The 55,236-nt window shown below is 66.8% G+C and carries 53 protein-coding genes and 1 pseudogene (1 of these 54 only partly in view); 20 read left to right on the top strand and 34 right to left on the bottom strand.

Annotated features, from left to right (window positions below):
- Positions 1 to 2,522, top strand: partial view of a PAS-domain containing protein gene (locus FHP89_RS15095; RefSeq protein ID WP_260851638.1) — the 3' portion only. It extends 814 nt beyond the left edge of the window; 2,522 of the gene's 3,336 nt are visible here — the last part of the coding sequence; its start codon lies off the left edge, out of view; the stop codon is at positions 2,520 to 2,522.
- Positions 2,523 to 2,561: 39 nt separating this feature from the next.
- Here the strand turns inward: FHP89_RS15095 and FHP89_RS15090 are convergent, their stop codons facing one another.
- From FHP89_RS15090 to FHP89_RS21240, 10 genes are all read right to left on the bottom strand, one after another.
- Positions 2,562 to 3,707 carry a hypothetical protein gene (locus tag FHP89_RS15090; protein WP_144174328.1) on the bottom strand — a complete coding sequence of 382 codons (1,146 nt, stop codon included), beginning with the start codon at positions 3,705 to 3,707 and terminating at the stop codon, positions 2,562 to 2,564.
- 89 nt (positions 3,708 to 3,796) lie between these two features.
- Positions 3,797 to 6,616 carry a CHAT domain-containing protein gene (locus tag FHP89_RS15085; protein ID WP_144174326.1) on the bottom strand — a complete coding sequence of 940 codons (2,820 nt, stop codon included), beginning with the start codon at positions 6,614 to 6,616 and terminating at the stop codon, positions 3,797 to 3,799.
- Between the two features lie 68 nt (positions 6,617 to 6,684).
- Positions 6,685 to 7,320: a glutaredoxin family protein gene (locus FHP89_RS15080; RefSeq protein WP_144174324.1), complete on the bottom strand. Its 636-nt coding sequence runs from the start codon at positions 7,318 to 7,320 to the stop codon at positions 6,685 to 6,687.
- Between the two features lie 75 nt (positions 7,321 to 7,395).
- Positions 7,396 to 7,836, bottom strand: coding sequence for a rhodanese-like domain-containing protein (locus FHP89_RS15075; protein WP_144174322.1), 441 nt, complete (start codon positions 7,834 to 7,836; stop codon positions 7,396 to 7,398).
- Positions 7,837 to 7,867: 31 nt separating this feature from the next.
- On the bottom strand, positions 7,868 to 8,782 hold the full coding sequence (locus tag FHP89_RS15070; RefSeq protein WP_144174320.1) for a DMT family transporter: 915 nt from the start codon (positions 8,780 to 8,782) through the stop codon (positions 7,868 to 7,870).
- Between the two features lie 66 nt (positions 8,783 to 8,848).
- Positions 8,849 to 9,790, bottom strand: a complete 942-nt coding sequence (locus FHP89_RS15065) for a ribose-phosphate diphosphokinase (protein ID WP_144174318.1) — start codon at positions 9,788 to 9,790, stop codon at positions 8,849 to 8,851.
- Positions 9,791 to 10,338: 548 nt separating this feature from the next.
- Positions 10,339 to 11,346 carry a hypothetical protein gene (locus FHP89_RS15060; protein WP_144174310.1) on the bottom strand — a complete coding sequence of 336 codons (1,008 nt, stop codon included), beginning with the start codon at positions 11,344 to 11,346 and terminating at the stop codon, positions 10,339 to 10,341.
- Between the two features lie 416 nt (positions 11,347 to 11,762).
- Positions 11,763 to 12,965 carry an exo-beta-N-acetylmuramidase NamZ family protein gene (locus FHP89_RS15055; RefSeq protein ID WP_144174303.1) on the bottom strand — a complete coding sequence of 401 codons (1,203 nt, stop codon included), beginning with the start codon at positions 12,963 to 12,965 and terminating at the stop codon, positions 11,763 to 11,765.
- Entirely contained in the window at positions 12,962 to 13,510 is a 549-nt protein-coding gene (locus FHP89_RS15050) for a DOMON-like domain-containing protein (protein WP_144174301.1), read from the bottom strand. Before FHP89_RS15050 ends, FHP89_RS15055 begins: the two co-directional genes overlap by 4 nt.
- 125 nt (positions 13,511 to 13,635) lie before the next feature.
- Positions 13,636 to 14,262 carry a PEP-CTERM sorting domain-containing protein gene (locus FHP89_RS21240; RefSeq protein WP_260851632.1) on the bottom strand — a complete coding sequence of 209 codons (627 nt, stop codon included), beginning with the start codon at positions 14,260 to 14,262 and terminating at the stop codon, positions 13,636 to 13,638.
- A gap of 321 nt (positions 14,263 to 14,583) precedes the next feature.
- Between FHP89_RS21240 and FHP89_RS15040 the strand changes: the two genes are divergently transcribed.
- Positions 14,584 to 15,750, top strand: a complete 1,167-nt coding sequence (locus FHP89_RS15040; protein ID WP_144174299.1) for an MFS transporter — start codon at positions 14,584 to 14,586, stop codon at positions 15,748 to 15,750.
- On the opposite strand, the gene FHP89_RS15035 is transcribed toward FHP89_RS15040, so the two are convergent.
- The 3 genes from FHP89_RS15035 to FHP89_RS15025 are packed head-to-tail and all read right to left on the bottom strand — an operon-like array spanning position 15,739 to position 17,505.
- Complete coding sequence (locus FHP89_RS15035; protein WP_144174297.1) at positions 15,739 to 16,461, bottom strand: N-acetylmuramoyl-L-alanine amidase family protein; 723 nt, start codon at positions 16,459 to 16,461, stop codon at positions 15,739 to 15,741. The genes FHP89_RS15040 and FHP89_RS15035 overlap by 12 nt on opposite strands.
- 28 nt (positions 16,462 to 16,489) lie before the next feature.
- On the bottom strand, positions 16,490 to 16,801 hold the full coding sequence (locus FHP89_RS15030; protein WP_144174292.1) for an AzlD domain-containing protein: 312 nt from the start codon (positions 16,799 to 16,801) through the stop codon (positions 16,490 to 16,492).
- On the bottom strand, positions 16,798 to 17,505 hold the full coding sequence (locus FHP89_RS15025) for an AzlC family ABC transporter permease (RefSeq protein ID WP_144174285.1): 708 nt from the start codon (positions 17,503 to 17,505) through the stop codon (positions 16,798 to 16,800). The genes FHP89_RS15030 and FHP89_RS15025 overlap by 4 nt, the downstream gene beginning before the upstream one ends.
- Positions 17,506 to 17,679: 174 nt before the next feature.
- Here FHP89_RS15025 and FHP89_RS15020 point away from each other — a divergent pair, with 174 nt between their 5' ends.
- Positions 17,680 to 17,886: a heavy-metal-associated domain-containing protein gene (locus FHP89_RS15020; protein ID WP_144174283.1), complete on the top strand. Its 207-nt coding sequence runs from the start codon at positions 17,680 to 17,682 to the stop codon at positions 17,884 to 17,886.
- On the opposite strand, the gene FHP89_RS15015 is transcribed toward FHP89_RS15020, so the two are convergent.
- The 5 genes from FHP89_RS15015 to FHP89_RS14995 are packed head-to-tail and all read right to left on the bottom strand — an operon-like array spanning position 17,868 to position 21,996.
- Entirely contained in the window at positions 17,868 to 18,260 is a 393-nt protein-coding gene (locus FHP89_RS15015) for a hypothetical protein (protein ID WP_144174281.1), read from the bottom strand. The two genes, FHP89_RS15020 and FHP89_RS15015, sit on opposite strands and share 19 nt — an antisense overlap.
- Before the next feature lie 11 nt (positions 18,261 to 18,271).
- Entirely contained in the window at positions 18,272 to 19,006 is a 735-nt protein-coding gene (locus FHP89_RS15010; RefSeq protein WP_144174279.1) for an ABC transporter ATP-binding protein, read from the bottom strand.
- A 1-nt stretch (position 19,007) separates the two neighbouring features.
- Entirely contained in the window at positions 19,008 to 20,201 is a 1,194-nt protein-coding gene (locus tag FHP89_RS15005) for an ABC transporter permease (RefSeq protein ID WP_144174276.1), read from the bottom strand.
- Positions 20,198 to 21,382 carry an efflux RND transporter periplasmic adaptor subunit gene (locus tag FHP89_RS15000; protein ID WP_144174267.1) on the bottom strand — a complete coding sequence of 395 codons (1,185 nt, stop codon included), beginning with the start codon at positions 21,380 to 21,382 and terminating at the stop codon, positions 20,198 to 20,200. The genes FHP89_RS15005 and FHP89_RS15000 overlap by 4 nt, the downstream gene beginning before the upstream one ends.
- Positions 21,379 to 21,996 carry a TetR/AcrR family transcriptional regulator gene (locus FHP89_RS14995; RefSeq protein WP_144174255.1) on the bottom strand — a complete coding sequence of 206 codons (618 nt, stop codon included), beginning with the start codon at positions 21,994 to 21,996 and terminating at the stop codon, positions 21,379 to 21,381. The genes FHP89_RS15000 and FHP89_RS14995 overlap by 4 nt, the downstream gene beginning before the upstream one ends.
- 178 nt (positions 21,997 to 22,174) lie before the next feature.
- Between FHP89_RS14995 and asd the strand changes: the two genes are divergently transcribed.
- Together asd and FHP89_RS14985 are read left to right on the top strand one after the other, a co-directional pair.
- On the top strand, positions 22,175 to 23,065 hold the full coding sequence (asd, locus tag FHP89_RS14990; protein ID WP_144174252.1) for an archaetidylserine decarboxylase: 891 nt from the start codon (positions 22,175 to 22,177) through the stop codon (positions 23,063 to 23,065).
- The gene (locus tag FHP89_RS14985; RefSeq protein WP_144174249.1) at positions 23,058 to 23,957 is read left to right on the top strand and encodes a radical SAM protein; all 900 of its coding nucleotides are present in this window, start codon (positions 23,058 to 23,060) and stop codon (positions 23,955 to 23,957) included. The genes asd and FHP89_RS14985 overlap by 8 nt, the downstream gene beginning before the upstream one ends.
- Positions 23,958 to 23,963: 6 nt before the next feature.
- Here the strand turns inward: FHP89_RS14985 and FHP89_RS14980 are convergent, their stop codons facing one another.
- Positions 23,964 to 24,449, bottom strand: coding sequence for a response regulator transcription factor (locus FHP89_RS14980; RefSeq protein ID WP_144174247.1), 486 nt, complete (start codon positions 24,447 to 24,449; stop codon positions 23,964 to 23,966).
- 171 nt (positions 24,450 to 24,620) lie between these two features.
- Between FHP89_RS14980 and FHP89_RS14975 the strand changes: the two genes are divergently transcribed.
- Positions 24,621 to 24,968, top strand: coding sequence for a secondary thiamine-phosphate synthase enzyme YjbQ (locus tag FHP89_RS14975; RefSeq protein WP_260851631.1), 348 nt, complete (start codon positions 24,621 to 24,623; stop codon positions 24,966 to 24,968).
- Here FHP89_RS14975 and FHP89_RS14970 read toward each other — a convergent pair.
- The gene (locus FHP89_RS14970) at positions 24,952 to 25,401 is read right to left on the bottom strand and encodes an Rrf2 family transcriptional regulator (RefSeq protein WP_144174242.1); all 450 of its coding nucleotides are present in this window, start codon (positions 25,399 to 25,401) and stop codon (positions 24,952 to 24,954) included. The two genes, FHP89_RS14975 and FHP89_RS14970, sit on opposite strands and share 17 nt — an antisense overlap.
- A 115-nt stretch (positions 25,402 to 25,516) precedes the next feature.
- Between FHP89_RS14970 and FHP89_RS14965 the strand changes: the two genes are divergently transcribed.
- From FHP89_RS14965 to FHP89_RS14950, 4 genes are all read left to right on the top strand, one after another.
- Positions 25,517 to 25,873 carry a hemerythrin domain-containing protein gene (locus tag FHP89_RS14965; RefSeq protein ID WP_144174239.1) on the top strand — a complete coding sequence of 119 codons (357 nt, stop codon included), beginning with the start codon at positions 25,517 to 25,519 and terminating at the stop codon, positions 25,871 to 25,873.
- A gap of 156 nt (positions 25,874 to 26,029) precedes the next feature.
- On the top strand, positions 26,030 to 27,226 hold the full coding sequence (locus FHP89_RS14960) for an NnrS family protein (protein ID WP_144174236.1): 1,197 nt from the start codon (positions 26,030 to 26,032) through the stop codon (positions 27,224 to 27,226).
- Between the two features lie 88 nt (positions 27,227 to 27,314).
- On the top strand, positions 27,315 to 29,312 hold the full coding sequence (locus FHP89_RS14955; protein ID WP_144174233.1) for an acyl CoA:acetate/3-ketoacid CoA transferase: 1,998 nt from the start codon (positions 27,315 to 27,317) through the stop codon (positions 29,310 to 29,312).
- A gap of 79 nt (positions 29,313 to 29,391) precedes the next feature.
- On the top strand, positions 29,392 to 29,982 hold the full coding sequence (locus FHP89_RS14950) for a malonic semialdehyde reductase (protein WP_144174230.1): 591 nt from the start codon (positions 29,392 to 29,394) through the stop codon (positions 29,980 to 29,982).
- 88 nt (positions 29,983 to 30,070) lie between these two features.
- On the opposite strand, the gene FHP89_RS14945 is transcribed toward FHP89_RS14950, so the two are convergent.
- Together FHP89_RS14945 and FHP89_RS14940 are read right to left on the bottom strand one after the other, a co-directional pair.
- Complete coding sequence (locus FHP89_RS14945) at positions 30,071 to 30,610, bottom strand: OmpA family protein (protein ID WP_144174227.1); 540 nt, start codon at positions 30,608 to 30,610, stop codon at positions 30,071 to 30,073.
- A gap of 89 nt (positions 30,611 to 30,699) precedes the next feature.
- Positions 30,700 to 32,313 carry a peptide chain release factor 3 gene (locus FHP89_RS14940; RefSeq protein ID WP_144174223.1) on the bottom strand — a complete coding sequence of 538 codons (1,614 nt, stop codon included), beginning with the start codon at positions 32,311 to 32,313 and terminating at the stop codon, positions 30,700 to 30,702.
- Positions 32,314 to 32,561: 248 nt separating this feature from the next.
- Between FHP89_RS14940 and FHP89_RS14935 the strand changes: the two genes are divergently transcribed.
- Both FHP89_RS14935 and FHP89_RS14930 read left to right on the top strand, forming a co-directional pair.
- A complete protein-coding gene (locus tag FHP89_RS14935) occupies positions 32,562 to 34,139 on the top strand; it encodes an AAA family ATPase (RefSeq protein ID WP_222105408.1) in 1,578 nt (525 codons plus the stop codon).
- Positions 34,140 to 34,305: 166 nt separating this feature from the next.
- Complete coding sequence (locus FHP89_RS14930) at positions 34,306 to 38,346, top strand: PAS domain S-box protein (protein WP_144174220.1); 4,041 nt, start codon at positions 34,306 to 34,308, stop codon at positions 38,344 to 38,346.
- Positions 38,347 to 38,358: 12 nt separating this feature from the next.
- Here the strand turns inward: FHP89_RS14930 and FHP89_RS14925 are convergent, their stop codons facing one another.
- The 3 genes from FHP89_RS14925 to FHP89_RS14915 are packed head-to-tail and all read right to left on the bottom strand — an operon-like array spanning position 38,359 to position 41,223.
- Entirely contained in the window at positions 38,359 to 39,657 is a 1,299-nt protein-coding gene (locus tag FHP89_RS14925; RefSeq protein WP_144174218.1) for a TRAP transporter large permease, read from the bottom strand.
- A gap of 4 nt (positions 39,658 to 39,661) precedes the next feature.
- The gene (locus FHP89_RS14920) at positions 39,662 to 40,180 is read right to left on the bottom strand and encodes a TRAP transporter small permease (protein WP_144174216.1); all 519 of its coding nucleotides are present in this window, start codon (positions 40,178 to 40,180) and stop codon (positions 39,662 to 39,664) included.
- Between the two features lie 53 nt (positions 40,181 to 40,233).
- Positions 40,234 to 41,223 (bottom strand): TRAP transporter substrate-binding protein, encoded by a 990-nt coding sequence (locus tag FHP89_RS14915; protein WP_144174213.1) that lies wholly within the window; start codon positions 41,221 to 41,223, stop codon positions 40,234 to 40,236.
- A gap of 143 nt (positions 41,224 to 41,366) precedes the next feature.
- Between FHP89_RS14915 and FHP89_RS14910 the strand changes: the two genes are divergently transcribed.
- From FHP89_RS14910 to FHP89_RS14885, 6 genes are read left to right on the top strand one after another with little or no spacing between them, the layout of a single operon-like run.
- Positions 41,367 to 41,909: a winged helix DNA-binding protein gene (locus FHP89_RS14910; RefSeq protein WP_144174211.1), complete on the top strand. Its 543-nt coding sequence runs from the start codon at positions 41,367 to 41,369 to the stop codon at positions 41,907 to 41,909.
- Between the two features lie 2 nt (positions 41,910 to 41,911).
- Positions 41,912 to 42,655, top strand: a complete 744-nt coding sequence (gene pxpB / locus FHP89_RS14905; RefSeq protein ID WP_260851630.1) for a 5-oxoprolinase subunit PxpB — start codon at positions 41,912 to 41,914, stop codon at positions 42,653 to 42,655.
- Complete coding sequence (locus FHP89_RS14900) at positions 42,652 to 43,695, top strand: 5-oxoprolinase subunit C family protein (protein ID WP_144174207.1); 1,044 nt, start codon at positions 42,652 to 42,654, stop codon at positions 43,693 to 43,695. Before pxpB ends, FHP89_RS14900 begins: the two co-directional genes overlap by 4 nt.
- Positions 43,692 to 44,456, top strand: coding sequence for a LamB/YcsF family protein (locus tag FHP89_RS14895; protein WP_144174205.1), 765 nt, complete (start codon positions 43,692 to 43,694; stop codon positions 44,454 to 44,456). Before FHP89_RS14900 ends, FHP89_RS14895 begins: the two co-directional genes overlap by 4 nt.
- A gap of 9 nt (positions 44,457 to 44,465) precedes the next feature.
- The gene (locus FHP89_RS14890) at positions 44,466 to 44,666 is read left to right on the top strand and encodes a hypothetical protein (RefSeq protein ID WP_144174202.1); all 201 of its coding nucleotides are present in this window, start codon (positions 44,466 to 44,468) and stop codon (positions 44,664 to 44,666) included.
- A 41-nt stretch (positions 44,667 to 44,707) separates the two neighbouring features.
- Positions 44,708 to 45,166, top strand: a complete 459-nt coding sequence (locus FHP89_RS14885; RefSeq protein WP_144174199.1) for a GNAT family N-acetyltransferase — start codon at positions 44,708 to 44,710, stop codon at positions 45,164 to 45,166.
- Positions 45,167 to 45,335: 169 nt separating this feature from the next.
- Here FHP89_RS14885 and FHP89_RS14880 read toward each other — a convergent pair whose 3' ends face one another.
- From FHP89_RS14880 to FHP89_RS14855, 6 genes are all read right to left on the bottom strand, one after another.
- On the bottom strand, positions 45,336 to 46,268 hold the full coding sequence (locus FHP89_RS14880; protein WP_144174197.1) for a zinc metalloprotease HtpX: 933 nt from the start codon (positions 46,266 to 46,268) through the stop codon (positions 45,336 to 45,338).
- Between the two features lie 3 nt (positions 46,269 to 46,271).
- Positions 46,272 to 46,577, bottom strand: a complete 306-nt coding sequence (locus tag FHP89_RS14875) for a chaperone modulator CbpM (protein ID WP_144174194.1) — start codon at positions 46,575 to 46,577, stop codon at positions 46,272 to 46,274.
- A gap of 16 nt (positions 46,578 to 46,593) precedes the next feature.
- Positions 46,594 to 47,538, bottom strand: coding sequence for a DnaJ C-terminal domain-containing protein (locus tag FHP89_RS14870; protein WP_144174192.1), 945 nt, complete (start codon positions 47,536 to 47,538; stop codon positions 46,594 to 46,596).
- A gap of 109 nt (positions 47,539 to 47,647) precedes the next feature.
- Positions 47,648 to 48,025, bottom strand: a complete 378-nt coding sequence (locus FHP89_RS14865; RefSeq protein WP_186300204.1) for a transglutaminase N-terminal domain-containing protein — start codon at positions 48,023 to 48,025, stop codon at positions 47,648 to 47,650.
- A 139-nt stretch (positions 48,026 to 48,164) separates the two neighbouring features.
- Entirely contained in the window at positions 48,165 to 49,793 is a 1,629-nt protein-coding gene (locus tag FHP89_RS14860; protein WP_144174188.1) for a hypothetical protein, read from the bottom strand.
- A gap of 187 nt (positions 49,794 to 49,980) precedes the next feature.
- The gene (locus FHP89_RS14855) at positions 49,981 to 50,358 is read right to left on the bottom strand and encodes a response regulator (RefSeq protein ID WP_144174186.1); all 378 of its coding nucleotides are present in this window, start codon (positions 50,356 to 50,358) and stop codon (positions 49,981 to 49,983) included.
- A gap of 198 nt (positions 50,359 to 50,556) precedes the next feature.
- Here FHP89_RS14855 and FHP89_RS14850 point away from each other — a divergent pair, with 198 nt between their 5' ends.
- On the top strand, positions 50,557 to 52,761 hold the full coding sequence (locus FHP89_RS14850) for a phospholipase D-like domain-containing protein (protein ID WP_144174184.1): 2,205 nt from the start codon (positions 50,557 to 50,559) through the stop codon (positions 52,759 to 52,761).
- Here the strand turns inward: FHP89_RS14850 and FHP89_RS14845 are convergent.
- A complete protein-coding gene (locus FHP89_RS14845; RefSeq protein WP_144174182.1) occupies positions 52,748 to 53,665 on the bottom strand; it encodes a LysR family transcriptional regulator in 918 nt (305 codons plus the stop codon). The genes FHP89_RS14850 and FHP89_RS14845 overlap by 14 nt on opposite strands.
- 153 nt (positions 53,666 to 53,818) lie before the next feature.
- Here FHP89_RS14845 and FHP89_RS14840 point away from each other — a divergent pair, with 153 nt between their 5' ends.
- Complete coding sequence (locus FHP89_RS14840; protein WP_144174180.1) at positions 53,819 to 54,379, top strand: flavodoxin family protein; 561 nt, start codon at positions 53,819 to 53,821, stop codon at positions 54,377 to 54,379.
- Between the two features lie 99 nt (positions 54,380 to 54,478).
- Here the strand turns inward: FHP89_RS14840 and FHP89_RS14835 are convergent, their stop codons facing one another.
- The gene (locus tag FHP89_RS14835; RefSeq protein ID WP_222105407.1) at positions 54,479 to 54,736 is read right to left on the bottom strand and encodes a hypothetical protein; all 258 of its coding nucleotides are present in this window, start codon (positions 54,734 to 54,736) and stop codon (positions 54,479 to 54,481) included.
- A gap of 277 nt (positions 54,737 to 55,013) precedes the next feature.
- Positions 55,014 to 55,236, bottom strand: a pseudogene (locus tag FHP89_RS14830) (hypothetical protein); the annotation flags it as partial.

The following is a 55,236-nucleotide window of genomic DNA, read 5'->3' as shown; positions in this document are numbered from 1 at the left end:
TGGCCAGCTACACCGACATGTCGGATCGCAAGCGCGCCGAAGAGGTGCTGCAGGCCAAGCATGACGTGTTGCAGACGCTGCTCGACAACATCCCCAGCGGGGTCACCGTTTTCGATGCCAATCTGAACATGGTGCTGCACAACGACGAAGTGCTGAAGCTGGTCGACTTTCCCAAGGCGCTGGCCGAGACGCAGCCGCATTTCTCCGAGGTGATCCGCTACAACGCCGAACACGGTGAATATGGCGAGGTGGACGTCGAGGCCAAGGTCGCCGAGATGGTGGCCCTGGCGCGCCACCCGACGCGCCACGTCATGGAGCGCACCCGGGCCAACGGACAGGTCTTGCTGGTGCGGGGCGCGCCGCTGCCGGGCGGGGGCTTTGTCAGCGTCTATTCCGATGTGACCGAGCGCCGCCGCATGGAAAACGCCCTTCAACGGCGCAGTGCCTACCTGCAGGCGATTCTCGATCAGCTGCCGCAGGGCATTTCGGTGTTCGACGAGGAACTGCACCTCAAGCATTGGAACAGCAAATTTGTCGACGTCCTCGACCTTCCGGACGGTGCGGTCTATCCGGAAGTGAGCTTTGAAGACCTGATCCGGGTGCCGGCCGAACGCGGCGAGTACGGCCCGGAGGACCCGGAGCACTATGTGCGCCAGCGCCGTGAGCAGGCTCTGCGCTTCGAGCACCATCGTTTTACCCGCAGCCGGCCCAACGGGCGGACGCATCTGGTGGAAGGTCAGCCCATGACCATCGACGGTGCGGTGGTCGGCTTCATCACCACCTATACCGACATCACCGATCACATGCAGGTCGAACAGGAGTTGCGCACCCGCAACGAGATTTTCCGCACCCTGATCGACAATATTCCCGGCGGCGTGTCGCTGTTCGACGGTGAATTCAAGCTGCTCGCGGCCAACGAGAAATTCAAACAACTGCTCGATTTCCCCGACTGGTTGTTCACACAAACGCCGGTGACGCTCGAATCCCTCTTCCGCTTCAATGCCCGGCGCGGTGAGTACGGCCCCTGCGATGTCGAAGAAAAGGTGCAGGCCCTGATGGAGCGTGCGGCCTGGCGCGAACCGCACCTGTTCGAGCGGAACCGCCCCAATGGCACGGTGCTCGAGATTCGCGGTCTGCCGCTGCCAGGCGAGGGCTTTGTCACCATCTACACCGACGTGACCGAGCACAAGCGGGCCATCGAGGCGGTGGAGCGGCTGGCTCACCAGGACGCGCTCACCGGGCTGGACAACCGCTACACGCTTGAATCCCGGCTCGACCAGTCGATCGCCGATGCGCGGCGAAACGGCAAGAAACTGGCGCTGATGTTCATCGACATGGACAACTTCAAGTCCATCAACGATTCGCTCGGGCATGCGGTCGGGGATGAGTTCCTGATCGCCATCGCTCGCCGGCTGCGCGAGACCGCGCGTGAGAGCGACATCGTGGCGCGGCCCGGCGGCGATGAGTTCGTGCTGGCGATCACCAATATTCAGGCGGTGTCGGCGGCGGTGCGCGTGGTCACCGAACTGTTCGAGTCGCTGGCCGAGCCGGTGATGCTCGGCGCGCAGCAGATCATCCCGTCCGCTTCGGTCGGCATTGCCGTCTTTCCGGACGATGGTGAAGACCGCACCACCCTCATGAAGCACGCCGATGTCGCCATGTACTCCGCCAAAAACGCGGGCCGCAATGGCTACCGGTTTTTCGATGCCGCCATGACCGTGGCGGCCGATGAGCGTCTGCGCATGGAGGCCGACTTGCGTCGCGCGCTCACGAACGGCGAGTTCGTGCTCCACTACCAGCCCAAGATCGGAACGGCCAGCCGGCGCTTGCTCGGTTTTGAAGCCCTGATCCGCTGGCAGCAGCGTGATGGTTCATTGGTGGCTCCGGCGCGCTTCATTCCGCTGGCCGAAGAAACCGGCCTGATCGGCGCGATCGGCGAATGGGCGCTGAACACCGCCTGCCAGACGCTGCAGCGCTGGCGCGCCGAGGGGCTGCGCAATCTGAGCATGTCGGTCAACCTGTCGGCCCGGCAGTTGCGCAACCCGGCCTTGCCGGCGCAGGTGCAAGGCGCGCTGGCGCGCAGCGGCATCCCGCCCGAGCGGCTGGAGATGGAGATCACCGAGAGCGTGGCGATGGAAGATCCGGCGCGCACGGTGGAGATCCTGCGCGAGCTGAAGGCGATCGGCATCGGCCTGTCGATCGACGATTTTGGCACCGGCTACTCCTCGCTCGCCTACCTCAAGCTGCTGCCCATCGACTGTCTCAAGCTCGACCGCACCTTTGTGACCGACATCGAGACCGACCCGAACGACGCGGCCATCTGCGCGGCCACCATTCGTCTGGCGCATACGCTGGGCCTGAGCGTGGTCGCAGAGGGGGTCGAAACCGTCGAGCAGGCGCGTTATCTGGACGGGCTTGCGTGCGATGTGATGCAGGGCTACTACTTCAGCCGCCCGCTGCCCGAAGCCGCCGCGCGGGCTTTCATCATCAACGGCGTGCGCGGCGGCGAGCCCGCGATCTGACCGGCGGCGTCGCACCGATCGCTCAAGTCCGACAAGCTCCTAGGTGGCGGACTCCGCCACCGGCCCAAGGCCGAGTCGCCCGGTCAGCCGGGCGATCAGGCTGTGCATGGCGGACGATGTGAGTTCGGGTGCGTCGACAAGCGTGTCGGCGGCACGGCGGGCCGGGCCGGCGAGGCCGAGCGCCGCGCAGGCCGAGTAAAAACTGAACACGTTGCGCTGTGGCAGCGCCAGCCGCTCGGCCAGATCCAGCAGCGGCAGCGGGTGGTTGAGCCACAACGCGGCCATGCGCAGCGCCTGCGGCAGCGGGGTGAGCGCGTTGAGATCGGGCCAATGCTTGAGATACACCGGCTGGTCGAGCGGCGTACCGCGCGGCACGCGGCCGCGGGCGGTCCACAGCGCCACTTTCCACAGCAAGGCGTCGCGACAGATGAAATCCGGCGCGCAGGTGATGTCGATGTCGGCCGCGACCGGCGCGAGGCGCACTTCTTTGGCCGCCATGCTGACCACGCACAGCGAGCGCAGCGGGCGGTCGGCCATGTTGACGTGCACCGCCCCGTTGCCGGGCGGGATGATCCAGCTGCCCCACACGCCGCTCATCGACACCGCGCGGCCAGTCGCGTCGGCTTGCGCGGCGGCCGATTGCAGATGACCTTGCAGGAAGTCTTCCGGGGCGTACCAGGCACGTGTCCAGGTCTCGGGGTCGGTGGCGTCGACATCCTGGGCGGTGCCCATCAGCAAACTCGCGCTGTCGTCGCCAACATCGGCGGCCGGCTCGGCGGCGGTGTCGGCCGCTGACTTGGGGGCAAAGACCGACTCGGCCACCGGGTCGTCGCTCAGGCGCAGGCGTCGCCGCACGCTGAGCAGCGCGCGGGCCATGCCTTTGGCGCGGATCGGTTTGCGCACGAAGAGCGCCTCGTTGGTGTGATTCACACTCAGCTCGATGATCGGTACATTCGGCCAGCGCTGGTGCGCGTCCTGCAGCCGGCGGGTGGCGTCGCCCCGATCGAGGTCGATCAGGATGGCCTGTGCGCGCTCGGGCTCGACCAGCACACAGCGCGATTTGACGCCGACCCGGAAGAACTCGCGCAGCATCGCGTGGGAGCGCTCGTCCATCCACGGAGCGGCAATCTTGACCGGATCGAGCATGGGGCCGGCGTCGGGCGGCGTGTCGTCAGTGGCTTCCATGGGGGGCGCGGTCCAGGGTGAGCGGAAAAGTGCAATGTCATGGCAACGGCCAAAATCCAGCCAACTTGAGCCTGTGGCGACTCTTGGGCTTATCGTGCCGCAGGCCGCGGCGGGAGCACAAGTATCTGCCCCGGATAGATGCGATCGGGATCGCGGATCAGCGTGGCGTTGTCGCGCTGGATGTCGCGCCACAGGGCCGGATCGCCATAGATGCGGGCGGCGATGCGCGAGAGTGATTCGCCCGGCGACACGTGGTACTCCATGGCGCGCCCCCGGCCGACGGCGAGGTTGTTCAGATGCGGCGGCAGGTGCTGGAGCGGATTGTCACCGGTGATGCGGTAGGCGGTTCCGCCGGCGCGCAGTTCGAGAATGTCGGGCACCGAGATCACTTGTCCGGGCTCGATGCGATGCGGATCGGCAATCACCTGGCCGCCCATCCCGAGCTCGGCCAGTCGATTGTTGTAGGCGACCATCTCGCGCCAGTTGCGGCCGTCGCCGGTGAGGCGGCGGGCGATACGCCACAGCGTGTCGCCACGGCGCACGGTGTAGCGCATGGGGCCGCCCTCGTCCGAGGGGCCGGCGGCCGGTTCGATGCCGGCGGCGGGTGCCGCCATGGCCAGCCAGGGTGCCAGCCGTTGCATCAGCGCCGCTTCAAGGGCCGGGTCGAAGGGGGCCATGGCGTCGAGTGCCGACAAGGCCATTTGCGCGCCATCGACATCGCCCGTCGCAAACCCCTGTTCGGCGGTGCGCGCCAGGGCGTCGGCCAGCTCGGCATGTGCTTGCCGGCCGAGGCGGTCGAGCGACAGCGCCGCGGGGTCCTGGTCGAGCGCCTGCGAGAGCAAGGCCGTGCCACCCATGGCATCGCCGGCGCGCAAATGCTTGAGCGCGAGGGCGGCGGTACCGGTCGGGGCGGGCGAGGGAAGGGCCGTGGGGCCGACGGGCGCAGGCGGCGGCGGAGGGATGATGGCGGGATCGACGGTCGCAGGGGGGCTGGGCGGTGTCGGGGCAACCCCCACCGGCGCGGGCTCAGGTATTGGTTCGGGTTGCGGCGGTGGGTCGGGCGGAAGGACCACGATCGGGTCAGTGGGGGCGGGCACGGGGGCTGGGGCAGGCGCCATGTTGACCGGCGTCGGCGCGCTGTCCTCACCCGATTGCAGCGCCAGCCACGCGCCGCCACCGAGCAGCAGCACGACACCGATCACCATGCCGATGCGCGCACCGCTGCTGCCCGATGCCGCCGGTGCGGCGGCGATGGGCGGGACCGGCGGTGGCGTGGCCGCCGGCGGTGTCTGGCTGGCGACCATGGGGTCGGCGGCGCGTCCGGGCGGGGCCGGGGCGAGGTCGAACAGGCGGCCGTCCGGCGTGCGCATGTGCAGCGCCGGTGCACCCCATTCGACCGCGTAGCCGCGCGCGTACAGAAAGGCGCGGGTGGAGGTGAGCGCGGCGTCGACCGGCTGGCCGGCGGCGAGGTAGCGGTAGAAGTGGCGCGCCATCGCCACGGCGGCGCCGTCGGGCACCGGAAACTGCATCGCGATGACAGCCGGGATGCCGCGCCGGATCAGGCTCTGCGCCATGCCGCCAAAGGGGTCGCGGGCCGAGGCGGTGGCGCCCATGCAGCTGTTGAGGAAGACCAGCCGCAGCGAGGTGAGGTGGTTGCGCAGCAGCACCGCGAGCTGGCGGCCGGCGATGGTGTCGGCGGTGCCGGGGGCGGTGTCCGATTCGAGCACCAGCACGCCCTCGTCATCCACAAAATCGCCATGGCCGATGAAGTGCAACACGTGCGGGCGGTGTTCGAGCAAGGCGTTGTCGAGCCGCTCGAGCGTGGCGTGGTCGAGCCGCACGGTTTGCATCACGCCGCGTTCGGTGAGCTCGGCCAGCGCGGTGTCGAGGTGGGCGATCTCCTCGCCGACCTCCAGACCGGGCCGGTCGCTTGGCGCGGCGATGGCGATCAGCAGGCGCAGTGGCGGTTCGACGGTGAGCGTGGGTGTGGCGGCGTCGACATCGAGCCAGCGCACCACCGGCAGCATGCGGTCCGAGAACAGAAAATCGTCCTTGGCCGGGCTGTAGAGAAACTCCCACGGCAGGCGGGCCAGCTCGGGCGCGTCGGTGGTGTTGATGACAAAGCGCAGGCCGTTGCCGCGTTGCGGGTCGACGCTGCGCAGGTTCTCTTCGAGGCAGGTGCGCAGCGGGGAGTCAAACAGCGCGGCGTAGAGCTGCTGGCCGATCTGGCGGGCGTTGGCGCCGGCCGGCAGCAAGGCGTCGACCGTGGCGTCGCTGACCGCGCGGCGGGTCGATCCGGCGATGGGCTGGGCGGCCTGCCACAGGCCGTGTTCCAGCGCGGCGGTGTCGAGCGGCAGGTGGGTGGCCGGTTGCTCGCCGGCGGGGGAGGCCGGTACGGCCAGGGTGTAGCTGCCCGCGCCATCGAGGCTGAAGCGCAGTTGCACCGACTGGTAGCGCACGCCGCCGGGGTCGGCCTTGGGCGGGGCGGCCGGAGTGTCGTCGGGCGCGGTGTGGCGGCGCACGCGCTCCTGCACTTCGAGCACCACTTCTGCGGTGAGGTTGCCCTCCGCCTGCATCAGGGTGAGCGCGCGCAGATAGGCCGGGATGGTGTCGAGTGGGGTCGGGGCGACCACCACCGGCAGCACATGCCAGCCCGGCGTCGGCCATTTGCGGCTGACGATTTTCAGCTCGGTGCGGGTGTAGTGGCCGTCGGCCACGGCGGCCGGCGAGACCAGAAAGATGAACAGCTCGCAGGCGTCGATGGCCTCGCGGATGCGGTCGTCAAAGCTCGCGCCGGCGGGCAGGTCTTCGCGGTCGAAGAACACCTCGTGCCCGGCCGCCTGCAGCCGGCAGCACATGTCGTCGGCAATCTCGCGGTAGTCCGAGGCGTAAGACAGGAAGATGTTCAATGGACGCTCAGGTGGCCGGGCTCACTTGAGTATAGTCAGTCGATGACGGCGTGCTGAGCTGCGCCGCCTCAGGAGGTGGCGGGCGACATTGAGTTACGCCCGCGCTCCGGGTTGGGCTCGACCACCCGATGCAGCTGTTCCGACAGTTGATCCGCGCCGCCGATGTAGCTGCCGTCGAGCCAGATCTGCGGCACGGTGACCGGCGTTTTTGGCCCGATGATGGGCTTCACCCGTGCCAGCATTTCGTACAGCGCGCGCGGGTCGCGCACCACGTCGTGGTAGGTGTAGGCGATGCCCGCTTCGTCCAGATACTGCTTGGCGCGCTGGCAGTGCGGGCAGCTGGCCTTGCCGAAGATGTGGTTGCCGCTCACGGCCGTGCGCGCGGCAGCGGCGTCGATCACTGCCTGGGTGAGCAGCCCGCGGTTGAGCGCCTGGCCCTGGCTCACCACCTTGCCCTCGACCATCACGATGGGCGCATGCCAGCCGCCCTTGAGCAGCGGTTGCCACCATTCGGTGAGCCAGTCGCGCACCGCCAGATCGACCGCGATGCCGTCCAGCTCATGCACCAGGGTGTCGACGATCACGTCGCGGGTCAGCGCGCATTCGCCGCAGGGAATGGTGACTTTGAACGGCCCCCAGGCGCCGGCCCAGCGGTAGACCACGATGTTGACGGCCTTGGGTGTGGTGCTCTCTGCGTTTGCCATGTGGCCCCTCCGGGAATGATCAGCTGGGTATGCAGATCAGACCGTCGGCGGGGCCCCAGGCTTACACCGGACGACTCAGCAGGCGCTGGCGCGCTCGCAGGTCGAGGCCGCCTCGACCGCTTTGACCACCGGGCGCTTCTCTTTGGTCCAGGCGCGAATACCGCCTTCGACGTTGTACACCTTGGCGTAGCCGACGTTCTCGGTCAGGAAGCGGCTGACCACCGCGGTGCGGTTGCCGCTACGGCAGATCAGCACCACCGGCTCGCCGGGCTTGGCGATGGCTTGCAGGCGCGCCAGCCAGGCCTCGGGCTCGGCTTCGCCGCGGTTGTCGAAAAAGGTGAGCAGGTGGCTGCCCGGCACGATGCCGGTCTGCTGCCACTCGGGCGCGGTGCGGATGTCGACCACCGGCACGCCCTCGGTGCGCAGGCGCTCGAGCGTGGCCGCGTCGATGTTGACCGTGTCAGCCACGGCGGAAAAACTCAGGCCGGCGAGGGCCGCGATCAGCCAGACACGCATGGCAGTGACTCCGTCTATCAGGAAACGCTGATTATACGCCCGGCGCGGATTGCCGGCGCTCGCGACGTCCACGCTGCCAGCCGCGCAGGCTTTCCCACTGGTAGATGGCCAGCCCGGCGAGGATCAGCGCGGTGCCGGCCCACAGGCGCGGGCCGGTTTCTTCGCCGTTGAGCGCCTGGCCGAGCAGCAGCGCCAGCACCGGTGTCATCAAGGTGATCAGCGCCACGCGCGAGGCTTCCATGTGGCGGATGCAGTAGTAATACAGCGCAAAGCCGATCACCGAGCCGAACACGCCGAGGTACACAATGGCCGCGCCGGCGCGTAGCGGAATGGCCTCGGGCAGCGTGCCGTCGGTCAGCCACCACAGCAGCGCAAAGCCCGGCAGCGACACGCTGAGCGTGCCCACCGTGGTGGCCAGCGGCGGGCTGTCGTCATCGATGCGCTTGAGCCACACCATGGCGGCGGTGTAGCACACCACCGCAATCAGCAGCGCGCCCAGGCCGGCCAGCGCATTCGGCCCGCCGCGTGTGCCGCCATGCAGAAAGATTACCGCCAGCCCGGTCAGGCCCAGGCCGGCGCCGATCAGGCGCGGCCGGGTCAGCGAGCGCTCGCCCAGCCACAGCGCCGCCAGCACCCCGGCCACCAGCGGCGACAGGCCGAACATCACCGAAATGAGCCCCGAGTGCACATAGCGCGCCGCCCAGTAGGTAAAGCCCATGCCGGCGAGCAGGCCGAGGCCGCCCACCACATACGACTGGCGTGCCTTGCTGTGCAGCGGAAAGCCGATGCGACCGGCCACCAGAATGATGGTGCCGATGACCACCCCAATCACCATGCGCGCGAGCACCGCAAAGGCAAAGCCCGTGCCCTCGGTGCTCCACTGGATGGCCAGCGGCGTGGTGGACCAGATCAGGATGACGCCAAGGTAGGCGAGTGAAACCGGCATGGCGATGCGCTCGGGAGGTAAGCGACGAGTCTAGCCGCTGCCCGCCGCGCCGACCAGCGCGCTTCGTTACTCGAACAGCGCGCCCACGCTCTCGCCACTGTGAATGCGCTCGATGGCGGCGGCCAGCAAGGGCGCGATGGTCAGCACCGTGAGCTTGTCGAGATGCTTGTGCTCGGGGATCTGCACCGTGTTGGTCACCACGATGGACTCGATCGGCGCCTCGCGCAGCCGCTCGATCGCCGGGCCACACAGCACGCCGTGCACCGCGCCGGCGTGGATGGTGCGCGCGCCGGCGTCGCGCAGGGTGTCGATGGTGGTGATCAGCGTGCCGCCGGTGGATATCTCGTCTTCAAAAATCACCGCGTCGCGCCCCTTCACCTCGCCGATCACCTGGCCCTGCTTCACCTGCGTGTCGCTGATGCGTCGCTTGTCGATGATCGCCATCGGAATGCCCAGCCGCTCCGAGAACCGCCCCGCGCGCTTCGCGCCGCCCGCGTCGGTCGCCACCGCCACCATGTTCGAGATGTCGTAGTTCTGGCGGAAATGCTCGGCGATGGTCGGGATCGCGGTGAGATGATCCACCGGCATGGTGAAAAAGCCGTGCACCTGATCGGCGTGCAAATCCATGGTCAGTACCCGGTCAGCCCCCGCCGTGCGCAGCATGTCGGCCACCAGCCGGCCGGTAATCGAAATGCGCGGCGCGTCCTTTTTGTCGGAGCGCGCATAGGAGTAATACGGAATCACCGCCGTCACCCGACGCGCCGACGCGCTGCGCAAGGCATCGAGCGTGATCATCAACTCCATGATGTGATCGCTCACCGGCTCGGTGAAAGACTGCACCACAAACACATCGCGCTCGCGCACATTGGCCATCACCTGTACATGCAGGTTGTCATTCGAGAAACGGGCGATTTCCAGCGGGCTGAGCGGAATGCCCAGGGTGCTGCAGATTTCGCGGGCCAGGGGGTCGTTGGAGTTGCCGGCGAAGATGCGCAGGGCGTCGTTCATGAGGGGGCTCGTGTCGGGCGGGCGGGAGAAGCCGCCATTGTAAGCCGATGTATCGGCTGTGCCGAGACATGGGGCACACTTGGGGGTCGGTGGACGCAGACTGTGACACTGCGAGTGCGCTGCAGCGCAAGAGGGGGATGGTGTCGGCGGTGGCTGAAGTCGTCTGTTGGGCCGGTTTCAAACCGGCCGGCGGTTTCTCGGTCGGTCGTCATTTTATTCGACGGGGCGTTGGCCGGGTTTCGCCCCGGCGGGCGAATCACTTCTTTGTCGCGACAAAGAAGTAATCAAGAAAACGCCCCCCGCTGTACCGCCGGCTGCGCCGGTCCCCTCACTACGCTCGCGCCCGGCGGGTCGTGTCGCAAACTCGCCCTGCGGGCTCAAACAGGCGACACGACAATTCCCGCCGGCCACGCGCTTCGTTCGGCGATACAGAAGGGGAAGTGCTCACGGGCTCGGCTTCGCCATCGCCCGGGCGGAATGGTGGCGCTTCGTAGGGAGTAATTGATGCAACCGTATTGGTACCCTGCGCATGCTAGGCAGAGTTGTCGTCAGAGTGTTTTGCCGGGCCATTTCGGGGGTCTTATGAACACGGAGTCGAGAAGAGGTCGCACTATCTGTACACATGGGTCGGTGTGCCAATCGAATTTTTCCAGGATCCCAGATTGGTTCGTGAGGCGGCGCAGCTCTGGCCATTCGTCCCCCAGACAGGCCATGAACAGGAAGTAGCCTTCAATCCAACTAAGATGCGAAGAAACAAGGCTGAAGTAAAACCGTTTTCTTTCGTTCGAAAAATGGATTTGTGAATCGATCCAAGCAAGAAGTGCTTCAAGTGTCGCGAGAGGTGCCCTTAGGTCATTCCGAAACCCCTTTCTAAAGAAATCTTCGCGCAGAGACATATAGATGGAGCGAAACGCGTCGTGGTGCTCCGTCGGTAGGGCTCTGATTTGCTTGATCCAATCTCCCTGCAACGGGACGGGAATCACTCCTTGGGACCAACCTGTCTCTAGGACATGACAACCAGCCAAAAACTGCGAGTGCATCGTTTTGAGGGCCTCACGCCCATTACGAATCCTGATTTCACCGACAGAGAGGGGGCCATAGCGTGACAAATCGAAATGGATGTCGCCTACTAGGGATCGATAGCTTTCAAGCCATGCAAAGAATGTCTGTTCGAATCTCTGGTCATGGATGGCTTCGTTCTGGGCTGAAAGTGCATCCGCTGAGTTCTTTAGCTCCCCTCGCGTAAGTTCAAGCTCCTCTTTCGACAGTTCGGCCACCTGGCGGGATAGTTTCAGCTCCCGACTTTGGACATACAGTGTCATAAGAAGCGCGAGAAGAGCCAGAAAGGAGAACGCAGGGTTGAGGACTCCGCCGAAGAAGTCTCCTAGTTGCCCCCACGCGTCGGGTTCGGAGGTTATCGAAAGGCTTCTGAAAAACCACATGTACAAGCCGACGGTGACAGTTGCAAGGATTGCCGCAGCGAGGCCAAGCACCTTTAGCACACGGGGGAGGTTTTCCGTGATCCAATCGGGCTGGTCCTTGGTATGAGTCCGCATATCAGAAGGGAATCCTTTGCTGGAGGGCGATTCAGAGATGCTGCGTGACGAATCGGTTCAGACCCTGTCAAGCGACAGGAAGATTTGCCGAAGCACGACACTCGATAAGCTTGCGAATCACCAGCAAGACTGCCACAGAAAGCCGAGTCGGGTAATAATTTGTCGCCCTCTGCCGCGCCAACCGGAGGATGCGCCGGGCGGGAAAAGGGGCTTCGCTTGTTTGAGCCCGCAGGGCGAGTTTGCGAAGCACCCCGCCCGGTGCGTCCGGAGGGCGGGAACCCTGCAGGGGGCGCGAAAGCGGGCTGTGCTTCTTTGCTTAGCTTTCTTGCACAAGCAAGAAAGTAAGTCGCCCGCCGGGCGAGACCCGGCCAATCCAAGCCGGCCGAAGGCAACGCCAGACCGAGCCACCAAAAAAATCAATACAACAAGAACGGCACCCGAGCCTCCCGCCAAGCCGCTTCATCCGGCGCAGTGATCGCCTCCAGATCCGCAGGCGTAGCAGATGCATCCTCCACCCACCCCCGCAACAAGGGCGAGCCATTGATCAGGTCAATCGCCAGCCGGTCGTACTCATACTCGTAGGCAAAATCCCGCCACAACGGATAGTCCGCCCGCTGCCGCAGCACAGCCTTGAAGGCCAGCGCCTGCAGCCGCCACGGCTGAAAGCGGTCGTGCTGGTATGCGCCGTCGTCGACATGAATCTGCACGCCGTGACACTGCGTGCCGGCGTGCTTGTGGAAGGTCGGTTCGAACCAGCACTCGCGCAGGCGGCAGCCTTGCAGCCACTGGGGGGCGAGGGCGTGCATGTCGCGTAGCAGGGCGGCGGCGTCGAGGTCGGGGGCGCCGAAGACTTCGAGCGGGCGGGTGGTGCCGCGGCCTTCGGAGAGGGTGGTGCCTTCGAGCATGACGGTGCCGGCGTAGGCGCGGGCCATGGAGAGGTTGGGGGCGTTGGGGCTGGGGTTGACCCAGCTGCGTTCGCCAATGGGCCAGCCGTAGCCGGGCGCGGCGTTGGGTTGCCAGCCGGTCATGGGGATGACCTGGCAGTCGACATCGAGTTTGAGGGTGGCGACGAACCAGCGCGCCATCTCGCCCATGGTGAGGCCGTGGCGCATGGGCATGGCGCCGGCGCCGACGAAGCTTTCCCAGTCTTCACGCAGGGTGAGGCCTTCGACCGGGCGGCCGGCGGGGTTGGGGCGGTCGAGGATCCACACCGCCTTGCCATGCGCGGCGGCGGCTTCGAGCACATAGCGCAGGGTGGTGATGAAGGTGTAGATGCGGCAGCCGAGGTCTTGCAGGTCGACCAGTAGCACATCGAAGCTGGCCATCATGGCGTCGGTGGGGCGGCGCACTTCGCCATACAGGCTGAAGACGGGGATGCCGTGGGCCGGGTCGGTGAAGTCGGGCGACTCCATCATGTTGTCCTGCTTGTCGCCGCGCAGGCCGTGCTGGGGACCGAAGGCGGCGGTGAGGTTCAGGTCGGGCAGGGCGGCGAGGGCGTCGAGGCTGTGGGTGAGGTCAGCGGTGACCGAGGCCGGGTGAGCAAGCAGGGCGAGGCGTTGGCCGGCTAGCGGGCGGCGCAGGGCGGGCTCGGAGATGAGGCGGTCGATGCCGAATTTCATGCGGTCGCATCCAGGGTAAGCATCAGCGCGAAGCTTTCGCGATGATGAAAGTCAGGCTGGGCGGCGGGGTGGCGTTGCGCCCAGTAGGAGAGTGGGCCGTCGGTGGCTTCGAGCACGGCGGTGAGGGCGATCTGCAGCGGCTCGCGGCCGTTGGCCGGGAGCATGTGCGGTGGGAGCGTGACCTGCAGGCTCAGGCCGGATTCGTCGTGATCGATGCGGATGTTGGCCGACCACGGCCGCGGTGCCGTGGCGCTGCGCTGGCGGTAGGTGTCGAAGTCGTACGCCGCCCACTGGCGGGAGGGTGAGAAGTTGAACTCGCGGTAGGCGGCCGCACCACCGAGGGCGACAAAGGCTTCGAAACAGGTGTGCTGCCACAGACCGTCCGCCGGACTGGCCAGGCGCAGCGCGGGAATGGCGAGGCGGTCGACCGGCCCGGTGAGAACATAGCGCAGACGCAAGCCGGTGGCGGCGTCGAGGCGCGCGTCGGCGGTGAGCTGCAGGCCGGGCGGCGCGGGATGGCGGGGGTGGGGCGACAGGCGTGGCATGGCGGAGACGCTCGCGATCGGGACCGGCGCAGTCTACCGTGATCGCCGCTTTGCCGGCGGCGTCGGCGTCCACGAAAAACGGCGACCTCGCGGTCGCCGTTTCTGAAACGGTGCGACGGCGTGGCTCAGGCCTTGCGGCGACGCAGCGCCAGACCGGCCAGGCCAAGGCCCAGCAGGGCCAGCGACGCGGGCTCCGGCATCGGGTTGGTGCCGCCGCCGCCGATGTCACCGGCTTGCAGGACGAAGCGCAGAGTGTCCTGATTGAGGCCGCCCGACAGGTTCTGGATGGTGCCAGCGGTACTCAAGGAGGCCCATTGCTGCGTGGTGCCGCAGGTGGCGCCGCAGGTGACGTCATAGGTGCCGGCATTGAGGCCGGAGAAGGTGACGCCCTGCCACCACACTACGCCGCCGAACAGATTCGGGTCGGTGGCGACCGGGAAGTCATAGCTGAAGCCCGGGGTCGAGCTGATGTCCCAGAAGAAGTTGTTGGTGCCGTCGGTCAGACCCGCAGGCTTGACGTTCACCGGGGCGATGTCAAACGCCTTGGTTACCGGGCCATACGCGGTGCCCAAGGCGCCGACCAGCGTCAGGTCGGCTTCATTGACGACGGTACCACCGTGGACATAGGAGCCCGTCCAGAAAGTGACCTCACCCGGATTGACGCCGGCGACATAACCGATGGAGGTGGTGTGGGCCATGGCGGCGGCGGGCAAGGCCAGACCGATGGCGAGTGCGAGTGTGCGGAGTTTCATGGTGTTTCCCCCTTCATGTGCTGTGGGTGGCAAAGACCACAGATGTCGCCCTCACCACAGCATCTTCTAAGAATGTCGGTGCGACATTGTGTCCAATTGACATCACGCATAAGCCGTGCCACTTATGTATTAGTGGTTTGTTAATATTTCAATAAAATCATAGTGTTAAGTTGAACTTATCTATAGTCTTCGGTCAGTGTGTTGCGGGCGTTGTCGGGTCAATGTAAATAAACTCGACACAAGGTTTTACCCTCATTTGCGTTCATTTATGGCACGCGCATTCGCGCTCTCGGAGGGCGTTTCGCCGTCTATACTCGCGCCATGCGCCTGCCCGTCGTTCCCACCATCGTCTTTGCCCAGCTCTTTGGCGGTTCCCTGTGGTTTTCGGCCAACGGGGTGGGCGATGCGTTGATGCGGGTGTGGGGGATCGGGCCGGCGCAGATCGGGCTGCTGACCAACGCGGTGCAGTTGGGATTTATTGTCGGCACGCTGGGCTTTGCGTTGAGCGGCTTGGCTGATCGTTATCCGGCGAGCCGCATCTTTGCCGTTTGTGCGGTGCTGGGCGCGCTGGCCAACGCGGCCTTTGCCTTGCTGGCGGGCGGCATGACCAGCGCGCTGGTGCTGCGCTTTGCGGTGGGGGTGTGTCTGGCGGGCGTCTATCCGCTGGGGATGAAGCTGGTGGTGAGCTGGGTGCCCGAGCGCGCCGGCCATGCGCTGGCCTTGCTGGTGGGCATGCTCACGCTGGGTACGGCGCTGCCGCATGGCTTGAAGCTGGCCGGCGGCGCAGCCTGGCAGGCGGTGTTGCTGGGCGCCTCGGCACTGGCCGTGATCGCGGCGGTGATGATCTTTTTGCTTGGCGACGGGCCACACCTGCGGCGGCGTGACGGCGCACCGACGCTGCGCATGGGTGCGGTGTTGGCGGCGTTCCGGATTCCTGTCTTTCGTTCTTCGGCGTTTGGCTATTTTGGCCACATGTGGGAGCTGTACGCCATGTGGACGCTGGTGCCGCTCTTGGTGGCGAGCTCCTCGCTGGCGACGCTGGGCTCGGTGTCGGGCTTGAGTTTTGTGATTATCGGCGTTGGCGCGCTGGGCTGTTTTGCGGGCGGATTGATCAGCCGTCGCACGGGTAGCGCGCCGGTGGCGGCCGTGGCACTGGCCACCTCCGGCGTGTGCTGCGCGCTGTTTCCGCTGGTGGCCGATGCGTCGGCCGGGTGGCTGATGGCCTTTTTTGTGCTGTGGGGGCTGAGCGTGCCGGCCGATTCGCCACAGTTTTCGGCCATGTCGGCGCGCGCCTGTCCGCCCGAGATTGTCGGCAGCGCGCTGGCGCTTCAGAACGCCATCGGCTTCGCGATCACCATTGTGTCGATTTCATGGGGCACGGCCGTGGTGGCGGAGTGGGGGGCAAAGGTGTCGTGGCTGTTGCTGCCGGGGCCGGTGCTGGGGGTGATTGCGTTGTTGCCGCTGTTGCGCAATCCGTCAGCGCGCTGAGTCGGCCATCGGCATTATCTGCAGGCAGGCCGCCACGCCGGTGGCGATGCCGTCGGCCATGCGGCGTTGCCGGGCGGGCTCGCGCAGCAGCAATTCTTCATCCCGATGCTTGATCACGCCGGCTTCGAACAGCACGGCGGGCACGGCCGCGCGATAGAGCACGATGAGATTGTCGTACCAGTGCACGGTGTTGGCCTCATCGGCCCAGGCGCGGCGGCGGGCGTTTTTGTCGGTGGGCACGAAGCCCATGCGCTGCAGGCGGGCACCGATGGCCGAGGCGCAGGTCAGGCTGGCTTCGGGCGCGGGGTTGTCGTGCGACACAAATAACGAATGACCGGCCCAGGCGTCGCTATAACTTTGCGGCGCACCCTCCCAGACCCAGGGCGTGAGCTCGTGTTCGCTGACCGAATCGTGATGGATTGAGAGAAAGAAGTCGGCCTCAGGCACGGCCTTGGGGCGGTCGCGCAGCGAGGTGATCTGTCCGTCGTCGTTCACCAGATGTGCGGCGATGCCGCGGGTGATGAGCGCGGCGGCGACTTCGCGGGCCAGGTCGCGGTTGAACTCGAACTCGCTGCGCCCGCGGGCGCTGGTGGCGCCGGGGGCGGCGAGGGTGTGGCCGACGTCGACCGCCACCACGGGCGGGCGCGCCGCGGCGGGCAGACTCAGCAGCGCGGTGATCAGGGCAAAGAAGGCAGGCGGGGTGCGTGGCATGGCCGCCAGTGTAACGAGCCGGCGGCGGTCACCACCAGCGCATCAGCCCGAACACCGCAAAGCTCACTCCCAGCGACAGCAGCAGATGGCCGCTGAGACGCGCCACCACGGCCGCGACGAGGGTACCGACAAGCCACGGGTTGCTCACCGACACATCCACCTGCCCGCCCGGCGCCAGCGCCTCGGGCACGATGATGGCGGTGAGCACCGCGACCGGCACATGGTGGAGCGCCGCCTTGAGCGCGGGCGGAAAGCGCAGGCGGTGGCCGAAGACCAGAAAGCTGGCGCGGGTGAGATAGGTGGCCAGGAACATGCCGGCGAGCAGGGCGGCGACGGTCATGCGGCGGCCGCCCGGGTCTTGCGTTTATGGTCCATCCACACGCCGGCGGCGACGCCGGCAAAGGCGGCGAGGATCAGCCCAAGCTTGAAGGGCAGGCCACGCGCCAGCCAGGCGGTGGTGCCGGCGGCCAGCGCGACGACCACTGGCGTGGGCGCGCGCAGTTGCGGCGCGATCATGGCGGCGAAGGTGGCGATCATGGCGAAATCCAGCCCCCAGCCGGCCAGATCGGGAAACTGCTGGCCCAGCCAGGCGCCGATGGCCGTCCAGGTGAGCCAGTTGAGGTAGAAGCCGCCGCCGGCGCCGAGGGCGTAGGGCAGCAGCGCCTCGTTGCCGCGTTCCATCAGGCGTTTTTCGATGACGGCGAAGACTTCGTCGGTCAGCCAGAAGGCGACCAGCGCGCGCCAGCGCAGGGCCCAGCCATGGGCGGCCGGGTGCACCGTGGCGCTGTACAGCGCATGGCGCAGGTTGACCACGAAGGTGGTCAGCCAGATCACCGGCAAGGCGGCACCGCCGCTGATCAGGCTGACCGCGATGAACTGCGCCGAACCGGCGAAGACGATTACCGACATGGCCAGCGCGGCCAGCGGCGACAGGCCGGCAGCCACGGCGGTGGTGCCGTAGATGACGCCGAAGGGCAGGGTGCCGATCATCAGCGGGAGGGCATCGCGGGCGCCGGCGAAGACGGCGTGGCGGACGGTGGTCATCGGTTCAGTGGCTCACGCGGCGACAATGTCGGTGCGGAAGGCGTGGGTGTATTCAGGGCGCGTGCGCATACGGGTATTGTCGACAGTTGAACGCCATCCTGTCACGGACGCGCGCATCGCGTCTTGAACGATTTTGGCAGCGACGGCCGCTTTTTTTGACTCAAGGGAGCGCTTATGCCGACCACCGAATTTGTCATCGCCGGCCTCAAGACCGACGACGACCTGCGCAATGTGATGAACGCCATCCAGGATTTGCCCTGCATCGAACACTCGGCGGTGTCGCTCGACTCCGGCGTGGCCACCATCGAGCACACCGCGATGCTCGATGAAGGCGATATTCGCGCGGCGGTGGAGGCTGCCGGTTACCCGGTGGTGGATTGAGCGGCGCGGCGAGCGACAAGCGCCAGCGCGGACCAGAAGCTCAGTCGCAGGGCCAGCGCACCGACGGTGCGCATTTCGTAGGCGCCGCCGCTGAGCACATGCAGGCCGAACAGCGCGGCGATGATCGCCGTGAGAAGCGCCAGCAGTGCCGCGCCGCGCACCGCCCAGCGGCGGCGGCGCCATAGCTCGAGGCCGACGGCGACATAGGCGAAGCCGGCCAGAAAATTGAACCACAGCACGAAGTCGACCACCTGGCCGGCCGCCGCGCGTGCCTCGGTGCCGCCAAACAGCACGCGTCCGCCGCTGAGCACCGTGAGCGCGCCGAAGGCGATGGCGAGTACGGCGAGGACGGCAAGCAGGCGGCGGTGGCGCATATCGGTCTCGGTCAGGCGTGTGCTGGCGCGAGGTCGATGGCGCGCCCTTCGCCGGCTTCTTCGTGGGTCTTGCCGTCGCGGATGTGGTAAATGCGACGGAAGGTGGGAATGATCTTTTCGTCGTGGGTGACGACGATGATGGCGGTGCGGTATTGCGCGGCCATCTGGTTGAGGATGCGCATCACGGCCAGCGCGCGTTCGGAGTCGAGCGGCGCGGTCGGCTCGTCGGCGAGGATCACCGGCGGCTGGTTGGCCAGCGCGCGGGCAATGGCCACGCGCTGCTGTTCGCCGCCCGACAGTTCGGAGGGCTGGGCCTCGGCGCGATGGGCGACGTCCAGCGCGGCGAGCAGTTCGCGTGCGCGGGCGCGGGCCACGGCGTTCTTCTGGCCGGCGAGCATGGGCAGCAGGGCGACGTTGTCGGTCACGTTCAGGAAGGGGATGAGGTAGGGCGCCTGGAAGACGAAGCCGATGCGGTCGCGGCGCAGGGCGCGCAAGTCGGGCAGCGTCCAGCCGTTGTCGTAGATGGTCTGCTCGCCCAGGATCATGCGCCCGGCGGTCGGCTCGATGACCGCGCCCAGACACTTGAGCAGGGTGCTCTTGCCCGAGCCCGAGGGGCCGATCAGGCCGACGACCTCGCCGGGCGCGACCTGCATGTTCACGTCCTTGAGCGCGTCGACGGCGGTGTCGCCCTCGCCGTAGCGCTTGCGCAGGCCTTCGATGCGGATGCCGTGGGTGGGATGCGTCATGTCAGCCTCCGATGGCCGCGGCCGGGTCGACCTTGAGCGCGGCGCGGATCGCCATCAGGCTGGCCAGCGCACAGATCGCCATCACCACGACAAAGCCGCGCAGGGCATCGCCGGGCAGCAGCAGCACGTATTTGGGGAAGATCGGCGCCCACAGCGTGGCGGCGGTCTTGCCGACCATGAAGCCGATCAGGCCGAGACCGAGCGCCTGCTGCAGGATCATGCCGGCGATGGTGCGGTTGCGCGTGCCGATGAGCTTGAGCACGGCGATCTCGCGGATCTTGCCGAGCGTCATGGTGTAGATGATGAAGGCTACGATGGCCGCGCTGACCACCGCCAGGATGACCAGGAACATGCCGATCTGGCGCGCCGAGGTGGCGATCAGCTTGGCCACCAGGATCTCCTCCATCTGCGCGCGGGTGAACACCGTCAGGTGCTTCCAGCGGCGGATCGGTTCGGCCACGGCCTCGGCGTCCAGGCCGGGGGCGATCTGCACCAGCACCGCGTTTACATTGTGATTACTGCTCTGCGAATCGGTGATGGCGTCGAGCAGACCGGGGATACCGGGGCGGTTGAACGCCGGGTTGGCCGCGCTGCGGGCGCGTTCGTTGACGATGGCGTCGTTGTCTTTGAGAAACTGCGCTTCCTGCGCGTCCTTGAGCGGGATGAACACCATCGGATCACCGCCGGAGGACACCGTGCGCCGGGTCAGCCCGACCACCGTGTAGTCATGACGGCGGATGCGGAGGGTGTCGCCAACGGCAAAACCGGTCTTCACGTCGGCCACCGCCTCGTAATGGCTGCGGGTGATCCGCCGGCCGGCCACCAGCGCGCCCGGCGCGCCCGGCAAGCCGGGCTCGAAGCCGACCACCATGGCCCGCACATCCAGTGCGCCGCGCGCCACCTGCATGGTGAAGTAGGTGACGTTGGCCGCCCGCGCCACGCCCGGCATGCCGCGCACGCTGTGCACCACGTCGTCGCGCAGGCTGGACGATTCGGCGTAGGGGCCCTGGGTGTCTTTTTGCACCACCCACAGGTCGGCGCCGCTGTTGTCGAGCAGGGCGCCGGCGTCGTCGACCATGCCGCGGTAGATGCCGGCCATCGACAGGGTGACGCCGATCAACAGGCCCAGCCCCATGCCGGTCAGCACGAAGCGCGACCAGGCATGCAGGATGTCGCGGCCGGCCAGGCTGATCATTGGCGCACCGCGTTCAGGCTGTCGACGATGGTGATGGCGGCGTCCGGTGTCAGCTTGCCTTCGCTGTGTACCACCACTCGGTCGCCAGCGGCCAAGCCATCGAGGATCTGCACCTGTCCGTCCGGCCCGATGGCCCCGGTGCGCACGGCGGTGAAGCGCAGGGCGTCGCCGTCGAGCTGCCACACGCCGGTCTGGCCGTCGCGCTGCTGGAGGGCGGCGTTGGGCAGCACCGGGCCGTTGGCGGCGGCCGGCAGTTGCACGGTCACCTCGGCCATTTCGCCGATCGAGGTGCCCGCCGGCACCGTCGCAAAAGTGACCTGGGCGAGCCGCTCTTCGGTGATCGCGTCGCTGATCAACTCCACCCGCTCGACCTGGCCGGCGAGCGCCTCGGTCGGGCGCGAGCGCAGCACGATCTGCGCCGGCAAGCCGGCGGTCAGCCCCTGCGAGCGGCCCTGGTCGATGCGGGTGCGCACCCACAGGCTGGCCGGGTCGATCAGGCGCAGCGCGGCCTGGCCGGCAACCAGCGTGGTGCCGGGTTCGGCGTCGCGGGCGGTGACCACGCCGTCGACCGGCGCGACCAGCGTGAGGGTGTTGCGTTGTTCCACCAGCGCCTGGCGCTCGGCTTGCAGACGGGCCAGATCGCCGCGTGCGCTGTCGGCGGCGGCCGCGGCGGCATCGACCGCGGCGCGGGCCGAGGTGTGTTCCTGAGTGCGCGCTTCGACCGCGCTGGCGCTGACAAACTGTTGCTGGCCGAGCGAGACATAGCGGCGCGCGTTAATGGCGGCCACTTCGGCGCGGGCGCGCATATCGCGTTGCTGCGCCTGGGCGGCGGCCAGCGTGCTGCGGGCGCGATCGGCCGAGGCGTCGAGCGCGGCGATACGGGCGTCGAGGTCGACCGGGTCGAGCCGCGCCAGCACCTGACCGGCGCGCACCGTGTCACCGACTTCGACCGCAACCAGCATCAGCCGACCCGGGGCGGTCGGGCCGACGGCATAGGCGCGACGGGCGTCGACCGTGCCGATGCCGAACAGCTCGGGCGCGACCTGGCCCTCGACCACAGTGGCGACGGTGACCCGGACCGGCGCCAGCGGCCCCGAGCGGGCGACCACGTAGGCGAAGCCGGCGAGTAGCACGAGCGCCAGCGGCAGCCAGGCCCAGCGGCGGAAGGCGTCGATTTTCATGAGGCGAGCTCCACAAGGATGGCGGATCGGTAGATCGCGAAGACGGCCTCGGCCGCATCACGCATGCCGGTGGTGTTGCCGCGCAGCATGGCCTGCATCACCAGCCCCTGCAGGCTGCCGATGAACAGGGTGGCCGCGGCGTCGAGATCGAGCCGGGGGCGCAGCGCGCCCAGCGACGCGGCGTGCTGGAGCCGTGCCTGCAGCAGTTGGCGATAGCGGCCGAGCATGTCGCTGACGCGGTGTTTGAGCGGCGAGTCTTCGGGCTGCTGCAACTCGTTGAAGATGAAGCGTGGCACCCCCGGGTGGGCGACGACAAAGTCGGTATGGGCCATGAACACCGCCCGCAGCGCGGCCACCGGGTGGTCGTGGTCGTTGGCGGCCGCGTGCAGCCGGGTCATCAGTTGCGCGTCGACCCAGTCAATGACGGCCAGCCATAGCGCCGCCTTGGTCGGAAAATGCTTGAACAGGGCGCCATGCGTCAGGCCGATCGCCGAGGCGATGCCCTGGGTGGTGATGGTGCCCGGCCCCTGGCTGGCCGAGAGGGCGAGCACGGCGGCGATGATCTCGGCCTGGCGGGCCTGAGTGGGCTGGCGGTCGGTGGCGGTGTGAGGCATGGCGTTATCGCAGTAAGTAAGTAGTTGCTTACTAGTTTAGCCGGAATATAAGAAAAGTCTAATTTTTTTGATGCCGTGGTGTGCAGCCGATGCCGGCGCGAAGGCCTGCCTCGCCACCCCGAAGCGCTCGTCGCTGTCGTTATAATCGGCGGCACGTTCTCTTCATGCTGGATGTCCTGTGTCCGATCGCCTCGCCGTCATTCCTCAATATCTGCTGCCCAAGCGCGCGCTGACCGTGCTCGCCGGCAAGCTCGCCGGCCTGCACGGCGGCAAGCTCACCACCGGCGTGATCCGCTGGTTCATCCGGCGCTACGGGGTGAACATGGCCGAGGCGGCAAACCCGGACCCGGCGGCCTACCCGACGTTCAACGAGTTCTTTACCCGCGCGCTGCGCGACGACGCGCGCACGCTGGTCGAGGCCGATTTTGTCTGCCCGGTGGACGGGGCGATCAGCCAGTTCGGCCCGATTCGCGGCGATCAGGTGTTTCAGGCCAAGGGCCACAGCTACAGCTGCAGCGCGCTGCTCGGCGGCGACAAGCAACTGGCCGCCAGGTTTGACGATGGTCAGTTCGCCACGCTGTACCTGAGCCCGCGCGACTACCATCGCATCCACATGCCCTGCGACGGCCGGCTGACCGAGATGATCTATGTGCCCGGCGCGCTGTTTTCGGTGAATCCGACCACTGCGCGCGGCGTGCCCGGATTGTTTGCGCGCAACGAACGGGTGGTCTGCGTGTTCGAGTCCGCGGCCGGCCCGTTTGTGATGGTGCTGGTCGGCGCCACCATTGTGGGCAGCATGGCGACGGTGTGGCATGGCGTGGTCAATCCGCCGCGCCGACCCGACATCACCAAATGGCGTTACGACGACCAGGACATCGTGCTGGCGCAGGGCGAAGAGATGGGCCGCTTCCTGCTCGGCTCCACGGTGGTGATGCTCTTCCCCAAGCCGATGATGGCCTTCAACCCGGCTTGGGCGCCCGAAGCCGCCGTGCGACTTGGCGAGCGCATGGGGCGGGCGCTGCCGCCGCCGGTTGTCGAAGCCGAGACCGTGCTGGCGCTGTATGACTGAGACGATTCCGATTCGCTATGTCGAGCCGGTGTTCCGGCCGCCCAGCGAGGCGCAGTCGCTGATCCTGCCGGTGACCGACGGCTGCTCGTGGAATCAATGCACGTTTTGCGAGATGTACACCGCGCCGCAAAAGGCATTTCGCGCGCGTGGCGAAGATGAGGTGATCGACAGCATTCGCCGGGTTGCGGCGATGTATGGCGATCAGGTGCGGCGGGTGTTTCTGGCCGATGGCGATGCCTTGGTGCTGCCGACCCGGCGACTGCTGGCCATCCTTGAGGCGATCCGCACCTATTTGCCGGCGGTGCGGCGCATCTCCAGCTATTGCCTGCCGCGCAATCTGCGCAAGAAGTCGGTGGCCGACATGCAGGCGCTGGCCGCGGCCGGCTTGCGCATGGTCTATGTCGGCGCTGAGTCGGGCGACGATACGGTGCTGGCGCGGGTGAACAAGGGCGAGACTTTCGACACCACCCGCGAGGCGCTGGACAAGCTCGGCGAGGCCGGCATTACCCGCTCGGTGATGATCCTCAATGGCCTCGGCGGACCGGTGTTCAGCGCCCAGCATGCCGAAGCCTCGGCGCGGCTGGCCAATGTCACGCAGCCCGAATACCTGGCGACGCTGGTGGTGAGCTTTCCGACCGGCGAGGCGCGGTTTCGGGCGGGCTTTCCTGAGTGGGAGCCGCTCGACTTGCGCGGCCTGCTGCAGGAAATGGAAGCGTTGCTGTCGCAGCTGGACCTGAAGCGGACGGTGTTCCGCTCAGACCACGCGTCCAACTGGCTGGTGCTCAAGGGCACGCTGGGGGCTGACAAGGCGCGCTTGCTGGCGCAGGTGCGAGGCGCGCTTGAGGCGCCGGAGCAGGCCGGATTGCGGCCGGCCTGGGCGCGGGGTTTGTAGGCGGCTTCAGCTCTTGGTGTCGGTGGCTTCGGTATCTGCGGCCGCTTCGGCCGGGGTGTCGTCGCTGTCCTCGGCGGGAGCTTCCGCAGCCTCTGCCGGTGCTTCGTAAGGTCGCACCGGCGGTGCGGTGCCGTCGAGCAATTCCTGCACGCGTTCAGCCAGCACGGCCGGCTTGAAGGGTTTGAGCAAATAGCCCTGAATGCCGGCCTGCAGCAGCTTGGCAATGACTTTGCGATCACCTTCGACGGTCAGCATGATGATCGGCGTGCTGTCGCCGCGTTCGCGAAGGGTTTTCACGAAGGCTTCGCCGCTCATGCCCGGCATATTCAGGTCGCAGATGATGACGTCGGCCGGCATGGATTCGAGCATGGCCAGGGCCTGCTCGGCACCCGAGGCCTCGCCGACGCGCACATCGAGGTGCTTGAGCGCGCCTTTGACGAAGCCACGAATGACGGACACGTCGTCGATGACAAGAATGCGTTTTGCGGGCATGGTGCGATCAGGGCTTCAAGAGATGAGGACGGCAGGGTCAACGGATGGCGTGCGTTTGATCTTAAGGGTTTTACCTATATATTTTTGCCTAGAGGCGACGGGATGACGACACATCAGCGTACGCTCCGTATCGCGACGCGAGGCCGCGGTACGCAGGAGATTACCGACGCGGTGAATGCGGTGCTGCGCGACAGCGGTGTCACGACCGGCCTCTGCCATGTCTTCGTGCAGCACACCAGCTGTTCGCTGACGATCACCGAAAACGCCGATCCCGACGTGCGGCGCGATTTGGAAACGGTGATGTCGCGACTCGCACCCGATGGCGATCCGGCCTATCGGCACGATCTCGAAGGCCCAGACGACATGGCGGCCCATGTGCGCGCGGTGCTGACCGATACCAGTTTGACGGTGCCCGTGGGCGACGCTCGCCTGCGACTGGGGACTTGGCAGGGCATCTATCTGTGGGAGCACCGCATGCAGGGCGCGACGCGCTCGGTGGTCGTTACGGTGATGGGCTGAGCGCGATCACGCCAAGCATGCTGCGCAGGCGCGGCTGATTGACGATCAGGTCGGCCAGGGTGACCTCATCCAGCGCGGCCAGAAAGGCCTGCAGCGCGGTATTCAGCGCGCCCTTCAGTCGGCAGCCGGAGCTCAGCAGGCAGCTCGATTCGGCGCGAAAGCAGTCGACCAGGTCGAAGCCGGGCTCCATCTGACGCACCACTTCGCCCACGCCGATCGCCTCCGGCGCCCGGTTCAGACGCAAGCCGCCGCCCTTGCCGCGCGCGCCCTCGACAAAGCCCAGCGTGACCAGTTGATTGACGATCTTCATCACATGGCTGCGCGAGATGTCAAAGGTTTCCGCCACTTCCTTGATGGTCACGCGCCGCTCGGGGCAGGCGCCCAGGGTGATCAGGACGCGCAAGGCATAGTCGGTGTGCTGGGTGATCTGCATGGGGTGTCCGGCGTCGATGGCACAAAGATTAAAGATACATTCAAGTTGACTCTTTAAAAGATACACTTAAAATACATCTTCGTGAAGTCGTTTCATTGACCCCGAGGATTTTTCCATGCGCCGCGACCCCCGTCTTGTCCCCTTGTCCCGTGAACACCATGCCGCCCTGCGGCTGGCCCGCGCGCTGATCAGCGGCACCGGCGTCGCGATGCTGTCGCACATGCGGCCGGAGTTGCAGGCGCACTTCGATGAAGAAGAGCGCGACTTGCTGCCGGTGCTGCGCGCCGCCGGCGAACATGCGCTGGTGCGCCGACTGCTGTCTGAACATGAACAGCTCCAGCGCTTTTTCGACGAGGCCGAAGCCGGCAGGCGTTGCGCCGAGGCGGGCGAAGCCTTGATTGCCCATGTGCGCTTCGAAGAGCGGGAGATGTTCCCCGCGGTCGAGCGTCATCTGGCCCCGGTCGCCGCCTGAGTGGCTGGCCCGGCCACAAAAAATGCAAACCCCGAGGCACCTCAAGGTGCCCACCCCCAGCCCCAAGCCCACCCCGGCGCGTCGTACGCTGGCGCCCGGACCTTTTCCTGCCGGGTGCCCGCGCGCCCGTTGATTTTTTGATTCACGAGATTCCCGATGGCCATTATTCGACTCGAAGAACCCCGCCCCCGCCTGCCGGCCAGCCGTGCTGGCTGGTCGCCCTTCATGGCGATGGCGTTTCGCCCTTTTTACCTGTGTGCGGCGCTGTTCGGGGTGGTCGCCATTCTGGCCTGGGTGGCCGGCTTCAATGGCACCGAGGCCTTGCCGGGCATGCTGTGGCATGGCCACGAAATGATCTGGGGTTACGCGGGCGCGGTGATCGTCGGATTTTTGCTGACTGCCGTCGGTTCGTGGACCGGCCAGCCGGCCTTCTCCGGCACGCCTTTGGCGGGCCTCGCCGCGCTGTGGCTGGGCGCGCGCATTGCGGCCTCGACCGAAACCGGCGCGCCTTTGATCACCGGCCTGCTGTCGGTCAGCTTCTTCGTCTGTGCCGCCGCCGCGGTGGCGCTGCCGGTGTGGCGGGCGCGCAGCAAGCGTAATGCCGGCGTGCCCTTTTTGCTGCTGGCCTTTGCGCTGGCGAATGGCTTGTATCTGCTGACCGTTGCCGGCGTGCTCGACATGGACGCCCGGCGTCTGTTGTTCACCGGCCTGTTGCTGGTGGCCGGTTTCATCACGCTGATCGGCTTGCGGGTGATCCCCTTCTTTACCCACCGCGCGCTCAAGCGCCCGCAGGTCAGCCATCCGCGCTGGGCGGGCTTTGTCGGTTTGCTGTCGCCGGTGATCCTGGCGGTGTTGATTGCCGCCGATGCGCCGTCGGTGCTGGCGCTCATCGTCGGTGCGGCCGGCATGGTGTTCAATCTGGTGCTGCTGATGCGCAACGCGCATGGCTCGATGCGCCAGCATCCGCTGCTGTGGGTGTTGTATCTGGGCTACTCGCTGACGGCGGTCGGCATCGGCATGGTGGGACTGGCCTTGTCGGTGGCGCCGGCGCTGATGTCGGCGGCGGTGCATTGCATCGCCATCGGCGGCATTGGCGTGCTGACCCTCGGCATGATGACGCGCACCGCGCTCGGCCACACCGGTCGCAACCTGGTCTTGCCGCCGCTGATGGTGCCGGCCTACGCCTTGATGCTGTTGGCGACGGTGCTGCGCCTGGGAGCGGCCTTCATCCCCGCCGCGTACCAACCGCTGATCCATGCGGCCGGGGCCAGCTTTGCCGCCGCGCTGCTGCTCTTTCTGTGGCGTTACGGCAAGTGGCTGGTGAGCACCCGCATCGACGGCATGCCGGGTTAACCCGGTAGCCTTTTCCCCGAGTGGCGCAGTATTGTTGCGCCATATTCAAGCGGCCCGGCGACGGCCGCGATCTGAGGGGGGAGAGGGCATGCAGGAACGGGGCAACACCGCACGAATGATCGAAGAGCTGCGCCGGCGTCGGCGTGGCAAGGTGGTGAGCGCGGCCGAGGCGGTGCAACTGGTGCGCAGTGGCGACACCGTGGCCACCGGCGGCTTTGTCGGCATCGGTTTTGCCGAAGGCATTGCCGTGGCGCTGGAGGCGCGGTTTCTGGCCGAGGCGCAGGAGAGTGCCGACGGCGTGGGCTACCCGCGCGACCTCACGCTGGTGTATGCCGCCGGCCAGGGCGACGGCAAGGGGCGCGGCCTTAATCACTTTGGTCATCGCGGGCTGGTCAAGCGCGTGGTGGGCGGGCACTGGGGGCTGGTGCCGCAACTGCAGGCGCTGGCCACGAGTGACCAGATCGAAGCCTACAATCTGCCGCAAGGCGTGATCTCCCATCTGTTTCGCGATATCGCCGCCGGCAAGCCCGGCACGCTGACCCGCGTCGGCCTCGGTACCTTTGTCGATCCGCGTTTTGGCGGCGGCAAGATCAACGCCGTGACGCAGGAAGAGCTGGTGCGTCTGATGCCTATCGACGGCGAGGACTACCTGTTCTACAAGGGCTTCCCGATTCACGTCGGCATTATCCGCGGCACCACGGCCGACCTCGATGGCAACGTGACCATGGAGAAGGAAGCCCTGACGCTGGAGGCGCAGGCCATTGCCATGGCGGCGCATAACAGCGGCGGCATTGTCATTGTGCAGGTCGAGCGGGTGGCTGATCGCGGCACGCTCAACCCGCGCCAGGTGAAGATCCCCGGCGTGCTGGTCGATTGCGTGGTGGTGGCCGAAAAGCCCGAGCACCACGAGCAGACTTTCGGCACGCCCTACAGCGCGGCCTACGCCGGCGAGATTCGTGTGCCGGCCACCAGCGTGGCCTCGCTGCCGATGTCGGAGCGCAAGATCATCGCGCGCCGCGCGGCCATGGAGTTGCGGCCGAATGTGGTGGTGAATCTGGGCATCGGCATGCCTGAAGGCGTGGCGGCCGTGGCGGCGGAGGAGTCGATCATCGATCTGCTCACGCTCACTGCCGAGCCCGGCGTGATCGGCGGCATTCCGGCCGGCGGCATGGACTTTGGCGCGGCGGTGAATACCGAGGCGATCATCGATCAGCCCAGCCAGTTCGATTTCTACGACGGCGGCGGGCTGGACCTCGCTTTTCTCGGCCTGGCCCAGGCCGACCGGCAGGGCAACCTCAACGTGAGCAAGTTCGGCAGCCGCATCGCCGGTGCTGGCGGCTTCATCAACATCAGCCAGAACGCCAAGCAGGTGGTTTTTGTCGGCACCTTCACGGCGGGCGGGCTGGAGATCGCGGTCGAGGACGGCCAGCTGCGCATCGTGCGCGAGGGCAAGTCGCCGAAATTCATTGAGCAGGTCGAGCACCGCACCTTCAGCGGCGATGTGGCCAATCAGCGCCGCCAGCCGGTGCTCTACATCACCGAGCGCTGCGTGTTCCGCCTGACCGAGCGCGGTCTAGCGCTGATCGAGATCGCGCCGGGCATCGACATCGAGCGCGACATTCTCGCCCACATGGGCTTTGCGCCGCTCATCGAAGGCGCGCCGCGGCTGATGGACGCGCGCATCTTTGAGGAAGGCCATATCGGCCTGCGCGCGATGCTGCTCGACCGGCCGATCGAGGCGCGGCTGCATTACGACGCCGATCAGGATCTGTTCTTTGTCGACCTCGAGCGCTACACCGTGCGTGATCGCGCGCAGATCGAGCAGATCCGCCAGCGCGTGGCCGAAGAACTGGCGCCGCTGGGCCGGCGGGTGCGGGCGGTGGTCAATTACGACCACTTCGAGATCGACCCCGACTTGCTCGAAGACTACGCCAGCATGGTGCAGTCGCTGGTCGACACCTACTACACCACCGTGGTGCGCTACGCCTCCAGCGGGTTTGCGCGGGTCAAGCTGGGCGAGGTGCTGGGCGAAGACGGCCGGCTGTTCTCGACCTTGCAGGAGGCTCGGGCGGCACTGCGCGAGTAATCGCCAGGCATTCGTCGTAGGATAAGGGCGGGGTTGCTGGCGGACCCCGCCCTTGTTTGTCGACTTTCAGGAGGCCTTCATGACTGGCGTGTCCCCCGATGTGTTTGATCAGGCGTTTCGTACCGCGCGCACCTTCAACGCTTTCAGCGGCAAGGAGGTGCCCGACGCGCTGTTGCGCGAGTTGTACGAGCTGCTCAAATGGGGGCCGACCTCGATGAACTGCCAGCCCGCGCGCTATGTGTTCGTCAAGAGCGAGGCGGCCAAGGCCCGGCTGGCACCGGCGCTGGCGCAGGGCAACGTGGCCAAGACCATGGCCGCGCCGGTCACCGTCATCGTTGCCACCGATAGCCGCTTTCATGAACACCTGGCAACGCAGTTTCCGGCCAACGCCAAGGCCGGCGAATTGTTTGCCGGCAATGCGGCACTGGCCGACAGCACCGCGTTTCGTAACGGCACCTTGCAGGGCGGCTACCTGATTCTTGCCGCGCGCCTGCTCGGCCTCGACTGCGGCCCGATGAGCGGTTTCAATGCCGACACGCTCAATGCCGAGTTCTTCCCCGATGGCCGCTACACCGCGAACTTCCTGGTCAATCTTGGCTACGGCGATCCGGTGGCCAATTATCCGCGCGGCCCGCGTCTGGACTTCGACACGGTTGCGCAGATTCTCTGACGGCCTGCCATGGTGGCCGCGTCGCCTGCATATCAATCGATAAAAAAAACCGGGCATCGCCCGGTTTTTCTTGCGCAGCCTGGCCGGATTACTGCAGCCGGACCTCAACGCGACGGGCTTCGGCGGCGTTGCCATCGCCCAGGGTCTCTGCCGGCTTGCTGAGCAAGACCTTGTCGGCCGGAACGCCGGCCGCGAGCAGTGCGTTGAGCACGTTCATGGCGCGGGTCTTGGCGATTTCGGCATTGACCTCGGCGCTGCCGGAGGCGTCGTGAAAGCCCGAGACCAGCACCACCATGGTGCCGAGCTTGTCGGCAGCCATCTGGGTGAAGCTGGCCAGGTCGGCGGCGGCGACATCGCTGAGGCCGGTTTCGCCGACGGCGAAATACACTTTGACCTGAGCGTCGCCCTGCGGGGCCACGTCGGTAAAGGCCATGGCTTCGGTCGGTACGCTGTCGGCCGCGGCGCGCATCACCTCGGCGATAGGCGTCGGTGCGGCTTCGACCACGGGCACGGCGGTGGCGCGGTTGAGCGAGTACACGCCCATGCCGATCACCAGCCCGATCACCAGGGCGAGCAGTCCGAACAGAACGCCGAGTACAACGCGCAGATCATCATCTTCGTCTTGCATGGTTCTGACCTCGAATCAAAAAAACTATGAAATTGGCAAGTGGCGGCATTCTAACGTGTTGAAATCGCCGCGTCTGCCGCGCAAATGTGTCAAGCCGTGGCGATGACCTGGCCGTGTTCGCGGGTGGCATGGAAGCCGACGTCCGGCCATTTTTCCATGGTTACCTGCAGGTTGTAGCGGGTGGTGGCCAGATACACCGGGTTGCCGTCGACATCGGTGCCCAGGCGCATGGCCTGTTCGCGCTCGAACTTGCGGCGGGTGGCCTCGTCCTTGAAGGTGAGCCAGCGTGCGGTGTAGATATCGGCGGTCTCGAAAATGGCATCGACCTTGTATTCGTCCTGCAGGCGCTGCGCCACCACCTCGAACTGCAGCTGACCCACGGCGCCGAGCAGCATGTTGCCGCCGATGGCCTCGAAGACCTGGATGGCGCCTTCTTCGCCCAGCTCGATCAGGCCCTTGTGCAGTTGCTTGGTCTTGAGCGGATCCTTGAGGCGGGCGGCGCGGAACATTTCCGGCGCGAAGTAGGGGATGCCCTTGAAGTGCAGCGCCTCGCCTTCGGTCAGGGTGTCGCCGATCTGCAGCTGGCCGTGGTTGTGGATGCCGATGATGTCGCCGGCGTAGGCCTCGTCCATGTGCACCCGTTCGTTGGCCATGAAGGTCAGCGCATTGGCGATCTTGAACTCGCGGCCCATGCGTTGGTGACGGGTCTTCATGCCCGGCTCGTACTTGCCCGAGCACACGCGGAAGAAGGCGATGCGGTCGCGGTGCCGCGGGTCCATGTTGGCCTGAATCTTGAACACGAAGCCGGAGAACTTCGGCTCGGCCGGGGCGACCATGCGTGCGCCAGCGTCACGCGGCTGCGGCGGCGGGGCCCAGTCGAGCAGGGCCTGCAGAATTTCCTGCACGCCGAAGTTGTTGATACCGGAGCCGAAAAACACCGGGGTCTGCTGGCCGGCGAGGAAGCTCTCGAGATTGAAGGGGCTGCTGGCGCCTTCGATCAGCTCGACGTCGTCGCGCACCTGGCCGATCTCGCCGGGGAACAGCGTGTCGAGCTGCGGGTTGTCGAGGTTGGTGATGATCTCGGCCGCGCTCTTGCGCTCCTCGCCCGGGGTGAAGCGCAGGATGCGGTTCTCGAGCAGGTGATACACCCCGCGGAAGGCCTTGCCCATGCCCACTGGCCAGGTCACCGGGGCGCACTCGATCTTGAGCACCTCTTCGATTTCCTGCAGCAGGTCGAAGGGCTCGCGCACTTCGCGGTCGAGCTTGTTTACAAAGGTGATGATCGGCGTGTTGCGCAGGCGGCACACGTCGAGCAGCTTGATGGTCTGCGCTTCCACGCCCTTGGCCGCGTCGATCACCATCACCGCCGCGTCGACCGCGGTCAGCACCCGGTAGGTGTCTTCCGAAAAGTCTTCGTGGCCCGGGGTGTCGAGCAGGTTGATGGTGTGGCCCATGTAGTCGAACTGCATCACCGAGCTGGTCACCGAGATGCCGCGCTGCTTTTCGACCTCCATCCAGTCCGAGGTGGCGTGGCGGGCGCTCTTGCGCGCCTTGACCGTGCCGGCGAGCTGGATCGCGCCGCCGAACAGCAGCAGCTTTTCGGTCAGCGTGGTCTTGCCCGCGTCGGGGTGGGAGATGATGGCGAAGGTGCGGCGGCGCTCGGCTTGCTTGAGCAATTCGGGCGGAAAGGGCGTGGCAGTCATGAAGGTGAAGTCCGATGGGCGCGCACGGGGCGCCGTGTCGCCGAGGCAAACGCAAAGCTGGGCTTTTACCGAAAGCGGGGCGGCGGATCAAGCGGCATCGACCGATGGCACGATCCGGCCGCGCCGAGCGGCGTGAGCCCGAAGTGTCCTGCCCCGCGCGCGAGGCGTCAACGCGTGTGAGCGGAATGGGCCGCATTCTATGCGCTCGGCCTACAGTGTGCGCGGTGTTGGCCGATATACTTTGGCATGTGTCCACCGTACGTACGCTGATGCCCGATTTCCGTGAACTGTCCGCCCTGGTGCGATCCCGCGTGCCGCTGGTGTGTATCGAAACCGTCGAAGAGCCCAAGGTGCTGCGTCTGATCGACCGCCTGGCACGGGAGGAGAACCACGACCTGTATTGCTGGAGCGTGGCCGACGGCCTGAGTCAGCAGAATTTTCGCTACGGCCCGGCCAAGTCCGCCAACACCTTGTTTGCCACGGTCGGGGATGTGCCGACCACCATGGGCCACAAGGACGGTCAGCGCCGGGCGATTGCCGATACGCGCGGCCTGGAGTCGGCGCTGCACTACATCGACAAGGACGCCAGCCGCGGGCTTTACGTGCTGCTCGATCCGCATCCGTTTCTCGACGACCCGGTGGTGCTGCGCCTGATCCGCGAGGTGGTGCTCAACCATCCGGTGTCCGAGCGCACCCTGGTGCTGGTCGCGCCACGCGTGAGTTTGCCGGCCGAGCTGGCGCGCCACGCCGCGCACCTGAAGCTGCGCATTCCGGACCTCGATGGCGTCAAGCAGTTGCTGCGCGAGGAGCTGGATTTTTACCGGCAGCAGAACGACCGACCGGTGCGCGGCGAGTCGGCCATGGTGAACTCCCTGATTCATCAGGTGCTGGGCTTGCCGGAAGAGGATGTGCGCCGCCTGCTACGCAACGCCGTGCGCGACGACGGCCTGATCACCGCCGACGACCTCACCCGCGTCATCCGCCACAAACAGGAGATGCTCGGCGGCACCGCCCTGTCGGTCGAGATGACCCCGCTGGGACCCGACGACATCGGCGGCCTGAGCCAGCTCAAAAGCTGGCTGACCAAGCGGCGGCCGGTGTTTACCGGAGAGCGCAGCTCCCCCGGCCTGCCGATACCCAAGGGCATGCTGCTGCTTGGTGTGCAGGGCGCGGGCAAGAGCCTGGCCGCCAAGGTGACGGCCGGCAGCTGGCGGGTGCCGCTGCTGCGCCTCGATATCGCCAGCCTGTACGACAAATACACCGGCGAGACCGAGCGCAAGCTGCGCGAGGCGCTGGAGAGCGCTGAAGCCATGGCCCCCGCGGTGCTGTGGATCGACGAGATCGAGAAAGCCCTGGCCAGCGGCGGCGATGGCGACGGTGGCGTGTCGCGCCGCCTGCTCGGTCATCTGCTGACCTGGATGAATGAACAGCAGGCGCGCCTGTTTCTGGTCGCCACCGCCAACGATGTCACTGCCTTGCCGCCCGAGTTGCTGCGCAAGGGGCGATTCGACGAGATCTTCTTCGTCGACCTGCCCTCGCCCGCGGTCCGGCGCGACATTCTGGACATCCACCTCAAGCGGCACGGCCATGATCCGGCGCGCTTCGATGTCGACGCGCTGGTGGTGGTCACCGACGGCTTCTCGGGTGCGGAGCTTGAACAGCTGGTGGTCGCCGGCCGCTATGAATGTCTGGCCGACGGCAGTGAGCTGGAGACGGCGCATCTGGTCGCCGAGGCGGCGCGGACCCGGCCGCTGTCGGTCATCATGGCGGAGCAGATCGCTTCGCTGCGCGAATGGGCGGCGGCGCGCTGTGTGGCGGCGGACTGAGTCGGGCGATGCGTCGCACCCCCTCGCGACGGGGCACGCCGGGGCTCGTCGGGGCCAGGCATCGCCACAGGGGGCGTCCGCCGTCGTCGGGGATTGCTCAAAACCATTCCTGGTGAAGGGTAATTGCGTATGCTGTCGATGTCCCCTCAACGCCGAACGCCACTGAATGCGCGCTGATTCTGACGCCCAACCCACGCCCACCGCGCCAACACGCCCCTCGCTGGTGCGGGGCTTGATGCGTCAGTTCGCCTTGCTGATCGTCGCGTGTTTTGCGGTGTTCGGCGCCGCTTTCTATGGTCTGATCCTGAAGCCCTCGACCACCGAACTGGCACGCAGTGCGGTGCATCAGGCCACCACCACCATCGACGCGCAGATCCAGCGCGATTTTCGTCAGGTCGAGCGCATGCTAGAGACCGCCGCGGCCTGGGGCAAGGCGGGCGTCTTTGATGTCGACACCCTGGCCGAGTTCAACCGTGTGTTGCGGCCCATGCTGAAGACCGATCTGCGGTTGTCGTCGGCGCTGCTGGCCAAGGAGGACGGGCGTGAGCTGCTGTTGCTCGAGATGGCTGATGGCCAGTGGCGAAACCGGGTCACTGGCTTGCCAGGGGCGGTTGAACGACATCGGACCATGCGGTGGTCTGAGACCGGCGAGCTGGTCAGCGATGCGGTCCTGAACAGCGACTACGAGCCGCGAGGGCGGCCCTGGTTTCTTGGCGCCATGGCGACGCCGGCCGATGGCGCGCTGGCGTGGACGCCGCCCTATCAGTTCTTTACCACCCGCGAACCCGGCATGACGGTCTCGACCCGATGGACCGCGCCGGATGGTCAGCGTCGGGTGCTGGCCTTCGACGTGTTGCTGTCGGACCTGTCCCGACTGACCACGGGCATGCGGGTCGGGCGGCGCGGCGGGGTGGCGATTCTGACCGACGCCGGCGAGGTGCTGGGCTTGCCGTACTCACCACGCTTTGAGGTGGACGATGCGGTGCGGGCGGCGGTTCTCCAGCGCGTCCCGGCGCTCGACGTGGCGTATCTGAGCGACGGCGTGAAGGCGTGGGAGGCGGCGGCTCGGCCGGCCGGCAATGTCGGCTTCATGCTTGAGGGCCGGCGTTGGCGGGCCGAGTTTCTGCCGCTGCACCTCGGGAACAACGCCCTGTGGGTGGCAGCGTTTGCGCCCGAAGCCGACTTCGTGCCGGCGCGGGCGCGCGATGCGGTCATTTTCGTGGCCCTGATGCTGGGCGTCATCGGGCTCGGCCTGTTGATGGCGGTGCGGGTGGCCGAACGCGTGCGCCACCCCTTGCAGGCGCTGGTGGCGCAGAGCGAGCGGATCGGCCAGCTTGACCTGACGCCCGGTCCGCCGATTGAAGGCCACTGGCGCGAAATGGCCGCGCTGGTCGACAGCCAGGGGGCGATGCGGGTCTTGCTGGAGGATGCCACCCGGCGGCTGGCCACGGCGCGCGACGCGCTTGAAGACAAGGTGGCCGAGCGCACACGCGCGCTGGCCGGCAAACAAGCCGAATTGGCTGACCAACTGCTGTTTGTTGAAGTCCTGCTCGACACCCTCCCCAACCCGGTGTTTTACAAGGGGCCGGATGCGCGTTTTCTGGGGTGCAACCGCGCTTTCGAAGACAGTTTTGGCGTGCGCCGCGAGGCCTTGCGCGGCAAGACGATCGCCGAGCTGGACATCTTTTCGCCGGTCGAGCGGAAGGCGATTCACGCCGAGGACGAGCGCCTGATCGGGACGAGCGCTTCGCGAGCTCGCGAGCAGGTCATCGTTATGGCCGACGGTTTGCGCCACGACACCTTGTACTGGGTGCAGGGTTTCCGGCTGGCGGACGGCCAGCCCGGCGGCTTGCTCGGGGTGGTGGTCGATATCTCCGACACCAAGGCGGCCGAACGCCGCGCCCGGGACGCCGAGGCGCAATTGAGCCGGATACTCGAATCCAGCCCGATTGGCGTGGTGCTGACCAGCGAAGGCAGCGTGCCGGTGTTTGCCAACTGGCGCGCTTGCGCGCTGGCCGGGTTTTCGCGCGAAGCGTTCATGCAGACGCCGGTGCTCGAGCGCTATGTTGATCCGGCGCAGCGCCGCGCGGCGCTGGCGGCGCTCGATGCGGGCGAGGTGGTACGCGACCGCGAGGTGGCGCTGCGCCGCGCCGACGGCAGCATCTACTGGGTGCTGCTGAGCATGGAGCGCGGCGTGTTTGGTGGCCAGCCGGTGGTGCTGAGCTGGACCTACGACATCACCGAGCGCCGCGCCGCCGCGCGCCAGTTGCGCAAGCTGTCGCTGGCCGTCGAGCACAGCCCGGTGATGGTGGTCATCGCCCGGCGCACGGGCCCCTTGGAATACGTCAACCCGCACTTCACCCAAGTTACCGGCTACACGGTGGACGAAGTCGCCACGGGCCTGCCCTTGGTTCGTTGTGTCGAAGACCCGCCCTGCGACGTCGAAGCCGAGGCATGGCAGGCGGTGTCGGTGGGTGAGGAGTGGCGGGGCGAATGCCGGCTGCGCCGTCGTGACGGCACCTCAGTGTGGGTCAGCCTGGCGATGAGCGGCCTGGCCGAGCGCGATGGCCAGATCAGTCACGGCATCTGGGTGCTCGAAGACGTGTCGGCACGGCGTGCGGCGGACGCGGCCTTGCGCGAGGCCAAGCTGGCGGCCGAGGCGGCGACGCAGGCCAAGAGCCGCTTCCTGGCCAACATGAGCCACGAAATCCGCACCCCGATGAACGCCATCATCGGGCTGTCTCACCTGTGTCTGGGCGGCGACCTGCAACCCGCCCAGCGCGACTATGTGAGCAAGATCCACCAGGCCGGCACCGCGCTGCTTGGGGTGATCAACGACGTACTGGATGTGTCACGCATCGAAGCGGGGCGCCTGTCGCTGGAGCAGTCGGTGTTCCGGCTGAACGAGGTGCTGGCGCAGTTGATGGCCTTGTTCGGCGAGCAGGCGCGCGCCAAGCAGCTGGCGGTGCAGCTGTCCGTCTCGCCCAGCGTGCCCAATACGCTGGTCGGCGACGGCATGCGTCTGGGGCAGGTGTTGGTCAACCTGGTGGGCAATGCGATCAAGTTTACCGAGCGTGGCGAGGTGGCGGTCACCGTGCGCGCCGATCCGCCCCGAAACGCGCGTGTGCGCTTGCAGTTTGCGGTGCGCGATACCGGCGTGGGGCTCACGCCGAGTCAGATCGAGGGCTTGTTTCAGCCCTTTGCCCAGGCCGACGACTCCACTACCCGCAAATTCGGCGGCACCGGGCTCGGCCTGTCGATCTGTCGCCAGCTGGTGCGGCTGATGGGGGGCGACGTGGTCGTGCATAGTGAGCCAGGCCAGGGCAGTACCTTCTTGTTCGACGTGGAACTCGGCGTCGGTGGCGCCGGCGAGCTTGCGCGAACCCCCCGGGTGTCGCCCGCCCCCGCTGCGGATCTCGATGGTTTGCGTGTGCTGGTGGCCGAAGACAATCTGGTGAATCTGCTGATCGCCGAAACCCTGCTGGCCGAGCAGGGCGTGCTGGTCGACACGGCGGGCACCGGGCGTGAAGCGGTCGATCGCGTGATGCGCGCCGACGCGCCGCCCATCGACGTGGTGCTGATGGACGTGCAGATGCCGGAGATGGATGGCCTTGAAGCCACGCGTCAGATCCGTGCCGATGCGCGCTTTGCCGCGCTGCCGATCATTGCCATGACCGCGCATGCCATGGCCGATGAGCGGGCGCAGTGTCTCGCGGCCGGCATGAACGATCATCTCGCCAAGCCGGTGGATCCGCCCTTGCTGCTTGCCACGCTGGCCCGCTGGGCCGGCCGCGCGCGCGCGCCGGATGCCGCGCCGGCACCGACGCCTGAGCGCGGTTTTCCCGACATTCCGGGGCTCAACGTCGAGGCCGGCCTGTTGCGGATGATGGGCAAGCCCGCGCTGTATGCGCGCATGCTCGCTTTGTTTGAGCGCCAGCATGGCGACTGCGGCACGCAGTTGCGTTCCCGTGTGGCCGAGGGCGACCTGATCGGCGCCGCGCGGCTGATGCATACCCTGCGCGGTGCGGCGGGCAGCCTGGGCGCCGATGCCCTGGCGGATCAGGCCGCCGCGATTGAAGCCCAGGCGGCGCAAGGCCGCGCGCCCGATGCCGAAGCACTCGATGCGCTGGCGCAATCAATTGCCGCCCTGGTGACGGCGATCCGGGCGACGCCCTTGCCCGGCGCCTCGCCTCGCGTCGACGTCTGAGGGCTGCCCTGATCAGCCGATCATCTTGCCCGGCAGCCAGGTCACCAGGCCGGGGAAGGTGTAGAGGCAGATCACGGCCGCGCACATCAGCAGGAAGTAAGGCAGGGCGTAGCGCGCGACCTCGGTAATCTGCCGGCCAGTCATGGCTTGCAGCACGAACAGGTTGAAGCCCACGGGTGGCGTGATCTGCGCCATCTCGACCACCACCACCACGAACACGCCGAACCACAGCGGATCGATGCCGGCTGTCTGGATGGTCGGCAGCAGCACGGCCATGGTCAGCACCACCACCGAAATACCGTCGAGGAAGCAGCCGAGCAGGATGAAGAAAACGGTCAGCGCCACCAGCAGCCAGCCCGTCGACAGCCCCAGCCCCGAAATCCACTCCGCCAGATGGCGCGGCAGGCCGATGTAGCCCATGGCCAGCGTCAGAAAGGCCGAGCCGCCGAGGATCAGCCCGATCATGCAGTACAGGCGGGTGGCGCCCATCAGGCTGGCGAAAAAGCTCTCGCGGGTGAGCGAGCCTTGCGCGGCGGCGATGATGAAGGCGCCGATCACGCCCAGCGCGGCCGCCTCGGTGGCGGTGGCCACGCCGGTGTAGATCGATCCGAGCACCGCGCCGATCAGCAGCACCACCGGCATCAGCCCCCACGAGGCGCGCAGCTTGTCGATGAAGCTTGTGCGGCCTTCACCGGCCGGGATCTTGTCGGGGTTGAGCAGCGACCAGACGATCACCCAGCCCATGAACAGGCCGGCCAGCAGCAGGCCAGGCAGCACGCCGCCGATGAACAGCTTGGCGATGGAGACATCGGCCGAGACGCCATATACGATCATGATGATCGACGGCGGAATCAGCAGCCCCAGCGTACCGGCGCCGGCCAGCGTGCCCAGCGCCAGCGAGGTCGGGTAGCCTCGCCGCTCCAGCTCGGGCAGGTTGATCTTGCCGATGGTGGCGCAGGTCGCGGCCGAGGAGCCCGACACCGCGGCGAACAGCGTGCAGCCGAGGATGTTGGCGTGCAGCAGCCGCCCGGGCAGGCGCTCGACCCAGGGGGCGAGGCCGCGAAACATGTTCTCCGACAGCTTGGTGCGGAACAGCACCTCGCCCATCCACAGGAACAGCGGCAGGGCGGTGAGCGTCCAGCTCGAGCCGATGCCCCAGATCGCCACGGCCATGCCGTCGCCCGGCGCGCGCGTAGTGAACATCAGCATGCCAAGGGCGCCCACGGCGATCAGCGACAAACCGATCCACACCCCGCTGGCCAGTAAAACGAGCATGACCAGCAAGAGCAGGCCGGCAACCATCAAGTCCATGGGATTACTCCATCCGCGCCGGTTCTTGGCCGGCGTTGGCGAGGCGGGCGCAAGGCCGGCCCAGCGTGGTCATCACCAGATCGTCGAGCATGGCAATGAGAAAAATCGTCGCGCCAATGGCGAGCGCCAGTTGCGGAATCCACAGCGGCGTGGCGTCCACGCCCTGCGAAATGTCTCCAAAGGCGTGGGACTGCCAGGCCAGACGCAGGCTGTACCAGGCCAGCGCGCCCGACACGCCGGTGCCGATGAGCAACGCGACCCACTGCAGCACGCGCTGCACGCTGCCGCCGATGCGGTCAATCAGCAGCGTGACGCGAATGTGCTCGCCATGCTTGAAGGTGTAGGCCAGCGCCAGAAAACCGCAGGCCGCCATGGCATAGCCGGCGTAGTCATCGGTGCCGCGCAGGTAGATGCCCAGCGGGCGGGTGACGATGCCGGTGGTGACCATCACCAGCGTGGCAATCATGCCGACCGCGGCCAGCGCGCCAGCCAGTCGGTACAGGGTGTCGAGCGTTGTACGCATGCAGAATTCCCCGAAGATATACAGCACGGGGGCACATGGCCCCCGTCGTGGTCTTACTGCGCGGCGCGGTAGGCGTCGAGCACCGACTTGCCGTCGGTGCCGGCACGCTCAAGCCATTCGGCCGTCATCGTGTCACCGACCTTCTTGAGATCCGCGCGCAGGGCGTCGCTGGGCGGCAGCACCTGCATGCCGTTTTTCTTGAGCTGATCGACATACCACGCGGTCTTCTCTTCGGAGACCTGCCAGCCGCGGGTTTCGGCGGCAGAGGCGGCCTTGAGCAAAGCCTCGCGGGTGGCGGCGTCCAGGCCGTCAAAGACTTTCTGCGACACGAACACCATGTTCTTCGGCAGCCAGGCCTGCACATCGTAGTAGTGCGACAGCTGCTCCCAGCTCTTCGAGTCGTAGCCCGTCGACGAGGAGGTGATATTGGCCGACACCACACCAGTGGCCAGCGCCTGAGTCAGATCGGCCGCCTGCACGGTGACCGGCTGGCCGCCCATCAGCTCGATCATGCGCGCCACGGTCGGGCTGTAGGAGCGGATCTTCATGTTCTTGAAGTCACCCATCGCGGCCACCGCGCTCTTGCTGTAGATGCCCTGCGGCGGCCACGGCACGGTGAACAGCAGCTTCAGCCCGTGCTTGGCCAGCCGCGCTTCGACCGCGCTGCGCGAGACCGACCACAGCTTGGCCGACTCGGCGTAGCTGGTGGCCAGGAAGGGCACGGTGTCGAGTGCGTACATGGCGTCTTCGTTGGCCAGCGAGCTGATCAGCAATTCACCGATCTGCGCCTGCCCGGCCTGCACCGCGCGTTTGATTTCCGGCCCCTTGAACAGCGCGCCGCCCGGATGCACGGTGATCTTCAGCCCGCCGGCGGTGGCGCTGGCCACGTCATTGGCAAATTGCTGGATGTTCTCGGTGTGAAAGTTGGTCGCCGGGTAGGGCGTGGGCATGTCCCAGGTGGTTTGGGCCAGGGCCGCGGTGCTCAGGCCGAAGGCGGCGACGGTGGCGCACAGGGCGGAACGGAAAGGCTGGGTGGATCGCATCGGTGTCTCCTCGCGGGGCGTTCGTGCATGCGAACGCCTGGGGTTATTGGCTGCGGCACAAGGGTGTTTTCTTTTTGCCGGCCTTGCAACTTTGGTGTTTTGTCTATAATTTGTCAACAAAATATCGACGAGGTGACAACGACATGCCCAAAACTTTGCTCCCCGATGGCCGCCCCGCGCCGAGCCGCATCGTCTCTTCAGAGCATCTGGTGTCGGCCAAATCGCCCGAGCTGTCGGAGTTTGAATACGGCATGATCGTGGCGTGGCATGGCTTTTCGCGCTGGATGATGCGCTGCATGGCCGCCGCCGGCTTTGAGGACATGACCACCATCGATGTGCTGGTGCTGCACCATGTGGTGCATCGTGAGAGCGCCAAGCGCCTCGCCGACATCTGCTTTGTGCTCAACGTCGAAGACACCCATGTGGTGTCCTACTCGCTCAAGAAGCTGCTCGCGCTCAAGCTGGTCACCAGTCATCGCAAGGGCAAGGAGGCGTTCTACAGCGCTACCGACGACGGTCGTGATGCTTGCCTGCGCTACCGCGAAGTGCGCGAGGCCTGCCTGATGCCCGGCTTCTCCGGCTCGGCCGAAGAAAACGCGCACATCGGCGATCTCGCCCGCCTGCTGCGTACGCTCTCCGGTCGTTATGATCAGGCCGCCCGCGCGGCGTCCACCTCGAGCCTGTGAGCATGCGTATTCTCGATCTCGGTGACGCCGCGTTGACGGTCGAGTTCGGCGACGCCATCGATCCGGCGCTGCAGGCCCGGGTCAATGCGCTGGACGTGGCCATCGAGCGCGCCCGCGCCGCGGGGCAGCTTGGCGGCGTGATCGAAACCGTACCCACCTTCCGCTCGCTGACCGTCGTCTACGATCCGCTGCTGACCCGTCGCGCCACACTTGAAGCGGCGCTGAGTGAGTTGATCGACGCGGCCGACCACGCCCCGGTCGGCGACGGTCGCCACTGGCGCCTGCCGGCCTGCTACGGTGGCGCGTTCGGCCCCGATCTGGCTGACGTGGCCGCCGCCACCAACCTGACACCCGAGGCCGTGATCGACGCGCACAGCGCCACCGAGTACGTGGTCTACATGCTCGGCTTTCTGCCCGGCTTCCCCTTCATGGGCGATGTGCCGGCGGCCTTGCAACTGCCCCGCCGCAGCGAGCCCCGGCTGCGCGTGCCGCCCGGCAGCATCGCCATCGCCAACGGCCTGACCGCCATCTACCCCTGGGAGAGCCCCGGCGGCTGGCACGTGCTCGGGCGCTGTCCGGTGCCGCTGTTTGATGCGACCCGTGCGGCGCCGGCCCTCTTGGCGGCCGGCGACCGGGTGCGTTTCACGCCGGTGAGCGTCGATGAATTCGCCCGACTCGATGCCGAGCTCAAAGCCGGTCGGCTCGATCCGCAGCAGTGGTGCTCGCCAGCGGGGGAAGCATCATGAGCGCGCTCGAGATTCGGTCGTCCGGCGCGCTGGCGTCGATTCAGGACGTCGGCCGTCGTGGCTGGCGGCGTATTGGGGTGCCCTGGGCCGGGGCGCTGGCGCCGCAGCTGTTGCGCATCGCCAACACGCTGGTCGGCAATGACGCGCTGGCGCCGGCCATCGAATGCTTCGATGGCGGTCAGCAGTTTGTCGCCCGCGAGGGCGCGGTGCGCCTCGCCGTGGCCGGCGATGCCCAGCTCGAACACCTCACCGCCGCGGGCAAGCGCTCGCTCGTCGCCTGGCGCAGCCTCACGCTGGCCGAAGGCGAAACGCTGCGCGTGGTGCACACCGGCGCGGGCAGATTGGCCGTGGTCGCGGTCTTCGGCATGGCCCGCCCCTTGGTGCTCGGCAGCGCCGCCACCTATGCGCGTGCGGCGCTGGGCGGGCTGGACGGCCGGGCGCTGCAAGTGGGCGACCGTCTGAGCGTGATCGAACCGGCGCCCACCCCGGAACACCATTTGCGTCAGCCGCCCACGCCCGAGGCGGGGCCGATTCGTGTCGTGCTCGGGCCGCAGGCGGATCACTTCGCGCCGGCGAGTCTCGAGGCCTTCTTGACCGCGCCCTTCGAGATCACCGCCGAGGCCGACCGCATGGGCGTGCGGCTGGCCGGCGAGCCGCTGGTGCATCGCGACGCCGCCGCGCGTGAAATCGTGTCGGATGCCGCGGTGCCCGGCGCCATTCAGGTGCCCGGCAACGGCCAGCCCATCGTGCTGCTGGCCGACGGCCACACCGCCGGCGGCTACCCCAAAATCGCCACCGTCATCACCGCCGATCTGGCGCGGCTGGCCGAGCGCAAGCCGGGCGAGGTGGTTCGCTTTGTCGCGGTCAGCGTCGCCGAGGCCGAAGACCTCGCCCGCGCGGCCGAGCAGTCGCTGCAAGCCAGTCTCGGCGCCATCGTGCCGCTGGCCGGTGACGGCCTGGTCGACCTCGACGCGCTGTATTCCCGCAACCTGCTCAGCGGCATCATCGATGGCCGCGACGACGACGGAGACGCCGCATGAAACTCAACCTGAATGCCGACCTCGGCGAATCCTTCGGCGCCTGGTCGATGGGCGCGGACGCCGCCTTGCTGCCGATTGTCGACTCCGCCAACATCGCCTGCGGTTTTCATGCCGGCGACCCGCTGGTGATGCGCACCACCGTGCGCACCGCGCTGGCCAGCGGCACCACGCTCGGTGCCCACCCGGCCTTTCCCGATCTGCAAGGCTTTGGCCGGCGCAAGATGCACTTGTCGCCCGACGAACTCGAAGCCATGGTGATTTATCAGGTGGCCGCGCTGGCCGGCATGGCCCAGGCCGAAGGCGGCCGCCTCAGCCATGTCAAACCGCACGGCGCGCTCAACAATATGGCTTGCGAAGACGCCACGCTGGCCGACGCGGTGGCCCGCGCCGTGCGCGCCTTTGATCGCAGCCTGATCCTGCTCGCACCTGCCACCTCCGAGCTCGCCACCGCCGGCGAACGCGCCGGCCTGCCGGTGGCGCTCGAAGCCTTCGCCGACCGTGCCTACACTCCGCGTGGCACGCTGGTGCCCCGCAGCCAGCCCGGCGCCGTGCTGCACGACCCGGCCGAGTGCATCGCCCATGTCCGCCGCCTGCTCGCTGCCGGCGGCCTGGTCGCGCTCGATGGCACGGTGCTACCGACGCCGATTCACAGCATCTGCGTACACGGCGATAATCTGGAAGCAGTCGACACCGCCCGCGCCCTGCGTGCTGCGCTGGAGGCCGACGGCCATGTTATGGTCGGCCTTCCGGACATGATTTAGGGGTTTGTCATGCGCATGCTGATCCTCCTGCTCGCCGCGGCAGCGCTCACCGCCTGCGGCGCCGAAACCGCCACCAGCGCCGCCACGGTGGCCGCCGCCAAGGCCAAGGAAGTCGAACAGGCCCAGGCCGTGAAAGCGCAGGTGCAGACGCAACTCGATGCCGCCAATGCGCAGGCGGCAGCGCGCCTGGAAGCTGCCGAAAGGCAATAGCGCATCTGCGCCGCCGGTGCCATGGCGTGATTTGCCGCATCATGACCCGACCCGATCTCGATCTCATCATCCGGCCCGCCGGGCCGTCCGAGCTTGACGTGGTGCTCGCGCTCTACAATGCCTCTCGGGCAGTGGCGGGGTGCTTCAGTGGCGGTGACGCGACGCGCGCGGAATTCCTGGGGAGCATCGACGGCGAAGACGTCCATGTCGCCACGCGGGCGGACAACATCGTCGGCTTTGCCTCGGTGTGGGTGCCCGAGCGCTTCATCCACCACCTGTATGTGTCACCCGCGCACCAGCGCGCCGGTGTCGGCAGCGCCCTCTTGCGTGCGTGCGAGGCGCACTACGGTCGCCCCCTGTCGCTCAAGTGCGTGACCCGCAACGTGCGGGCACGGTGCTTCTACGCGCAACACGGCTGGCGCTGTGAAGCGGGCGGCGTCGGCGAAGACGGGCCGTGGGAGCATTGGCATTCGCCCCTGGCGTCACAGCCCGGCCGTTGAGGTCAGCCGGCGCGTCCGGCGCCGCTTTGTGAGACAGGTCTGACCCCATGTATCGCGCGGCGTCGCGGCATCCCGGTCGGGCGCGCCAAGCGCATCGCGATGGCCGATCTGCGGGGCGGGCCTCGGCCTGGCCGGTGTGCGCACCGTGCCCGCAGCGCCTCGCTGCCTGTCACCACCAGAAGCCGCCGATACGCCAGCGGGGGGGCTGACGGACGCGCGCGGGCGTGTCGGTGCCGTGCCACATCGGCGTGGAGGCGTCGCAGGCCGGGGTTGGGGCCGGTTGGCTGCGCAGCCGCCGGATGCGCTCGTCGGTGGCCGGGTGGGTGCGCAGCCAGGATGGCTCCGGGTTGCCCCAGCCGGGCAACAGCAGGCGGCGCCACGAGCGGCTGACTGCCTCGATGTGCGCCAGCGCCGCGGCCAGGCCGTCGGGGTCACCGGTCAGCTCGGCGGCCTTGCGGTCGGCGTCGAACTCACGCACCCGCGACAGGCCGAGTTGCACCAGCAGCGCGATATGCGGCGCGACGGCCAGCAGCAACAGGCCTGACCAGTTGATGCCGACATCCATCACCAAGAGCGTTGGCAGCGCGAAGAAGGCCACGAGCAGACCGGCGAGGGCGAACACGCTGGTGAGCCGGCTGACATAGTCCGCCAGCCCCATTACGCGCAGGTCGCCATGGGCGATGTGCGCCATTTCGTGCGCCAGCACGCCGGTGATTTCCCGGCTGGAGAGCCCACGCAGCAGGCCGTCGGTCAGGGCGATGGCGGAGCGCTTGCGGTCGCCGACGGCGAAGGCGTTGACCATCGGGCTGGGCACGTAATAGGGGGTGGGGACGGCCGGCAGGGCAGCGCGCGCCGCCAGGTGTTCCAGGATGCGCCACAGTTCGGGCGCCATCGCCGGCGGCAGGGGCTGGGCCCGGTACAGGCGCAAGGTCAGCCACGAAGCCGCGCCGGGCTCCAGCAGCAGCGCCAGCACGCTGCCGAACACGGCGATCCAGAAACCGTCCTCGCCCAGCAGCAGGGCGCCGGCCAGCGCCGAGATGCCGAGCAGGGTGGCGATCAGCAGCAACGTCTGGAGCCGGTTGACCCAGGCGTGCGCCGTCATGGCTTAGGTTCCGGTCTGGCGCAGTCGGGTGCGCAGGTGGTCCATCTCTTCGAGCAGGTCGGCCATCAGCGCGGCCAGTTCGGGGGCGGCATCGAAATCGCGTTCGAGCTGGCGCATGCGGCGCGCCCGGACCAGCCCGACGCGGGTGAAGCGCCACACGCCGGCGACGCATTCGGCGTGGGGAAACAGGCCTTCGTCGATGTGCCGGCGCAGCCAGTCGGGCTCCACCGCACAGGCGGCGGCCACTTGCTCCAGCGTCATCCAGGTCTCTTCGAGCAGGCTGCCGATCAGGAGGTCTTGTTCGCGCATGGTGCGACTCCTTGATTCATTGCTTGGCGGACGGGCGCGGGTCGAAGGCCAGTTCCTGCGCCATGGTCTCGTACAGTTGCCGTGCCGCCGGGGTGTCGGCCGGGGGCAGCACGACCTGCAGGTCGAGCAGCAGGTCACCCGGCGGCGTGCCGGGAATGCCTTTGCCGCGCACGCGCAACTGCCGGCCGCTCTGGGCGCCTTCGGGGATGCGCACCTTGAGGTGGCCGTTGGGCAGTTCGACCGCGACGGTGGCGCCGAGTGCCGCCTCCCAGGGCGCCAGCGGCAGCGTCATGCGCAGGTCGCGCCCCTCGGTGCGCAGCCGGGCATGGGGCTTGATGCGCACCTCGAGCAACAGGTCGCCGGCGGGGCCGCCGCCCATGCCGGGCGCGCCCTGGCCGGCCAGCCGGATGATCTGCCCTTCATGCACCCCTTGCGGGATCTTCACGTTCAGGCTGCGCGTAACCCAGCGCACCCGGCCCTGGGCGTCGGTTTGCGGCAATTGCAGGCTGAGTTGCCGGGTGGCGCCGTTGAAGCTGTCGTCCAGATCGAGCAGCACCTCGGCGCGCACATCTCCGCCGGGGGTGCGGAAGTGGCCCCCGCCTTGGCGTCGGAAGCCGCCCGGCCCGCCAAACAGCTGACTGAAGAAGTCGCTGAATTCGGCCTCCTCGCCGGGCGAAAAGCCATGCGTGGAGAACTCGTAGGCTTCGCCCCAGTCGGGCGGCGGCCGGAAGTCCTGACCTGCCTGGTAGTTCTGGCCGAGCCGATCATAGGCGGCGCGTTTCTCCGGGTCGGAGAGCACGGCGTAGGCCTCGTTGACCGCCTTCATGCGGGCTTCGGCGTCGGCTTCCTTCGAGATGTCCGGATGGTATTTGCGGGCCAGTCGGCGAAAGGCTTTCTTGATCTCGTCCGCAGACGCATCCCGGGAGACGCCGAGGGTCTGGTAGTAGTCATGGAATTCCATTTGTCGTCCCGGTGCTTGTTGGCGGGGCCTCGCGGCGGGTGCGATCGACGCGCCATCGACAGGCCATTCCCGGGCAGCGATGCGCGCGGAAGGCCGGCAACGATGACGGTTACAGCATGCCGCTTAACGCCCGCCATGAAAAGGCCGCCGCGTCGATCGGCGGCGGCGCCTGCGCACACATGGGGGCGTTTTCGGCGGCCGGGTCCACCGGCAGCTTCTGGTTTTTCACCCCCAGATGCTCAATGGCAAAGCGCGCCGTAAAGCTCAGCGTGACGGCCGGCACCAGGGGTTCGACCACCGCCACGGAGTTGGAGAAGACGTCGTGGATCCAGTGTTGCCGGCAGTGGGGAGAGGCGGTCAGGTCGGCGTGCAGCACGCGGATGTCATGCGCTGCGCGGGGATGAAACGCGACCCGGTGGGTGCCGAATGTCACCTCTTTGGCGCAGTGGCAGGTGGTGACGTGCTCAACTTCAAGGATGACGGACATAAGGCGAACCCGCAAAAACGTGATGCCCTGCATCGCTGATTGCGTTGGGATCTCGAAGCGATGGCAGGCGCTAGGGCGCGGCTGGGGTCGCTGTGTCGAGCCGGCGCCGGCTTAATGCCGGCTTATGGCGAGGTGGCGATCAAGGCCTTGGCATGCCCGACGACGCGCAGGCCTGGCCGTGCTCGTCCAGGCAGGACAGGCCCGGCGGAAACAGGCCGCTTTCGCCATGTCGGTCGAGGGTTTCCGGGTCGGGCAGGCATTGCAGCTTGCCCTTGTCCGAGGGCAGTGGCGTGCCGTTGAGCACATGCGAGAGCATGAACACCTGCGTGAAGGTGGTGAAGCGCTCGTTGTAGATGGCGTTGTGATCGGGAATGACTTTTTCGCCGGTCTTGACCACCAGGAAGGGGTAGTTTGCAGCGTAGCTTGTGCTTGCCGAGGGGCTCGGGACGGCCTTCAAGGCGAGGGCTTTCTGGCGCGGATCGTCATCGCCGCCGTATTGATTCTGGCCGGCCTGAATCGCGAAGACGCCGCCCATGAGTTGCAGCAAGCCTTGTTGCCCCCAGGTGGCGGTGGGGTCGAGGTAGGGGCAGCCGCAGTCGGTGCTATCGACGACGCGCGGTGAGGTGTCGCCGGCGGTTTCGTCGATCAGGTCGTGGGTGATATAGCGGGCGTTGTGGCCGATGGTCTGGCGCATGCTGGCGAGCTGCGCGGGCGACCTGGCGTGCTGCAGCACGGTGTTCATCGCGCGGCCGGCGGGGAAGGCCAGCCGGGTGGCGGCGTCGGCCTCGGAGGTGACGATCATCATCGCCGGGCGCTGGGTTGGCTCATAGCAGCGCTGGGTGGCGATATGAAACAGCGGCTCGTAGAGCGAGCCCTCAAAGGCGGGATTGACCAGCATCACGAAGTCGCCAAAGCTTTTGACCTTGACGTACTGCGTGCCGGTGGCGGCGTCGCCGGTGCGCGCGGCGCGTTCCATCAGGGCGTGGGACAGGGCGGAGTAGACCACCAGGCCGCCGAAGCTGTGGCCGGTGATGACGAGCTGGGTGCGCAGCGGATCGGCGGTCTTGCTGATCTGGCGGCTGTCGCGGTAGTCGTTGAGTCGGGTGAGGAGTTCGAACACGCCGCCACGGCCGACCCGCGCTGCGGTGTCCTTGCGCGACCAGAACGACAGGTTGTTGAGCGCCGTGCCAAAGGGCAGGCCGCGCCAGCCCAGATACACGCCGACCACGGTGCGCTGGGTGGCGGGGTCGTCGCTGCGGATTTTCTTCTCGGCCAGATCGAGCCGCTCGACCAGCCGCGAAAAACACACCACGTTGTTGTCGCAGGGGCTGGCGTTGTGCTTCCAGCCGTGGGCGTAGACGTAGATCAGCGTCTCGCGGTTCTTGCGTTTGAGGTCGGCGAGTAGTGCGAACAGAGCGTCCATCTGCCGACGGTCGACGAACCAGCCCTGATCGTCGAACTCGACGAAAGAGAGGAAATAATCGCCTTTGTCTGCCGGATCGGCGGCGCCGGTCTTGTCGCGGAAGGTGCTGGTGTAGTGGCGGTGCTGGAGCGCCGGGGCGGGAAGGGCACTATCGGCGCTGGCGGTTTCGCAGGGCGGCAGCGTGGTGGGTGCGGCGCTGCCGTCAGCCAGCAGGCCCGGTACTTCGCAATCGACCCCCGTCGGCGCCGACCCCGCCGGAAGGGCGACTCGGTAGGGCGTGAATTGCGCACACCCCGACAGCAGCAGGCCGATCAACAGCAGGCCCAGAAGGCGTAGATGGGTCATGCGCGTTCCCCCGAATCAGATGGCGCTTCTGAGACTTTCCCCTGATGCGACTTGACCGTAACACGAAGGGCGGGGTGGTGGTGACAATGTGCGGTGCCCCGCTTGAGGCCCGATCGGACGCGACGCGGGGTGTGAATTTCCGTGTTTTCAAGCGATACGGATCGGCCGCCCGGCGGGGCGGCGGGGCTCAGGCGGCCGTGGCGCGCGGCTTGACGCCCTTCAGGGCCTGGTAGATCTGGTCAGGCTTGAAGGGCTTGCGGATGAAGCCGTTGATGCCGACGCTGACCAGTGCGGCGATCTTTTCGCGGTCGGTCTCGCCGGTGAGCATGACCACCGGCGTGCCTTTGTCGGTCTCGCGCAGTTGGGTGACGAAGGCTTCGCCACTCATCTTGGGCATGTTCTGATCGCACAGCACCACATCGAAGGCGGTGCTCTGGCAGGCGGACAGGGCCTGTTCGCCGTTGTTGGCTTGATGCACTTCAAAGCCGGCGTCACGGCCAATGGCCGCCACCAGCGCCCGGATGGCGTCCATGTCGTCGACGATCAGCAGTTTGCGGGGAGGCATCGTGGCGTACCTGTTGCGAAAGGAAGGGTGCGTCGATTAACGGCGAGTCTGCAATCGGACTTTAGGCGTAGATGCACGGTGGGTGCGCGTGTTGAAGCGTGCAGCAGGAACCGGGCGCGTGGCTATACTGTGTCTCATATGCAAAAACACTGGGACGGCGCCAGCCCCGCGCTGCAATCGCCCGAACAAGGAGACTCGATGAGACTGCACCGTGTTGCCGCCGTGATGTTGGCTGGCTGGATTCTGGGAGGGTGCGCGCTGGCGCCGTCGGTGAAGCCGGTGCCGCTGGCCGACGCGCTGGAGCAGCAGGCGTCGGCGGGGCCGTTGGCGCTGGTGTCGGGCGAGGTGCTCACCAACAATGACGCGGCCTTCGCCGCCAAGCTGAGGGCGATCGAGTCGGCCACGCAAAGCCTTGATCTGGCCTACTACATCTTCGCGGACGACTACACCTCCGCTCGGCTCAGCCAGGCCCTCATCGATGCCGCCGGGCGCGGTGTGCAGGTGCGGCTGCTGGTGGATTACTTCAGCGCTTACAAAGACCTCGACCGTTTCAGCTGGCTGGAGCAGGCGGGGCGTGGGCGTATCGCGGTGCGGTTCTACAATCGGCCGACGGTCGAGATCATCAAGGATGCGGCCTTCCTCACGCTCAGCTGCGCCGATGTGGGCGCGACGGGCAGCGCCTGCGACGAGGCCAAGCTGGCCGAGGTTGGCCGCCGTTTTGCCCCCGGCGCGGCGGGCGCGCCGAGCGTGCTCAACCGCAGCGTGGCCGGTTCGGGGGTGTTCCTGTCGGGGCTGTATGGCAAGCACGCCAAGCTGATGGCCTACGCCGTGACCCGCGGGCAGGCAATCGACGCCGACGCGCTGGCGGCCGGCGCGGGCAGCGCCAACGCCGATCAGACCGCCAGGCTCAAGGAGCTGGGCAAGCTCTATTTCCGCGCGCGCTACATCGGCGGCGTGGACGGTTTGGCGGCCAAGTTCAAGCTGGCGGTGGTTCGCCTCGCCTTCGCCGAGCAGGTCAGTCCGGTGTTCGATGCGGTGAGCAGCTATTTGCCCGTGTCGCGCCAGAACGATGCGCTGGCCCAGCGCGACTGGGATTACCTCACCGAATTCCTCCACCACAAATTGCTGCTGGCCGACGGTCGCACGCTGGTGCTGGGCGGGCGCAACGTGGCCGACGAATACCACATGTCGCCCAATCCGCTGGCCGACAAGTACATCTTCATGGATACCGATGTGGCGCTGACACTGGCCGATCGCACGCCTGCGCTGACCGCCAGCTTTGACCGCCTGTGGGGCCTGAGCAGCATGGTGGCGCGGCTGGACGAGGTGCGTCAGCATGCGCCCAACGATCTGCTGGCAAACTTTGGTGTGGTCGAGGCGGCGCAAACGGCTTGCAGCCAGGGCAAGAACGCGGCCTGCGTCGATCGCTATCTTGAGAAGCATTTCGTGCCCGTGTCGGCGCGGCTCGCTGCGATGGGCGAGCAGCATCGTGCACGCCTGAAAACCTACGCGCGCAACTACCGCCCGAGCGCGGCGCCGAAACCCTTGCAGATCGACGCCGGTGCCCGGATCGACTACCTGGAGAATCTGCCGATTGCGAAGGGGCAACGCAGCTATGGCGCCCGACACGACCACGAAGCGGCATCGAGCAAGCATATTCAGGCTCTGTGGCGTGCCGCCTTGCGCGAGGCGTGCGCCGCGCCGGTCGCTGCGCGCCAGCCGGTGATCATTCACAACGCCTATTTCTTCTTGCCGGCCAATCTGCTGCAAGACGTCGCCGCCATGCTCGACGGGCGGCGCGCGTGTGCGGGTGTGGACCTCACCTTGCTCACCAACTCGCTGGCCACCACCGATCTGAACATCGTCAATTTGCTGGCGGTGTGGCAACTCAAGGCGCTTGCCGATCATCTCAAGGACATCGGGCCGGCCGAGGGCGCCGCCACGCTGCGCTACCTGGAGTATCAAAAGGGCGACGACGCGCGCCTGTCCTTGCATTCAAAAGTGATGGTGTTCGGCGCCGACGTCTTCATCGGCTCGGCCAACGCCGATGTGCGCAGCCTGATGATGGACAGCAATAACGGCATCTACATTCGTAATGCCCCGAGATTCGCTGCCGACTATGTGGCGGGCTTGCAGGCGCTGATCGCCACGCCGGGCAAAGTGGCGCACAACACAGCCCTGATCGGTCGCGATGCGGCCACGCTCGGGGTGGAGATGAACGATCTTGTGGATCAGTTGCTTGCCCGCTATGCCGGCGAGGATCGCCTCGACGACACCCAGCGGCGCGACCTGAAGGCGCGCATTCTGGCCACCACCGAGCGGGTCTACGCCTTGTCGCGCCGGATCATGCAGGGCGACGCGGCGGCGGCTGACGAATTCAACGCCTTGTTCAAGGCAATCTGACCGCCTGCGCCAGCTGCGCCTGCCAGGGCGCAGCGGTAAGGCGCTCGACAAACCACTGCAACGCGCGGCCGTCGTGGTCGCGCCGCCACGCCAGGTAAAGCGGTTCATCGCTTCGGTTGGCGTCGGTCTGGCGTCTGACCAGCCGGCCATCCGTCAGCGCGTCGGCCGCCAGAAAATAGGGCAGATGGCCGACACCGAGCCCCGCGATCTGTGCTGCCAGCTTGGCGTGATGGTCAGGCACGACCAGTGTGTCTTGCCCAATCACCATGCCGGCCGTGCGCGCCTGCATGCTGCGGGTCGTGTCGGCCAGCACCACGGCGCGATGCTTGCTCAGTTCATGCGCAGGGAGCGGTTCGGGCAACGCGGCCAGCGGATGCTCCGGCGCCATGCAGAAAATCAGCGCGGCCTGCCCGAGTGGTTTCGACACGAAACGGGCGTCGCGCGGCGCCTCGCCCGAAGCCCCGACCACCAGATCGGCGCGGCCGCTGCCGAGCGCATCCCAACTACCGGCCAGCACCTCGCCACTGAAGCGCAGGCGCGTGCCGTGCCGGGCGGTGTCAAATTCCTGGATGAGCGGCAGCATCAGCGAGAACGGCACCAGCGCATTCAAGGCAATGCGCAACTCCACCTCCCAACCTGTCGCCACTCGTTTGGCGCGGCACTCCAGCGCGTCGGCGGCTGCGAGCAACTGGCGGCCATCGGTGAGCAAGGTGCGCCCGGCCGGCGTCAGCAGGGCGCGCCGACCGACACGTTCAAAAATGGCGAAGCCCAGATCGTCCTCCAGCCGTCGAACGGCGTGGGTGAGCGCCGAGGGCACGCGGTGCAGCTGCCGCGCCGCGGCGGCAAAGCTGCCGGCAGTGTCAATGGCGTCGAGCATGAGCAGGGCGTCGAGGGTGAGTTTCATGTTGAATATGGCTCAACAAATTGATCAAAATTTGTCTGTTTTTCTTGTTGGTGTCTTTGTTGATAATGCATTCACAGTGAAGCAAATTCAATAGCGGCGTTTCCCGGTTCGGCCATTGCGCTGGCGGGAGGTGCCCCGACAGGAGAAGTCATCATGAAAAAAATCGCCATCGTGTATCACAGCGGCTACGGCCACACCGCCCGCCAGGCCGAGCATGTCGCCAAAGGCGCCGCCTCGGTCGACGGCGTGCAAGTACAGCAGATCGGCGCCGACGCGGTCGACGCTCACTGGGACGACCTGGCCGCCGCCGACGCCATCATCTTTGGCGCGCCGACCTACATGGGCAGCGTGTCGGCCCCGTTCAAGACCTTCATGGACGCCAGTTCCAAAGTGTGGTTCGGCCAGGGCTGGAAAGACAAACTCGCCGCCGGCTTCACCAACTCTGCCTCGCAGTCGGGCGACAAGCTCAACGCGCTGGTGCAGCTGTCGGTCTTCGCCGCCCAGCACAGCATGACCTGGGTAAACCTCGGCCTGATGCCCGGCAACAACCACAGCAAAGGCTCGGTCGAAGACCTCAACCGCCTGGGCGGACAGCTCGGCGCGATGGCGCAGTCGAACTCAGACCAAGGCGCCGAAGCCATGCAGGACTCCGACCTGCGCACCGCCGAGCATCTCGGCGCGCGGGTGGCGCAGTTGGCCTTGCGGATGGGCTGATCGCTCGCTGCAGCGTTGAATGAAGAACGGCCCCGCTATGTTGGTGGGGCCGTTTTGCATCTGGGTTTGGAGCGTATGACGAAAACCGTGGTCTGTCCCCTATTTACTTTGCGTAAGAAAGTCGAGAACTTTGTCGGTAAGTTCCTCGACCTCATCCATGTCCGATGACACGCGAACCGGTTCAAGCACGCCCTCGTCACAGAGGGCGCGAGCAAAATCATTCGAGTAGGGATCGCGATGCGAAACCGGAACAATTGTTCGGATGGAGTCCCAGAACAGCGCAGCACTTCGTAGCCATTGTTCATCCTTTATGTCGATGTATGGGTAGTAAAGCGCTGAGGAGAATGCTGCGGGCACTGGAGTTCCTCCGTGACAGTTGTTCGGCTGGCTAACGAATAGCGTTTATCCGCCGCCGGACCAAGCTCGAATCCGCAATAGGGGACAGACCACGGCTTCTTGTCCCTAAGTCGTGGTCTGTCCCCTATTGTTTTATCTCCACAGAGATTAAACCCGACCGCCACGTAAACGGCAAGCGCCACCCACAAGGGATTCCAGTATCCCCTTCGGGTGGCGCGCCAGCCCACAGTCATCCGGGATCAGGTCTTGAAGCCCAGCATGTCTGACTCGGCCAACGTTACCCCGCCTGAATCAGCGGCGGCTCATCCATCAATGCGATCTGTTCGCGCAGGTTGAGGATATGGTCTTGCCAGTATCGCGGGCTGTCGAACCAGCTGAAGGCGTGGGGGAAGGCGGGGTCGTGCCAGCGTTGGGCGATCCAGGCGGCGTAGTGGATGAGGCGCAGGGTGCGCAGGGCTTCGGCGAGGTGGCGTTCGGCGGGGTTGAAGTCGTGGAACTGG

The sequence above is a fragment of the Denitromonas ohlonensis genome (assembly GCF_007625205.1).
Lineage (GTDB): Bacteria > Pseudomonadota > Gammaproteobacteria > Burkholderiales > Rhodocyclaceae > Nitrogeniibacter > Nitrogeniibacter ohlonensis.
Note: the sequence above shows the minus strand (reverse complement) of the source record. Positions and strands in the feature narration are given on the sequence as shown.

Bases quoted from the DNA above. Each gene is read 5' to 3' on its own strand.
- FHP89_RS15090 (WP_144174328.1), bottom strand. From the start codon at position 3,707: ATGGAAGCCACTGACGACACGCCGCCCGACGCCGGCCCCATGCTCGAT.
- FHP89_RS15080 (WP_144174324.1), bottom strand. From the start codon at position 7,320: ATGGCAAACGCAGAGAGCACCACACCCAAGGCCGTCAACATCGTGGTC.
- FHP89_RS15075 (WP_144174322.1), bottom strand. From the start codon at position 7,836: ATGCGTGTCTGGCTGATCGCGGCCCTCGCCGGCCTGAGTTTTTCCGCC.
- FHP89_RS15070 (WP_144174320.1), bottom strand. From the start codon at position 8,782: ATGCCGGTTTCACTCGCCTACCTTGGCGTCATCCTGATCTGGTCCACC.
- FHP89_RS15065 (WP_144174318.1), bottom strand. From the start codon at position 9,790: ATGAACGACGCCCTGCGCATCTTCGCCGGCAACTCCAACGACCCCCTG.
- FHP89_RS15060 (WP_144174310.1), bottom strand. From the start codon at position 11,346: ATGCGGACTCATACCAAGGACCAGCCCGATTGGATCACGGAAAACCTC.
- FHP89_RS15055 (WP_144174303.1), bottom strand. From the start codon at position 12,965: ATGAAATTCGGCATCGACCGCCTCATCTCCGAGCCCGCCCTGCGCCGC.
- FHP89_RS15050 (WP_144174301.1), bottom strand. From the start codon at position 13,510: ATGCCACGCCTGTCGCCCCACCCCCGCCATCCCGCGCCGCCCGGCCTG.
- FHP89_RS21240 (WP_260851632.1), bottom strand. From the start codon at position 14,262: ATGAAACTCCGCACACTCGCACTCGCCATCGGTCTGGCCTTGCCCGCC.
- FHP89_RS15040 (WP_144174299.1), top strand. From the start codon at position 14,584: ATGCGCCTGCCCGTCGTTCCCACCATCGTCTTTGCCCAGCTCTTTGGC.
- FHP89_RS15035 (WP_144174297.1), bottom strand. From the start codon at position 16,461: ATGCCACGCACCCCGCCTGCCTTCTTTGCCCTGATCACCGCGCTGCTG.
- FHP89_RS15030 (WP_144174292.1), bottom strand. From the start codon at position 16,801: ATGACCGTCGCCGCCCTGCTCGCCGGCATGTTCCTGGCCACCTATCTC.
- FHP89_RS15025 (WP_144174285.1), bottom strand. From the start codon at position 17,505: ATGACCACCGTCCGCCACGCCGTCTTCGCCGGCGCCCGCGATGCCCTC.
- FHP89_RS15020 (WP_144174283.1), top strand. From the start codon at position 17,680: ATGCCGACCACCGAATTTGTCATCGCCGGCCTCAAGACCGACGACGAC.
- FHP89_RS15015 (WP_144174281.1), bottom strand. From the start codon at position 18,260: ATGCGCCACCGCCGCCTGCTTGCCGTCCTCGCCGTACTCGCCATCGCC.
- FHP89_RS15010 (WP_144174279.1), bottom strand. From the start codon at position 19,006: ATGACGCATCCCACCCACGGCATCCGCATCGAAGGCCTGCGCAAGCGC.
- FHP89_RS15005 (WP_144174276.1), bottom strand. From the start codon at position 20,201: ATGATCAGCCTGGCCGGCCGCGACATCCTGCATGCCTGGTCGCGCTTC.
- FHP89_RS15000 (WP_144174267.1), bottom strand. From the start codon at position 21,382: ATGAAAATCGACGCCTTCCGCCGCTGGGCCTGGCTGCCGCTGGCGCTC.
- FHP89_RS14995 (WP_144174255.1), bottom strand. From the start codon at position 21,996: ATGCCTCACACCGCCACCGACCGCCAGCCCACTCAGGCCCGCCAGGCC.
- FHP89_RS14985 (WP_144174249.1), top strand. From the start codon at position 23,058: ATGACTGAGACGATTCCGATTCGCTATGTCGAGCCGGTGTTCCGGCCG.
- FHP89_RS14980 (WP_144174247.1), bottom strand. From the start codon at position 24,449: ATGCCCGCAAAACGCATTCTTGTCATCGACGACGTGTCCGTCATTCGT.
- FHP89_RS14970 (WP_144174242.1), bottom strand. From the start codon at position 25,401: ATGCAGATCACCCAGCACACCGACTATGCCTTGCGCGTCCTGATCACC.
- FHP89_RS14965 (WP_144174239.1), top strand. From the start codon at position 25,517: ATGCGCCGCGACCCCCGTCTTGTCCCCTTGTCCCGTGAACACCATGCC.
- FHP89_RS14960 (WP_144174236.1), top strand. From the start codon at position 26,030: ATGGCCATTATTCGACTCGAAGAACCCCGCCCCCGCCTGCCGGCCAGC.
- FHP89_RS14955 (WP_144174233.1), top strand. From the start codon at position 27,315: ATGCAGGAACGGGGCAACACCGCACGAATGATCGAAGAGCTGCGCCGG.
- FHP89_RS14950 (WP_144174230.1), top strand. From the start codon at position 29,392: ATGACTGGCGTGTCCCCCGATGTGTTTGATCAGGCGTTTCGTACCGCG.
- FHP89_RS14945 (WP_144174227.1), bottom strand. From the start codon at position 30,610: ATGCAAGACGAAGATGATGATCTGCGCGTTGTACTCGGCGTTCTGTTC.
- FHP89_RS14940 (WP_144174223.1), bottom strand. From the start codon at position 32,313: ATGACTGCCACGCCCTTTCCGCCCGAATTGCTCAAGCAAGCCGAGCGC.
- FHP89_RS14930 (WP_144174220.1), top strand. From the start codon at position 34,306: ATGCGCGCTGATTCTGACGCCCAACCCACGCCCACCGCGCCAACACGC.
- FHP89_RS14925 (WP_144174218.1), bottom strand. From the start codon at position 39,657: ATGGACTTGATGGTTGCCGGCCTGCTCTTGCTGGTCATGCTCGTTTTA.
- FHP89_RS14920 (WP_144174216.1), bottom strand. From the start codon at position 40,180: ATGCGTACAACGCTCGACACCCTGTACCGACTGGCTGGCGCGCTGGCC.
- FHP89_RS14915 (WP_144174213.1), bottom strand. From the start codon at position 41,223: ATGCGATCCACCCAGCCTTTCCGTTCCGCCCTGTGCGCCACCGTCGCC.
- FHP89_RS14910 (WP_144174211.1), top strand. From the start codon at position 41,367: ATGCCCAAAACTTTGCTCCCCGATGGCCGCCCCGCGCCGAGCCGCATC.
- pxpB (WP_260851630.1), top strand. From the start codon at position 41,912: ATGCGTATTCTCGATCTCGGTGACGCCGCGTTGACGGTCGAGTTCGGC.
- FHP89_RS14900 (WP_144174207.1), top strand. From the start codon at position 42,652: ATGAGCGCGCTCGAGATTCGGTCGTCCGGCGCGCTGGCGTCGATTCAG.
- FHP89_RS14895 (WP_144174205.1), top strand. From the start codon at position 43,692: ATGAAACTCAACCTGAATGCCGACCTCGGCGAATCCTTCGGCGCCTGG.
- FHP89_RS14890 (WP_144174202.1), top strand. From the start codon at position 44,466: ATGCGCATGCTGATCCTCCTGCTCGCCGCGGCAGCGCTCACCGCCTGC.
- FHP89_RS14885 (WP_144174199.1), top strand. From the start codon at position 44,708: ATGACCCGACCCGATCTCGATCTCATCATCCGGCCCGCCGGGCCGTCC.
- FHP89_RS14880 (WP_144174197.1), bottom strand. From the start codon at position 46,268: ATGACGGCGCACGCCTGGGTCAACCGGCTCCAGACGTTGCTGCTGATC.
- FHP89_RS14875 (WP_144174194.1), bottom strand. From the start codon at position 46,577: ATGCGCGAACAAGACCTCCTGATCGGCAGCCTGCTCGAAGAGACCTGG.
- FHP89_RS14870 (WP_144174192.1), bottom strand. From the start codon at position 47,538: ATGGAATTCCATGACTACTACCAGACCCTCGGCGTCTCCCGGGATGCG.
- FHP89_RS14865 (WP_186300204.1), bottom strand. From the start codon at position 48,025: ATGTCCGTCATCCTTGAAGTTGAGCACGTCACCACCTGCCACTGCGCC.
- FHP89_RS14860 (WP_144174188.1), bottom strand. From the start codon at position 49,793: ATGACCCATCTACGCCTTCTGGGCCTGCTGTTGATCGGCCTGCTGCTG.
- FHP89_RS14855 (WP_144174186.1), bottom strand. From the start codon at position 50,358: ATGCCTCCCCGCAAACTGCTGATCGTCGACGACATGGACGCCATCCGG.
- FHP89_RS14850 (WP_144174184.1), top strand. From the start codon at position 50,557: ATGAGACTGCACCGTGTTGCCGCCGTGATGTTGGCTGGCTGGATTCTG.
- FHP89_RS14845 (WP_144174182.1), bottom strand. From the start codon at position 53,665: ATGAAACTCACCCTCGACGCCCTGCTCATGCTCGACGCCATTGACACT.
- FHP89_RS14840 (WP_144174180.1), top strand. From the start codon at position 53,819: ATGAAAAAAATCGCCATCGTGTATCACAGCGGCTACGGCCACACCGCC.